The sequence below is a fragment of the Streptomyces sp. NPDC058664 genome (assembly GCF_042716635.1).
Taxonomy (GTDB): domain Bacteria; phylum Actinomycetota; class Actinomycetes; order Streptomycetales; family Streptomycetaceae; genus Streptomyces.
This window is the reverse complement of sequence record NZ_JBHXRW010000055.1, coordinates 1-47,544: the sequence shown is the minus strand read 5'-3', so window position 1 is coordinate 47,544 and position 47,544 is coordinate 1. Positions and strand designations below refer to the sequence as shown.

At 69.5% G+C, this 47,544-nt stretch carries 46 protein-coding genes and 5 pseudogenes; 24 read left to right on the top strand and 27 right to left on the bottom strand.

All coding sequences use genetic code 11. From position 1 onward, the window contains the following. Positions 1 to 69: 69 nt before the first annotated feature. The 4 genes from ACFWUY_RS32410 (at position 70) to ACFWUY_RS32395 (ending at position 2,762) form a co-directional block, all read left to right on the top strand. Positions 70 to 1,002, top strand: coding sequence for an IS701 family transposase (locus tag ACFWUY_RS32410; protein ID WP_384118240.1), 933 nt, complete (start codon positions 70 to 72; stop codon positions 1,000 to 1,002). Positions 1,003 to 1,577: 575 nt separating this feature from the next. Next, positions 1,578 to 1,844 carry a hypothetical protein gene (locus ACFWUY_RS32405; protein WP_384118237.1) on the top strand — a complete coding sequence of 89 codons (267 nt, stop codon included), beginning with the start codon at positions 1,578 to 1,580 and terminating at the stop codon, positions 1,842 to 1,844. Positions 1,845 to 1,985: 141 nt separating this feature from the next. Continuing rightward, positions 1,986 to 2,480 carry a phosphatase PAP2 family protein gene (locus ACFWUY_RS32400; RefSeq protein WP_384118236.1) on the top strand — a complete coding sequence of 165 codons (495 nt, stop codon included), beginning with the start codon at positions 1,986 to 1,988 and terminating at the stop codon, positions 2,478 to 2,480. A gap of 57 nt (positions 2,481 to 2,537) precedes the next feature. Then, positions 2,538 to 2,762: a YegP family protein gene (locus ACFWUY_RS32395; RefSeq protein ID WP_384118235.1), complete on the top strand. Its 225-nt coding sequence runs from the start codon at positions 2,538 to 2,540 to the stop codon at positions 2,760 to 2,762. A 650-nt stretch (positions 2,763 to 3,412) separates the two neighbouring features. Here ACFWUY_RS32395 and ACFWUY_RS32390 read toward each other — a convergent pair. After that, a complete protein-coding gene (locus ACFWUY_RS32390; protein WP_384118233.1) occupies positions 3,413 to 4,162 on the bottom strand; it encodes a ZIP family metal transporter in 750 nt (249 codons plus the stop codon). Positions 4,163 to 4,395: 233 nt separating this feature from the next. Between ACFWUY_RS32390 and mscL the strand changes: the two genes are divergently transcribed. Beyond that, positions 4,396 to 4,893 carry a large conductance mechanosensitive channel protein MscL gene (gene mscL / locus ACFWUY_RS32385; RefSeq protein ID WP_384118231.1) on the top strand — a complete coding sequence of 166 codons (498 nt, stop codon included), beginning with the start codon at positions 4,396 to 4,398 and terminating at the stop codon, positions 4,891 to 4,893. 59 nt (positions 4,894 to 4,952) lie between these two features. Here the strand turns inward: mscL and ACFWUY_RS32380 are convergent, their stop codons facing one another. The 5 genes from ACFWUY_RS32380 to ACFWUY_RS32360 all read right to left on the bottom strand — a co-directional run bounded on the left by ACFWUY_RS32380 (position 4,953) and on the right by ACFWUY_RS32360 (position 9,753). Then, positions 4,953 to 5,693, bottom strand: a complete 741-nt coding sequence (locus ACFWUY_RS32380; protein ID WP_384118229.1) for a 3-keto-5-aminohexanoate cleavage protein — start codon at positions 5,691 to 5,693, stop codon at positions 4,953 to 4,955. A gap of 324 nt (positions 5,694 to 6,017) precedes the next feature. Next, positions 6,018 to 6,941: a PhzF family phenazine biosynthesis isomerase gene (locus ACFWUY_RS32375; RefSeq protein WP_384118227.1), complete on the bottom strand. Its 924-nt coding sequence runs from the start codon at positions 6,939 to 6,941 to the stop codon at positions 6,018 to 6,020. After that, a complete protein-coding gene (locus ACFWUY_RS32370) occupies positions 6,938 to 7,384 on the bottom strand; it encodes a RidA family protein (RefSeq protein WP_384118225.1) in 447 nt (148 codons plus the stop codon). The genes ACFWUY_RS32375 and ACFWUY_RS32370 overlap by 4 nt, the downstream gene beginning before the upstream one ends. 8 nt (positions 7,385 to 7,392) lie before the next feature. Beyond that, positions 7,393 to 8,916, bottom strand: a complete 1,524-nt coding sequence (locus ACFWUY_RS32365; RefSeq protein WP_384118223.1) for a leucyl aminopeptidase — start codon at positions 8,914 to 8,916, stop codon at positions 7,393 to 7,395. Positions 8,917 to 9,156: 240 nt separating this feature from the next. Next, the gene (locus ACFWUY_RS32360) at positions 9,157 to 9,753 is read right to left on the bottom strand and encodes a carboxymuconolactone decarboxylase family protein (protein ID WP_384118221.1); all 597 of its coding nucleotides are present in this window, start codon (positions 9,751 to 9,753) and stop codon (positions 9,157 to 9,159) included. 158 nt (positions 9,754 to 9,911) lie between these two features. Between ACFWUY_RS32360 and ACFWUY_RS32355 the strand changes: the two genes are divergently transcribed. Then, positions 9,912 to 10,211: a winged helix-turn-helix transcriptional regulator gene (locus tag ACFWUY_RS32355; protein WP_384118219.1), complete on the top strand. Its 300-nt coding sequence runs from the start codon at positions 9,912 to 9,914 to the stop codon at positions 10,209 to 10,211. A gap of 127 nt (positions 10,212 to 10,338) precedes the next feature. On the opposite strand, the gene ACFWUY_RS32350 is transcribed toward ACFWUY_RS32355, so the two are convergent. Together ACFWUY_RS32350 and ACFWUY_RS32345 are read right to left on the bottom strand one after the other, a co-directional pair. Continuing rightward, positions 10,339 to 11,280, bottom strand: coding sequence for an NADP-dependent oxidoreductase (locus tag ACFWUY_RS32350; RefSeq protein ID WP_384118217.1), 942 nt, complete (start codon positions 11,278 to 11,280; stop codon positions 10,339 to 10,341). Positions 11,281 to 11,375: 95 nt separating this feature from the next. After that, the gene (locus tag ACFWUY_RS32345; RefSeq protein WP_384118215.1) at positions 11,376 to 12,305 is read right to left on the bottom strand and encodes a zinc-binding dehydrogenase; all 930 of its coding nucleotides are present in this window, start codon (positions 12,303 to 12,305) and stop codon (positions 11,376 to 11,378) included. A 102-nt stretch (positions 12,306 to 12,407) separates the two neighbouring features. Between ACFWUY_RS32345 and ACFWUY_RS32340 the strand changes: the two genes are divergently transcribed. Both ACFWUY_RS32340 and ACFWUY_RS32335 read left to right on the top strand, forming a co-directional pair. Beyond that, complete coding sequence (locus tag ACFWUY_RS32340) at positions 12,408 to 13,073, top strand: TetR/AcrR family transcriptional regulator (protein WP_384118213.1); 666 nt, start codon at positions 12,408 to 12,410, stop codon at positions 13,071 to 13,073. 436 nt (positions 13,074 to 13,509) lie between these two features. Beyond that, positions 13,510 to 15,099: an alpha/beta hydrolase fold domain-containing protein gene (locus tag ACFWUY_RS32335; protein WP_384118210.1), complete on the top strand. Its 1,590-nt coding sequence runs from the start codon at positions 13,510 to 13,512 to the stop codon at positions 15,097 to 15,099. A 173-nt stretch (positions 15,100 to 15,272) separates the two neighbouring features. Here ACFWUY_RS32335 and ACFWUY_RS32330 read toward each other — a convergent pair whose 3' ends face one another. Both ACFWUY_RS32330 and ACFWUY_RS32325 read right to left on the bottom strand, forming a co-directional pair. Continuing rightward, a complete protein-coding gene (locus tag ACFWUY_RS32330; RefSeq protein WP_384118206.1) occupies positions 15,273 to 15,920 on the bottom strand; it encodes an HAD family hydrolase in 648 nt (215 codons plus the stop codon). Between the two features lie 8 nt (positions 15,921 to 15,928). Next, complete coding sequence (locus ACFWUY_RS32325) at positions 15,929 to 16,687, bottom strand: DeoR/GlpR family DNA-binding transcription regulator (RefSeq protein WP_384118204.1); 759 nt, start codon at positions 16,685 to 16,687, stop codon at positions 15,929 to 15,931. Positions 16,688 to 16,760: 73 nt separating this feature from the next. Between ACFWUY_RS32325 and ACFWUY_RS32320 the strand changes: the two genes are divergently transcribed. Further along, positions 16,761 to 18,035 (top strand): MFS transporter, encoded by a 1,275-nt coding sequence (locus ACFWUY_RS32320; RefSeq protein WP_384118201.1) that lies wholly within the window; start codon positions 16,761 to 16,763, stop codon positions 18,033 to 18,035. Positions 18,036 to 18,189: 154 nt separating this feature from the next. Here ACFWUY_RS32320 and ACFWUY_RS32315 read toward each other — a convergent pair whose 3' ends face one another. Continuing rightward, on the bottom strand, positions 18,190 to 18,834 hold the full coding sequence (locus ACFWUY_RS32315) for a TetR/AcrR family transcriptional regulator (protein ID WP_384118199.1): 645 nt from the start codon (positions 18,832 to 18,834) through the stop codon (positions 18,190 to 18,192). A gap of 52 nt (positions 18,835 to 18,886) precedes the next feature. Between ACFWUY_RS32315 and ACFWUY_RS32310 the strand changes: the two genes are divergently transcribed. Continuing rightward, positions 18,887 to 19,873 (top strand): GNAT family N-acetyltransferase, encoded by a 987-nt coding sequence (locus ACFWUY_RS32310; protein ID WP_384118197.1) that lies wholly within the window; start codon positions 18,887 to 18,889, stop codon positions 19,871 to 19,873. 639 nt (positions 19,874 to 20,512) lie between these two features. Here the strand turns inward: ACFWUY_RS32310 and ACFWUY_RS32305 are convergent. Continuing rightward, positions 20,513 to 21,115, bottom strand: a complete 603-nt coding sequence (locus ACFWUY_RS32305) for a class I SAM-dependent methyltransferase (RefSeq protein ID WP_384118195.1) — start codon at positions 21,113 to 21,115, stop codon at positions 20,513 to 20,515. Positions 21,116 to 21,223: 108 nt separating this feature from the next. On the opposite strand from ACFWUY_RS32305, the gene ACFWUY_RS32300 reads away from it, so the two are divergent. Continuing rightward, entirely contained in the window at positions 21,224 to 21,886 is a 663-nt protein-coding gene (locus ACFWUY_RS32300; protein WP_384118193.1) for a TetR/AcrR family transcriptional regulator, read from the top strand. A 497-nt stretch (positions 21,887 to 22,383) separates the two neighbouring features. Further along, positions 22,384 to 22,530: pseudogene (locus ACFWUY_RS32295) on the top strand (IS5/IS1182 family transposase); the annotation flags it as partial. A gap of 211 nt (positions 22,531 to 22,741) precedes the next feature. On the opposite strand, the gene ACFWUY_RS32290 reads toward ACFWUY_RS32295, so the two are convergent. Beyond that, positions 22,742 to 23,011: a GlsB/YeaQ/YmgE family stress response membrane protein gene (locus ACFWUY_RS32290; RefSeq protein WP_384118191.1), complete on the bottom strand. Its 270-nt coding sequence runs from the start codon at positions 23,009 to 23,011 to the stop codon at positions 22,742 to 22,744. A 301-nt stretch (positions 23,012 to 23,312) separates the two neighbouring features. Between ACFWUY_RS32290 and ACFWUY_RS32285 the strand changes: the two genes are divergently transcribed. Next, positions 23,313 to 23,444: a hypothetical protein gene (locus tag ACFWUY_RS32285; protein ID WP_384118189.1), complete on the top strand. Its 132-nt coding sequence runs from the start codon at positions 23,313 to 23,315 to the stop codon at positions 23,442 to 23,444. Between the two features lie 19 nt (positions 23,445 to 23,463). Next, positions 23,464 to 23,757: a hypothetical protein gene (locus tag ACFWUY_RS32280; protein ID WP_384118187.1), complete on the top strand. Its 294-nt coding sequence runs from the start codon at positions 23,464 to 23,466 to the stop codon at positions 23,755 to 23,757. Between the two features lie 134 nt (positions 23,758 to 23,891). Here the strand turns inward: ACFWUY_RS32280 and ACFWUY_RS32275 are convergent, their stop codons facing one another. Together ACFWUY_RS32275 and ACFWUY_RS32270 are read right to left on the bottom strand one after the other, a co-directional pair. Then, on the bottom strand, positions 23,892 to 24,323 hold the full coding sequence (locus tag ACFWUY_RS32275; RefSeq protein WP_384118185.1) for a DUF6003 family protein: 432 nt from the start codon (positions 24,321 to 24,323) through the stop codon (positions 23,892 to 23,894). Between the two features lie 172 nt (positions 24,324 to 24,495). Further along, positions 24,496 to 25,119: pseudogene (locus ACFWUY_RS32270) on the bottom strand (transposase); the annotation flags it as partial. A gap of 191 nt (positions 25,120 to 25,310) precedes the next feature. Between ACFWUY_RS32270 and ACFWUY_RS32265 the strand changes: the two are divergent. From ACFWUY_RS32265 to ACFWUY_RS32250, 4 genes are all read left to right on the top strand, one after another. After that, a complete protein-coding gene (locus ACFWUY_RS32265; RefSeq protein ID WP_384118183.1) occupies positions 25,311 to 25,775 on the top strand; it encodes a hypothetical protein in 465 nt (154 codons plus the stop codon). Positions 25,776 to 26,182: 407 nt separating this feature from the next. Then, positions 26,183 to 26,647 carry a hypothetical protein gene (locus tag ACFWUY_RS32260; RefSeq protein ID WP_384118181.1) on the top strand — a complete coding sequence of 155 codons (465 nt, stop codon included), beginning with the start codon at positions 26,183 to 26,185 and terminating at the stop codon, positions 26,645 to 26,647. A 726-nt stretch (positions 26,648 to 27,373) separates the two neighbouring features. Next, positions 27,374 to 27,850: an ATP-binding protein gene (locus tag ACFWUY_RS32255; protein ID WP_384118179.1), complete on the top strand. Its 477-nt coding sequence runs from the start codon at positions 27,374 to 27,376 to the stop codon at positions 27,848 to 27,850. Between the two features lie 564 nt (positions 27,851 to 28,414). Continuing rightward, positions 28,415 to 28,615 carry a hypothetical protein gene (locus ACFWUY_RS32250; protein WP_384118177.1) on the top strand — a complete coding sequence of 67 codons (201 nt, stop codon included), beginning with the start codon at positions 28,415 to 28,417 and terminating at the stop codon, positions 28,613 to 28,615. Between the two features lie 379 nt (positions 28,616 to 28,994). Here the strand turns inward: ACFWUY_RS32250 and ACFWUY_RS32245 are convergent, their stop codons facing one another. Next, the gene (locus tag ACFWUY_RS32245) at positions 28,995 to 29,357 is read right to left on the bottom strand and encodes a helix-turn-helix transcriptional regulator (RefSeq protein WP_384118176.1); all 363 of its coding nucleotides are present in this window, start codon (positions 29,355 to 29,357) and stop codon (positions 28,995 to 28,997) included. Between the two features lie 105 nt (positions 29,358 to 29,462). Here ACFWUY_RS32245 and ACFWUY_RS32240 point away from each other — a divergent pair, with 105 nt between their 5' ends. Then, complete coding sequence (locus ACFWUY_RS32240; protein ID WP_384118174.1) at positions 29,463 to 29,873, top strand: STAS domain-containing protein; 411 nt, start codon at positions 29,463 to 29,465, stop codon at positions 29,871 to 29,873. A gap of 15 nt (positions 29,874 to 29,888) precedes the next feature. Here ACFWUY_RS32240 and ACFWUY_RS32235 read toward each other — a convergent pair. Both ACFWUY_RS32235 and ACFWUY_RS32230 read right to left on the bottom strand, forming a co-directional pair. Then, positions 29,889 to 29,990 (bottom strand): annotated as a pseudogene (locus ACFWUY_RS32235) (IS5/IS1182 family transposase); the annotation flags it as partial. Positions 29,991 to 30,866: 876 nt separating this feature from the next. Beyond that, entirely contained in the window at positions 30,867 to 31,340 is a 474-nt protein-coding gene (locus tag ACFWUY_RS32230) for a nuclear transport factor 2 family protein (protein WP_384118172.1), read from the bottom strand. Positions 31,341 to 31,605: 265 nt separating this feature from the next. Here ACFWUY_RS32230 and ACFWUY_RS32225 point away from each other — a divergent pair, with 265 nt between their 5' ends. Then, entirely contained in the window at positions 31,606 to 32,019 is a 414-nt protein-coding gene (locus ACFWUY_RS32225) for a hypothetical protein (protein ID WP_384118171.1), read from the top strand. A 401-nt stretch (positions 32,020 to 32,420) separates the two neighbouring features. Here the strand turns inward: ACFWUY_RS32225 and ACFWUY_RS32220 are convergent, their stop codons facing one another. Then, the gene (locus tag ACFWUY_RS32220) at positions 32,421 to 32,804 is read right to left on the bottom strand and encodes a GNAT family N-acetyltransferase (protein ID WP_384118244.1); all 384 of its coding nucleotides are present in this window, start codon (positions 32,802 to 32,804) and stop codon (positions 32,421 to 32,423) included. 1,165 nt (positions 32,805 to 33,969) lie between these two features. On the opposite strand from ACFWUY_RS32220, the gene ACFWUY_RS32215 reads away from it, so the two are divergent. Next, positions 33,970 to 34,320: a hypothetical protein gene (locus tag ACFWUY_RS32215; RefSeq protein ID WP_384118169.1), complete on the top strand. Its 351-nt coding sequence runs from the start codon at positions 33,970 to 33,972 to the stop codon at positions 34,318 to 34,320. Positions 34,321 to 34,694: 374 nt separating this feature from the next. Here the strand turns inward: ACFWUY_RS32215 and ACFWUY_RS32210 are convergent. The 4 genes and pseudogenes from ACFWUY_RS32210 to ACFWUY_RS32195 form a co-directional block, all read right to left on the bottom strand. Continuing rightward, positions 34,695 to 35,611: pseudogene (locus ACFWUY_RS32210) on the bottom strand (transposase family protein). A 144-nt stretch (positions 35,612 to 35,755) separates the two neighbouring features. Then, a complete protein-coding gene (locus ACFWUY_RS32205; RefSeq protein ID WP_384118167.1) occupies positions 35,756 to 37,375 on the bottom strand; it encodes a cation acetate symporter in 1,620 nt (539 codons plus the stop codon). Beyond that, positions 37,372 to 37,974: a DUF485 domain-containing protein gene (locus tag ACFWUY_RS32200; protein ID WP_384118164.1), complete on the bottom strand. Its 603-nt coding sequence runs from the start codon at positions 37,972 to 37,974 to the stop codon at positions 37,372 to 37,374. The genes ACFWUY_RS32205 and ACFWUY_RS32200 overlap by 4 nt, the downstream gene beginning before the upstream one ends. Before the next feature lie 338 nt (positions 37,975 to 38,312). Further along, the gene (locus ACFWUY_RS32195; protein ID WP_384118161.1) at positions 38,313 to 39,032 is read right to left on the bottom strand and encodes a beta-glucanase; all 720 of its coding nucleotides are present in this window, start codon (positions 39,030 to 39,032) and stop codon (positions 38,313 to 38,315) included. Positions 39,033 to 39,288: 256 nt separating this feature from the next. Between ACFWUY_RS32195 and ACFWUY_RS32190 the strand changes: the two genes are divergently transcribed. Further along, on the top strand, positions 39,289 to 39,975 hold the full coding sequence (locus tag ACFWUY_RS32190; protein WP_384118158.1) for a hypothetical protein: 687 nt from the start codon (positions 39,289 to 39,291) through the stop codon (positions 39,973 to 39,975). Positions 39,976 to 40,171: 196 nt separating this feature from the next. Here the strand turns inward: ACFWUY_RS32190 and ACFWUY_RS32185 are convergent, their stop codons facing one another. The 4 genes from ACFWUY_RS32185 to ACFWUY_RS32170 form a co-directional block, all read right to left on the bottom strand. Next, on the bottom strand, positions 40,172 to 41,746 hold the full coding sequence (locus ACFWUY_RS32185) for a polysaccharide lyase family 1 protein (protein WP_384118155.1): 1,575 nt from the start codon (positions 41,744 to 41,746) through the stop codon (positions 40,172 to 40,174). A gap of 687 nt (positions 41,747 to 42,433) precedes the next feature. Then, entirely contained in the window at positions 42,434 to 43,912 is a 1,479-nt protein-coding gene (locus ACFWUY_RS32180; protein WP_384118149.1) for a SulP family inorganic anion transporter, read from the bottom strand. Positions 43,913 to 43,929: 17 nt separating this feature from the next. Then, entirely contained in the window at positions 43,930 to 44,511 is a 582-nt protein-coding gene (locus ACFWUY_RS32175; RefSeq protein WP_384118145.1) for a carbonic anhydrase, read from the bottom strand. A gap of 757 nt (positions 44,512 to 45,268) precedes the next feature. After that, positions 45,269 to 45,664 (bottom strand): RidA family protein, encoded by a 396-nt coding sequence (locus ACFWUY_RS32170; RefSeq protein WP_384118242.1) that lies wholly within the window; start codon positions 45,662 to 45,664, stop codon positions 45,269 to 45,271. A 138-nt stretch (positions 45,665 to 45,802) separates the two neighbouring features. On the opposite strand from ACFWUY_RS32170, the pseudogene ACFWUY_RS32165 reads away from it, so the two are divergent. Both ACFWUY_RS32165 and ACFWUY_RS32160 read left to right on the top strand, forming a co-directional pair. Beyond that, positions 45,803 to 46,827: pseudogene (locus ACFWUY_RS32165) on the top strand (helix-turn-helix transcriptional regulator). Between the two features lie 224 nt (positions 46,828 to 47,051). Next, positions 47,052 to 47,426 (top strand): VOC family protein, encoded by a 375-nt coding sequence (locus ACFWUY_RS32160; protein ID WP_384118140.1) that lies wholly within the window; start codon positions 47,052 to 47,054, stop codon positions 47,424 to 47,426. Positions 47,427 to 47,544: the final 118 nt, after the last annotated feature.

The following is a 47,544-nucleotide window of genomic DNA, read 5'->3' as shown; positions in this document are numbered from 1 at the left end:
GTCCGAATAGTCCTTCAACGCCATCGGCGGTCTCTCGCTTCCTCCGGATCAAGCAGATCCAGTATCAGCGTGTCCACCACTCAGGGGGAGGCCCCCACCGGTCGGGGGCGGGCGCTGATCGACCGCCGGCTCCACCTGCCTGAGCATTCCTGGTGCACCGATCCCGAGCGCCGCCAGGCGGCCGGGATGCCCGACGAGGTGCAGTTCGCGACCAAACCCCGCCTGGCCTGGGAGATGATCGCCGCCGCACTGGACGCCGGGGTGGAAGCACCGTGGGTGACCGGCGACGAGGCATACGGGCAGGACCCGCAGCTTCGTGCCGCCCTGGAGGCCCGTGGGACCGGCTACGTTCTGGCCGTCGCCTGCTCTATCCGGGGCCGAATCAACTCCGGCCGCACACCGATTCGCGCCGACACGGTCGCCGACCGCCTGCCCGAGGCTGCCTGGCACCGGCAAAGCGCCGGCACCGGCGCGAAGGGCCTGCGCTATTACGACTGGGCCTGGATCCATATCGACACCGGCGAACACCGCCACCTGCTGATCCGCCGCAACCCCACCACGAGGGAGCTCGCCTTCTACCTGTGCTGGTCACCCACCGCAGCGCCGCTGGCCGAACTCGTCCGCGTGGCCGGCAGCCGCTGGAGCGTCGAAGAGTGCTTCCAGGCCGCCAAAGGCCAAGTCGGCCTGGACCACTACCAGGTGAGGAACTGGACCTCATGGCACCGGCACGTCACGCTCGCCATGCTCGCGCTGGCCTTCCTCGCCACCGTCGCCGCCGATGCAGCTCTCGACCGGCCAGCCGACCCACATCACCACACCCGGGGCAGCAACCCGATCTCGCTGACCGTTCCGGAGATCCGCCACCTGTTCACCGCCGTCTTCAACCCACCAGTTGTATCCCCAGCCAGACTGCTGCACTGGTCGAACTGGCGCAGACGCCACCAGGCAACAGCCCGCCACAGCCATCACCGACGACGCTCAGCCCACGAAGCCAGCGGATAGATCACGAAACCGCACTGGAGTACTGAACGGGCACCCATCTTTACCGGCATGCCCCCTTCCGAAGCGTTCTACAGCTGCTCCTGGGGCGTCCGGCCGTCAGGAACGACGGGGGCCGTCACACACCTCTTGGCGGCCGTGTATGTCCCTCGCACGGGTTGGGTAGACGCGTGGCCATCACAAGGGGACCGGTATGGATCCCACCGGCACACACCGTCTCGAGATCGAGTTCATCGGGAACGCCACCCTCCTGCTGAGGTACGGCACGCTCGCCTTGCTCACCGACCCGAACTTCCTGCACAAGGGCCAGTACGCGTACCTGGGCAACGGCCTCGCGAGTCGCCGCCTTCGTGATCCCGCGCGTGAGATCGGGGCACTGCCACCGCTGGACGCCGTTGTCCTCTCCCACCTCCACGGGGACCACTTCGACCGGATCGCCCGACGCGGCCTCGACCAGGGTGTGCCGGTCATCACCACCCCCCCACGCGGCGCACCGGCTGAAGACGCTGCACGGATTCAGGCAGGCCGGTGGCCTCGCGAACTGACAGACCCACGTCCTGCGCAATGCGGACACGCAGGTGCGGATCACGGCCCTGCCCGCCCGCCACGTCGGCCCCCCCGTGCTGCGGAGGCTGCTTCCGCCCGTCACGACGGACGCCCGGCAGGGCGTCGAGCTCGTCCACCGCGTGGACGCGACCAGGCTGATGCCGATCCACTACGAGGAGTACACGGTGATGAAGTCACCGCTGTCGGCCTTCCTCGAAGCGGCACGACGCGCGGCCCTCGCCCAGCGCCTCATCGACTGCCCGCCCGGGGGAACCGCCGTGCTGACCCCACCTTCATAAACGGCCGAGGCGACTCATCCACTTCGCATCAACGTGAGGCTGGAAAACGCTCACTGTGTGGAGGGGCCGCAGGCGGGCAAGAGGCACGGCATGGGAATCCTGAGGGAACTACGCGACAGTGATCATCGGCTGACCCGGCGTATGGCTGCCTGGGACTCCGACTGGGCCCGCCAGATGCTGCCGTCGGTCGAGGAAGCGGCCGAGCACACGAAGCTATGGTGGGCCGCCGCCGCGATCATGACGGCCGGCGGCGGATGGAGGGGTCGCAAAGCCGCAGCCGCCGGGATCATGAGCATGGCAGCGGCGGAACTGCTCTCCAACGGGGTCGCGAAGCAGCTCGTGGAGCGGCGTCGTCCGCCGAAGGAGTGGATTCCGCACGACGATGTCGAGGACCGGCCCGACAGCTCCTCCTTCCCCTCCGGGCACACGGCAGCCGCCGTCGCGTTCACGGTTGCCGTCGCGCCCTCCTGGCCGTGGGCGGGTGCCGCGTGCGCCGTACCGACGGCGCTGGTGGCGATCGAGCGGGTCCACAGCGGCGCTCACTACCCCTCCGACGTCGCTGCCGGCGCCGCCATCGGCCTGGCCGCTGCCGCCTTGGTCCGGACGGCGCCCCGCCTCCTTCTGCGCTGGGGCTGACCCAACTGGCCGGCGAATGACCGGCGGGTCGCAGGATGCGCGCGCCGTGACAGCGGCGTGCACATTTCAAACAGGGAGGGGTCTGCCATCGCGGCTCGTTCCGAGGTCCGGCACCAGCCGGGCAAGGAGTATCCCTTCGTTCTGATCGCAACGAACGGGCAGGCGATCGCGACGAGCGAGCACTACGAGAGCCATCGCACCTGTCTGAACGGCATCGACTCCGTCAAGCGCAACGCCGACGCCTCCATCCAGGATGCCACCGACACCAATGCGGGCCGCTGACCGGCGCGGCACCGCACGGGCGACACGAATGGCGGCCATCGTGCAGCCATCGCGCCATAACGCGCCGAGCATGCGGAGAAGGTGAAGAGTGGATAAGCGCCGTTGGGCGGCACTCAATCACGGCAGTACCGAGGAGTCGGTGGGCGACCTCGTTTCCCGAGCGTCACAGCAAATCTCGGAACTGGTTCGCGAAGAGATACCTGGGCCGGGCGGAGATGGCGTCCCCTTGCGCTGGGTGTATCCCACAGCGACCTCCGGAAGACGAACGGCGGGCTTCTACAGTGACCGGTGCGCGCGATGACCAACGGCTCTTCGAGGAGATCCGCCGTGTGCTGGCCCAGGCAGGGTTCGACGAACCAAACCCCGCGGGCAACCTGAGCCTTCAGGTGAAGGAGAACGAGGGGGTGCTGCTGGGATGGCGCTCGAAGGGGATCTTTCGTGCCGTCATCCACGCTCACGGTTACCAGGACGATAGGGGAGCCGCGTACGGAACTACCCGGTCTGCACCAGGCACTGGACAGCGCACTGTCCGCGATCGCGGAAGCGGCCGGCTTCCAGACCCGCGTCATCGAACCGGCTGGCTGCTGGTGGTCCGAGCCGACCAGAGCGCAGCGGAGCCCGAGGCTCATGGGGCCCTCTCCCCGCCATACCTACAGGTGAGACAGGGCGAACGCCGACAGGAATCCGATCACGGTGACCAATCCCGTCAGCAGGTGCACCTTGCTGTATGCCTCGGGGATCATCGTGTCGGCGATCATCGCCAGGATCGCTCCGCCCGCCACGGCCGTGATCACCGCCATGACCGCCTCGGACGCCCCGCCCAGCAGGGCGTATCCGGCCAGCGCGGCCAGACCGCTGATCACGGCGATGCTTCCCCACAGGATGAAAACGTACCGGCGGCTGCGCCCGGCACTGCGCATCCCGGCGGCGCTCGCAAGTCCCTCGGGGAGGTTGCTGATGAACACCGCCCCCACCGTCGCCGCCCCCAGCTGCCCGCCGCCCAGCAGACTGGTGCCGATCACCACCGACTCCGGGACTCCGTCCAGCAGCGCCCCCAAAGCGATGGCGTTGCCCGATCCAGGCGCCTCGGCCTCGGACGGCTGCTGTTCCCCGGAGCGTTTCCGGTGCTGAGCACCGCGCCGCGCCAGCAGGGCGTTGGCCCCCGAGTACACGGCCGCACCGCCGACCGCCCCGGCCACCACCGGCCACATCCCGGAGCGTTCGTACGCCTCAGAGATCAGCTCGAACGACACCGCCGCCATCAGCACTCCACTGCCGAATGCCATGACCAGGGCGATCAGCCGTGGAGGGACCCGCACCAGCGAGCCGATAGCAGCCCCCACCAGCAAAGCCGCGCCCGCGAACAGGCCCCATCCGCCCGCAACCAACGCTCCAGCCACGACCGCCCCTTTCCGCACCGCCGACAGATGTACCCCCGCCTACCCGCCAGGCCAGAGACCAACGAGGGTTCGCCGCGCGAAGAACACGTGTCCCTTGCCGCCTCGCAGAGACGCGAGAAAGCGATCTCTGTGCTTCTCCCGGTTCCCGTGTCGGATACCGGTGCGTGCTCCGTCCTCCGCCCACCACCAGCAGGCATTGGTCAACAGTGGCAGGGCATGCGGGAAAGGGGCGGATGGCCGCAACCGCGGGCTACGCGTCGACGTCCAAGAACCTCAAGGAGGAGAAGGTGAAGGGCTTCCGCAGTTTCATCCTGCGCGGCAACGTGGTCGACCTGGCCGTCGGCATCGTCATCGGGGCGGCGTTCACCGCGGTGGTGAACGGGTTCGTCGGCGCCTTCCTGACACCGCTGGTCGGGTTGGCCACCGGCGTCACGGGCGACATGAGCCGCAAGACCTTCGCCGTGGGTGCCACCGAGTTCCCCTACGGCGCCTTCATCAACGCGGCGATCAGTTTCCTCCTCCTCGCCTTCGCCCTGTACTTCCTGGTCGTGCTGCCCATCAACAAGCTGCACGAGCGCCTCGCCCCGCACCACGACGTCCAGGCACCCAAGCGGGACTGCCCCGAATGCCTCAGCCCCGTCCCGGCCCAGGCCCGACGCTGTGCCTCCTGCACCGTCTCCTTGTCGGCCGTACCCGCCCAGGCCGGGGAGACAACCCAGCGCGCCGGGTAATCGGCCTCCACCTCCGCGCCTCCATGATCTGGGTCAAGGAGCTCATGAGGAGCACGTGATCACGGCTGGCTAGGGTGTGCCCTGCGTGAGTGCTGGATGGTCTCGCGGGCTGCGCAGACGAGGGCGGCGTTGTCCGGGGCGGGGGTGCCGTCGGGAAGGTGGAGCACGTCTTCCAGGCCGATTCGGGTGTCCAGGCCGCGGGAGGCCGCGAGGCGGAGGATGGGCCAGGCAGCGGCGTCTTCGCCGTGCAGGAGGATGGGCGTGACGACTGATTCGAGTTCGCCCAGCAGGTCGGCAGCGGCATGGGCCGCATCCTGCAGGGTGGTCTCGGTGATCTCGGCCAGGACGCGCAGGACTCGGCGGGATTCGGGCCAGTCCAGGAACCGGTGTGCCGCGGGAGTGCCGGAGTAGATACCGGCTTCGATACCGACCCGCCGGTCCAGCAGGGCCGCGGCCACATCGGTGGCGCCGTCCTCATGCCAGTTGACGGAGGCGTGGTCAGGGAGCACGGTCCAGGCCCGGACCTGCGCGGCGCGGGCCAAAGGGTCCGCCGTGGCCCATGCGCCGGTGGTGACCCCAAGGGGGACGCCCGGGACTGCGGCTCGTACCGCGCTGACCGCTGCGGCGACGGCGGCGGATTCCAGCGTGTCCCGGCCGTCGCGGTCCTTGGGGTGCAGATGGATGTCCTCGGCGCCGGCGGCGACAGCCTCGCGGGCCGCCGCCGCCAGTTCGCCGGGGGTCACCGGGAGATGGGAACACTCGGCGCGGCTTCGAGCACCGTTGAGACAGACCTGCAGCATGGCGTCATCTTCCCAGGTTGCGACCGGGAGGCCTCCTGGCAGGTGACCTGAGACTCTCGCACCCGCGCGCTTGAGTGCCACGAAGTTCTATGAGAAGTCTCCTTCTCCAGGTCGGCGGCGTCTCTCCCGCGCTGGAGTTTTCCTGGCCGAGGCGAGCGAGGCCCCGTCGGTCGAGGCTGAGAAGTTGACGCGAGCCGGAGTGGGTCCGGCTGTAGGTTCGGGAACAGCAACGCCCCGCCCCAGCTTCCAGCTGGAAACCGATCGCACTCCTCCCACCTGGACGCAGCGGCCGGGCACGCAGCAGATGCAAGCGCACAGGCTGTCTCAGTTGTCCCTCCTCGGTTCCACCCCGTGGGGGAGCTCGGCCCGGAACGCGGTCACCGCATCACCGGTGATGGTCACCAGGAGTGTGCCGTCGGGCCCCCTGTCGACGCATACCCGGACATCACCGGGTCTGCCCATCGCCGCTCCTTGGCGACCGGTGAAGACGAGCCGCCCGGCTGGTGCCGGCACGATGCCGTGCCGTACGAGGTAGGCGCCGAGGGGACCGTGCCCGTTTCCGGTGACCGGGTCTTCGGTGATGCCGATGGCCGGTGCGAACATCCGGGACCAGGACAGCAGGCCGGGGTCGGAGGTGGCGCGGGTGAAGACGAAGTAGCCGTTGCTGCCGACCTCATGGCTGAGCGCGGTCAGTGCGGCCGCATCCGGCCGCAGCGCGTCGACGGCGGCGCGGTCGCGGAGTTCCACGATCACTTTGGAGTGGCCGGTCGAGACGATCTGGACGGGGCCGTTGCCGGCGAGGTCCCTGGTGTCGCTTCCCAGTGCGTGAAGGAGCCGGTCCACTCGATTGCCGTCCAGCTCTGGCCCGAACTCAGCCGTTCCCTGGTGCATGCCGATCCGGACGCGTTCCCCGTCGCGCTGGATCTCCACGCGTTGGATCAGGCCGCTCCCCGTCTTCTGTCTCAGTGAGCACGACGGCAGTCCGTACTCGACCGCCCTGGCGAAGTGCGCCCCGACGGTGGCGTGTCCGCATGAGGGCACCTCCGTCGTCGGTGTGAAGAAGCGGACGCGCACGTCGTGGTCGGCATCGTCCGCAGGCAGGACGAAGGCCGTCTCGGAGTTGTTGAGTTCCCGCGCGACCGCGAGCATGTCGGCATCCGTCATACCCTCCGCGGCCAGCACCACGCCCGCTGGATTGCCGGTGAACGGGGTACGGGTGAAGGCGTCGACCTGATAGAGGATCCTCAACGCCGGCCTCCTTCTCGGACTGCGGCACCGTGAGAGGGCTGCTGGTGCGACGGCGATGGGGGGAGGCGGTGCGCGACGGCGTCACAGGCCACGCTGAACCCATGGTGCAACCCCGTCACCTGGACCACGGCTCGTGCCGGGCGATGCGCGCCGAACACCTCACCGAACACGGCGTCCACGGCTTCCCAGTCCGCGATGTCCGTGAGGTAGAGGGTAACTCTGGCCACCGAGTCGGCCTGCCCCCCGGCGGCCTCCACGACGGACAGGACATGGGACAGTGCCTGGCGGGTCTGATCGGAGACGGTGGATTCGGCCAGGACGCCGCCCCCGATGGGCAGCTGCGCCGAGACCCAGATGGTGCCGTCCGGTGTGACCGTGGCCTGCGCGTAGTGGCCGAAGGGTGCGGGGGCCGCGGCTGTGGTGACAGGGCGGAGGGAGGGCACGATGCGGCTCACCTGGGTGTGGGGAACGGGTGCAGTGCGTCGGTCGCGACGTCCTCAGCCAGCCGCACCAGGGTCCGCACCGCGGAGCCGGTGCCGCCGCTGGGGGTGTAGCCGTAGGGTGCTCCTTCGTGGAAGGCCGGACCGGCGATGTCGATGTGGGCCCAGGGGATGCCGGCCGGCGCGAATTCCTTGAGGAACAGGCCGGCGACCAGTCCTCCGCCCATCCGCTCGCCGGTGTTGGCGATGTCCGCCACCGGGGTGTTCATGCCTTCGCGAAGGTCGGCCGGCAGCGGCATGGGCCATGCCTGTTCGCCGGCTCGCCCAGCGGCATCCACGACGTGGCCCCTGAACGTCTCGTCATCGGACATCACGCCGAACGTGCGGTGGCCCAGGGCCATCTTCATCGCCGCGGTCAGGGTGGCCACGTCCACGAGGGCGTCCGGGCCGTCCTCGCCGGCGCGGACCATCGCATCGGCGAGAACCAGGCGCCCTTCGGCATCGGTGTTACGGACCTCGACGGTCCGTCCTCCGTACATCCGCAGAACGTCTCCCGGCCGAGTGGCCGATCCGGACGGCATGTTCTCGGCGAGTGGCAGCCATCCTGTGATGTTGACCGGCAGTCCGAGGCGGGCTGCGGCCACGACGGCGGTGAACACCGCGGCGGCACCGGCCATGTCCCGTTTCATGATCTCGTTGAAGCCGACCGGCTTCAACGAGATCCCACCGGAGTCGTAGGTGATGCCCTTGCCGACGAAGGCCAGGGTCGTGTGCGCCTCCGGGTGGGTGTGGGTGATCCTGACGAGGCGAGGCGGTCTGGCCGAGCCCTGGCCGACGCCGAGGATGCCGCCGTAGGAGTTCTCGGCGAGTGCCTTCTCGTCGAGCACCTCGACGGCCAACCCGTGTTCTGCGCCGACCGTCTGCACGGAGGCGGCAAAGGTCTCCGGAGTCAGATGGTTCGCCGGCGCATTGACGAGATCGCGTGCGCGGTTCACCTCCTGAGCGATCACGGTGCCGCGGCGGACGCCTGCCGTCACGACGTCGCGGGCCTCGTCGGTGGTGAGGATCTGCAAGGTGCCAACGGGGCGCCCGTCGTCATCGGGCGCACGGTGGGCGGTGTATGCGTAGGAGCCGAGCAGTCCGCCCAGGGCCACCGCCTCTGCCGCCTCGACGGTGGAGGCGGGCAGGACCAGGGCGGCCCGCTCGGTCCCTGCCAGGGCACGGGCCGCTTCACCGGTGGCCCGGCGCAGTGCCTCGCTGGTGTATCCGCTCGCGTCAGGGGCGTCACCCAGGCCGACCGCCAGGACGAGGCCGGCCTCGAAGCCGCTCGGGGCCGGCAGCTTCAGCGTCTCGCCCTGCGCGCCGGACATGCCGAGGACATGGACCATCTCGGTCAGCCTGCCGTCGAACGCCTCGTCCAAGGCATGCGCTCCGGGCGCCAGGACGGGCTTCCCGGCATTCTCGGCGATACCGATCACGATGCAGTTCACACGCGCCGACGCAGCGGTGGAGGTGGACACGGTCAGGGTGGTCATATCGCTGTCCTGTCCTCACGAAGAGCATGTGCTCCTGCCCAGACCAAGGTCGGTTTTCTGCTTGCGGCGCTGTTCACGTTCGCTCTCCTCCGGATTTTCCGTCTCAGGGAACGATGCCTGCGGCGAACCGTAAGCACCATCAAAGAATCATGTACGTGCCTTAAGCTGTCCTACATGATTGCGGCGCCCGAACAGCCGAGCAGGTCGGTCGGCACCATGGAGGGCGCAGGTCGGCGGAGTTCACCTCGCAGGGCCGACGCCCGACGGGCCAGGCGGCGGGAAGTCCCGGAAACGCGGCGCACCAGGCTCGCCGGGCAGCCGGACGGCTCGGGCCGTGTAGCTGATGGCGTGATACCAGCCGCACAGCATCAGCAGGTCGAGGATCTGCGCGGGATCGAACTCGGCGGCGAGGCGCTCCCAGAGATCGTCGTCGATGTCGTGGCCCGCGTGCAGGGCATCGGCGGCGTCGACGAGCAGTCGGTCGCGTTCCGCCGTCCAACAGGGGTCGGCACTGGACCCGTGCGTGAGGGAGGCGATCTGGGCGTCGGTGAGTGCGGCGCGCGAGGCGAATCGGGCGACGTGCACGCCCCACTCGTATTCGCAGCCGCACAGGGCGCAGGTGCGGTCGATGACGATCTCGCGGTCTCTGATGCCGAGGCTCAGTCTGCTGCTGAGCTGGTACGAGCCCCAGGAGTGCAGCGCTTCCGCCAGAGGCAGGTTGTGCGCATAGGTCCGGAACAGCGCGATGGGCGCCTCCCCTGACGGCATCATGCGCCTCAGCAGGGTCGCGACCTCCGCACTGTACGGGGGGTCGAATGGTGAGATCCGGGCGGTCACATGCTCCTCCTTCCGGCGCTTCGATTTTCGAAGCACCGGAAGGAGAGTACGGTTTCTGAAACCGAAGCACCATGAGGAGACAGGGAGCGATGAACGTGACGAAGGCGGCTCCCACGCCCGGACGTCCCGTGCGTGGATCCTCCACAGGGCGGCCGCTCATGGCCGCTCTCGACCTCTTCGGCCGGCGCTGGACGCTGCGTGTCCTGTGGGAACTTCGCGACGGCCCCCTCGGGTTCCGGCCCCTGCAGCAGCAGTGCGAGCGCATGTCGTCCAGCGTTCTCCAGCAGCGCCTGACGGAACTGCAGGAAGCCCTGCTCATCGAGCGGGACGCGGAGAGTGGATACCGCCTCACGGCACTGGGCCGGGGAGCCTGCGACGAGTTGAACGGTCTGCACCGGTGGTCGGAACGCTGGGCCGCGGAACTTGACCGGAGCATGCCGGACAGGCGTACTCACTAGCGAGTCCTGCCGCCCCTCGTCGGCCCGCTCCCACCGCCCCGGCGCTCCCGGGGACTCGACGTACAGGCACAGCGAGCCCGGCAGGGCGCAGAAAGCCGGAAACCCGGGAGGCGCAGGAGCTGGGGGGTCAGAAGGTGATGACCACCTTCCCCTTCAGGCCGCCTCGAAGGAAGTGCCGGTGCGCCGTCTGAATCTCCCTCAAGGCGAACACGGAATCGGTGCGCAGCCTGAGAGCACCTCGGTCGACGAGTCCGGCCAGCTCCGCGATTCCCGCTCCGTCCTCGCGTACTTGATGAACCGTCGTGTGCACGCGTCGCTGTGACAGATCGGGTACGGGCCCGGCCTGGGTAGCGATCGAGGCATACCGTCCGCCGTCGGCCACAGCGTCTGTGACGAAAGCCCCGAAGGTATCGAGGACCGCGTCGTAGGCGCGGTCCCGCAGGTCACCCGGGTCGGCGGTGACGAACTCAGCCCCGCAGCGCCGAGCCCAGTCGATGTGCTCGGGGCGCGATACCAGCGCATCGGCGCGCACACCGCGGAATCGGGCGATCTGCAGTGCCAGACCGCCGACCGCGCCGCCGGCACCGGTGATGAGCAGCCGCCGCCCCGCCGACACGGCGAGCCAGCGGAGTGTCTGCAATGCGCTCAAGCCGGGCAGCGGCAGGGTGGCAGCCTCCAGCGGGCTGACAGTCGTCGGTGCGAGGGCGACCGCTGCGGCCGGCATCGCTACGAGGTCGGCCCATGTGCCACGGCCCGTGCTCAGCTGATGCGACATGGCGAGAACCGATGCACCGGCAGGCAGGCCACTGGAACCGCCGTCCACCACGGTTCCCGCCAGATCCCAGCCGAGAGTCATCGGCAGTGGCGGGGTACCGTCCCCGACGGCACCCTCGCGAGTCTTGTCGTCGACCGGGTTGATGCTCGTCGCGACGGCACGGATCAGAACCTCGCCGCTTCTTCGTTCTCTGTCGGGGGCTTCGCCGATCCGCAGGACCTCGGGGCCGCCGAACTCATCGATTCTGATGACGCGCATGGAAAGCCTCTCGCTGTGCAGCGTCCCACTGCTCATGACGCTTGTCGGTGATCGTGCGGCCAGAAGGCACGGGCGCAGGCGTGATCATTCGGGCCACCGCATTCCCTCCCCGCCAGACGTCTGGCCGCAGGTCAGGGCAGCTCCAGGACGGCTTTGCCGTGAAGACGGCGTTCCAGCAGGGCGTCGACCGCGTTAGCCGCCCTCTTCCACCCGCCGCGCCAGGAGATGTTCGGGTCGAGGCGCCCCGCGGCGACTTCGTCCGCGAGCCACCCCAGGTCGGGTGCCAGTCCCGCACAGGCCGGCAGCGAGAAGGAGACGACAGAGCGGTCATGCCGCCCTCCGTCCCCGAACAGGGCGCCGTAGGGGAACGATTCGCCCTCGTGCGCGGAGTGTCCGACGGCGACGAGCGTGCCGCCCTCCGCCAACAAGGCGTAGGCATCGACGAGGTGCGGCCCTCCCACCATGTCGACGACACCGTCCACCGGCTTCTCGACTTCACGCGGCCCGGCCACCACCTCATGCGCCCCCTGCGCAAGCAGCGCGTCCCCGTACTTCCGAGGGTCGCCGGTGGAGGCGATGACGTACGCACCGGCACGTCGCGCGAGCTGAACGGCATAGCGCCCGGTGCCGCCCGTGGCACCGGTGACCAGGACGCGCCTGCCGAGGATCGCCCCGAGGCGGTGCAGGGCCCGCAGCGCGCTGGCCCCCGCCACGGGAACGGTACTGAGGGCTCCGAGGTCGGATCCGGCCCGCGCCGTACCGATCCAGGTGGTGTCGACGGCACGCAGCTCCGCCCAGGCACCGGCGACGCCGAGCGTGACCACCGGAGTCCCCGCCGGCGGGCCGGACCCATCGGCGGCGGCTTCCAGTACCACCCCCGCCGCGTCCCACCCCAGGACCGCGCCCTCGGGGGCATCCCGCAGAGCGAACCTGACCTCGCCGTAGTTGAGCGAGGTCGCCGCGACTCGTATCAGCGCCTGATGAGGACCAGGTTGCGGATCAGGGGCTGGCCCGAGCCGAAGTCCACCCGGGGCGGAGCGGTCGACGAGAAGCGCACGCATACAAACACCTTTCGCAGAGGAACGCCGGAAGCGAACCTCCTTTATGCCACTCAGTGGCAATCGCCTGCAAGTGGCAATCGCTCCCGGGGTTACACTGCGGGCATGACACACGTGCCTCAGCTCCCCGCAGGCCCGAGCAGCCAGCTCCCCTTGCGCGAGCGCAAAAAGCAGCGCACGCGCCGGGTCCTGATCGACACCTCGCTCGAACTCTTCACCGAACGAGGCTTCAACGGAGTGACCCTCGACGAGCTGTGCGCCGCGGTCGACGTCTCCAAACGCACCTTCTTCCGGTACTTCACCAGCAAGGAGGACGTCGCCATGGCCCCGACACAGGACCTGTGGCGCGCCTTCCTCGACACGCTGAAAGCCTGCGAGCCGAACAGCCCACGGCTATGGGAAATCCTGCAAGAGGCGCTGTCGTCCGCCCTGGACCGGATGGACGCCGACGACTGGGCGGGCCGCGTCCGGCTCAGCCGCCGACTTGCTGCCGAGAATCCGTCCATGGACGCGCACGGCCTGCACTTCTGCCGCGTCACGACCCATACGGCGGTGGCCACTCTGCACCGCCGGTTCGACATCGAGACGCCGGACGACCTGCGCCCCCGACTCGCTCTCGACATGCTCGTCTCCGCATTCGAGTGCGCGCTGGATGACTGGGTACGCGGACCCGCCGACACCAGCCAGATCGACCTCGTCGACCGCTTCCACCAGTCTTGCGCGGCGCTCCCGCACAGCTTGACGCTGACCGCCGAGCTGAGAGCCCCGTAGAGAGCGACGCTCTCGACTACCGGGGGATGTGTCGATCGGAGGCGGATCCTGGTCGGACGCGCGGGCTCTGACGCGTCCCCACCGCACCCGCTGACCAGAAGGGCGAAGGCAAGGACGAGGCAGTCCGATTCCCCCCCGCGTACGTCGGTGGCCGACTGCCTGCCCGGGACGGACAACGGTCCGTATGAACCGCAGGGGAACCGGTGGCTCGACCGCCCACCGGGACCCCGCCACCTACCGCGCGTCCGCCTCGGTGGACGACGTCGAGGCGCTCGCCGAGCACCTCGGGCCGGCCCGGTCCTGTCCGCGGCCAGGCCGAGGGTGGCGCCGCCGACTGGAGCGTATTGCGCAGATGATCTTGTGCGGGCAGCATGGCCTACTGTCAGGACATCGCGGTCGCCAGGCAGATGCGGCGACCGGACGGGAGGTGCACGCCGTGATCAGGCTGTCGGACGGACCCATGACCTGGGTGGCGACGGGGGACAGCATCACCCAGGCCGCGCTGCACACCCATGGCGCGCGCGGTTGGGTCGAGCACCTGCACGAGCGTGTCCGGTGGCAGCTGGGCCGGCTCACCGACGTCGTGGTCAACACCGGGGTCTGCGCGTGGGGCGCGGTCGACGTACTCGCGTCCCATGACCGCCTCATCGGCCGGTTCGAGCCCGACGTGCTGTCCGTGTCCCTCGGCACCAACGACTGCCTCGCCGGGGAGGAGGGGCTGCACGAGTTCCACGACGCGATGCGCCGGATCATCACCGGGGCGGGCCCCCGGACGCAGGTCGTCGTCCATACGCCGGTGTTGGTCGGTTTCTCGGACCGGAGCGGCGCGCGGCACTTCCCCTGTACTGCCAGGCCGTACGGGACATCGCGAAGGACACCGGCGCACTGCTCGTCGACCACGAAGCCCACTGGCTGGAGCACTACGGCACGGCTGACCCGATCGCGTGGCTCGACGACCCGGCGCACCCGAACGCGGCCGGTCACCTCCACATGGCGAACCACGCCCTGCGTGTCATGGGCTTGGGCGAGCTGGACCCCCTCTAGAGCTGAGTCGGACCGATCGGGAGAGACCGTGGCATTTGATCCGCAGTTCCAAGCCCTGTACGACCAGCGCGCCGCGCAAGGTGCCAGGCCGTTGTACGACATGACGCTCGCCGAGGCCCGGGCGGCCGATCTGGCCGCTGTCCAGGCCGGCGCCGGTGTTCCTGAACCCGTACGCGAGGTGTTCGAGGAGTCGATACCGGGGCCCGCCGGAACCCTGCTCGTCCGCGTCTATCGGCCCGACGCGGGACCAGGTCCCCTGCCCGTACTGGTCTACTTCTTCGGCGGCGGCTGGACACTGGGGAGCGTCGAGACGAGCGACGCGATCTGCCGGAGACTGACCAATGCCGCAGGCTGCCTCACCGTCGCGGTGGGATACCGCCTGGCGCCGGAGGACAAGTTCCCCGCCGCGCTCCAGGACTGCTACGCGGCCCTGCGCTGGACCGCCGAGAACGCCGCACGCCTGGGCGGCGACGCTTCGCGCATGGCTGTCGGCGGTGACAGCGCCGGCGGCAACCTCACCGCCGCGGTGACCCTCATGGCGCGGGACGCCGGCGGTCCGGCCATCCTGGCCCAACTGCTCGTCTACCCCAATACCGACTATCTCGCGGACACCCCGTCCCGCCGCGAGTACACCGATCCGCTCCTGTTCAACGACAAGTCCGTACAGTGGTATTGGGACAACTACCTGAGCTCCCCGGAGGAGGGGGAAAACCCTCTCGTATCCCCGCTGCGCGCTTCCAGCCTCACAGGTCTGCCGCAGGCTCTGGTCATCACCGCCGAGTACGACCCGCTGCGCGACGAGGGCGAACAGTACGCCCAACGCCTCCGCGACAGCGGTGTACCGGTGGAGTCCACGCGCTACCCGGGCGTCGCCCACGGATTCTTCGCCATGGCCGGTGCCCTCGACGCGGGGAGCCGCGCACTCGAGCAGGCGGCCGCATACCTGCGCACCGCCTTCGCCGACGACTCCACCGAAGCGTGATCGCCTCACCCTGCACCCTGCACCCTGCACCCGGCACCTGGCACCGGTGATTCCGGCGGTGGCCGCGATCCGGTGAACTGTTCCGGCCGCGGCATCGGGGCCGCACAGGCGCAGGGCCCGCCACTGCCGGGTGGCAAAGCCCTGCACCCCTCCGCGCGACGTCAGCCCCGCGGTCAGTCTTCGGTCAGACCTCGGCCCGGGGAGGCTGCGTCGAGCCGGTGCTCGCGCAGCGTCGCGCGCAGATCGGCCACGCCGGTGAACAGCGCACCGCGCAGGCCGACGGCACGCGCCGCGTCCACGTTCTCCTCCCTGTCGTCCACGAAGAGCACGTCCGCCGGTCGCCCGCCGAGCATCCGCACGCACCACGCGTACGCGCCCGGGTCGGGTTTGGCGCGACCGATCCTGCAGGAGAACCCGCATACTTCGAAGCAGCTCAGCCAGGAGTGGTGCGCCTCGTAATGCGTGGCCAGCTCGGGTGGGATGTTGGAGAGCAGGCCGAGGCGCCCGCCCGCTGCCGCGAGCTCCTCGACGAGCCCCACCATCTCCCCGTCGACCCCGCTCCAGCTGGAGACATCGGCCTCGATGAGCGCCCCGATCCGTGCGGCGTCGAACCGGGTGCCCAGTACCGTCCCCACTTCGCGCCAGTAGCCCGGACCGGTCAGCTCACCCCGGTCGTACGGTGGGCGCAGCCGCCAGTACGCGTCCCAGAAAGCGGGCGCGGGCGCCCCGGCGGTCGAGACGAGCACTTTTCTCATCTCCGACGACTGGTGCTGTGCGATGACGCCGAACAGATCGAACAGGACCGTGCCTTGGGACGCCATGGTCTGTCTCACACCTTCCGTACGGTGACGCCGGCCGCCACCAGGGCGTCGGTCACCCCGGTCGGCGCCGTCTCGTCGGTGACGACGGCGTGGAGCGCGGTGGGGGGCGCCACGAACGCCAGGGCAGTGCGAGAAAGCTTCGCCGCCTCGGCGACGGCGATGGTGCGCCGGGCGGAGGCGATCGCCGCGCGCTTGACGGCCGCGTCGGCGAGATCGTAGGCGGTCAGCCCGTCGTCGGCGGTGAGACCGCAGCAACCGATGACGGCCGTGTCGAAGCGGACCGCCGCGAGCGACGCTTCCGTGAGGGGTCCGGTCAGCGCCAGCTCGCCGGGCCTCGGTTCACCGCCCGGGAACAGCAACCGCACGGACGGTGCGCCGGTCAGCGCGTTGGCGGCGTGCAGCGACAGCGGCATGACGGTGACGCGGCGCTCGCGCAGTGCCTTGGCGACTTCCAGGCAGGTCGTCCCGCTGTCGATGACGACGGACTCCCCGTCGGCGATCAACGCGGCGACGTCCGCCGCGATCCGGCGCTTGACCTCCGCCCCCTCCTGCGCCCGTAGCGCGAACGGCGGTTCCTCGCCGCGGAGGAGCAGACTGCGCGCACCGCCGCGGAACCGCTCCAAGACGCCCTGTTCGGCCAGGATCTCCAGGTCGCGGCGCACCGTCATCTCGGAGCACTCGGTGAGCTCGGCCAGCTCGGCCACGCTGAGTTCGCGCGCCTCTCGCACGGCGGCGGCGATCTTGCGGTGTCGTTCAGTGGTACCCATGAAGCAATTGCACGCAAAGTGTGTTCGAAAGTCAACCTATCGAACATAATGCTTGTTCGATATGGTCGATGTCATGAACGGACCTCTACGAGCCGCCCGGCTCGCCACATTCGCCTTCTTCGCCTTGAACGGTTTCGTGATGGGCATGTGGATCGTGCACATTCCCGCGGTCGAGTCCCGTACGGGGATCAGCCACGCCATGCTCGGCTGGCTCCTGCTGTTGCTGGGCGGTGGCGCGTTCGCCGGGATGCAGTGGTGCGGCCGCCTCACCGACCGCCTCGGTGCCCGTCGGGTCGTACCGGCGGGGGCCGCGCTGTGCAGTGCGGCCCTGGTGCCGCCGGCACTGGCCGTCGACGCGCCGACCCTCGCGGTCGCGCTGTTCCTGCTGGGATTCGGCAACGGCTGTCTCGACGTCAGCATGAACACCCACGCCGTCCAGGTGGAGCGCCGGTACGGCCGACCGGTCATCTCCGCGTTCCACGCGGTGTTCTCGTTGGGCGGTGTTCTCGCAGCACTGGTCGGCGCGCGGTTCATCACCTGGGGCTGGGACCTCCGGGTGACCATGACCGCCGTCGCCGTGACCGGTCTCGTGGTCACCTGCATTGCCACTCCGGCTCTCCTCGGCCGGCCGAGCGGCGCCGACAGCCGCGCGCGCGGCGACGCTACGGCGGCCAAGGCCGCTACGACGCGCACGGACACTGCTGCCGGCGGCGCACACCCGGCCGGACGGCGGCGGACACCACGGCGGGTGTGGACCCTGGCAGTGCTGGCCCTGCTGCTCATGCTCTGCGAAGGCGTCGCCAACGACTGGAGCGTCCTGCACCTACAGGACGTGCTCGGGGCGCCCGCTGCCACCGCGGCCTTCGCCTACGGCGCCTTCGCGACGGCCATGACGGTGGGCCGGCTGCTCACCGACCGAGTCGTCGCCCGTACCGGACCGGTGTTCGTCGTTCGCTACGGCGCCGGCGCCGCGGGCGTCGGCCTGGCCGTTGCCGCGCTGTCCCCATGGGTGGCGCCCGCGCTGGTCGGCTGGGCGGTCTTCGGGCTCGGGCTGTCCGGCTGCGTACCGCAGTTCTTCAGTGCTGTCGGCCACATGGAGGAGGACGCGGCCGGCGCCCATGTCTCGCGGGTCGCGGGGCTGGGTTATCTCGGCATGCTGGCCGGACCCGCCGTGATCGGCCCGCTGACCCACTTCGTACCGCTGAACCTCGCGCTGCTGCTGCCGGTGGCGCTCTGCGCGGTGGCCGCCGCGGCGGCGGGCGCGCTCCGCACCGACCCACCGCCCTCGGCCGTGCCGGCGCCGCGGCCGGCGTACGACACTGCATCGAGCGATACGGACGCGGCCTGAGAGCCTGAGGGTGCCGCCGACGGCCCTCGCCGTCGGTGGGGCGACGCGCATCCGGCCCCGAGTTCCGGACGCGAGGCGTGTGGCGTCGACATGAGGAATGATCGGAAGAGTCTCTTGGCCCTGGCTCAAGATCAACTCAACTGACCGCCCCACGTCAGGGCCGTTCAAAGGCATCCGGGGCGGCTCGGCTGCCGTCGCTGTCGACCCGTGGCCTTGCGATCGCAGTGAGGAAGTCGTCGAGCATGGCGATCTGTACGTCTTCAGGGAATCGGCCGGGGTCGAAGAGGGCTTGCACGACGAGGCCATGTGCGAAGGCGACGGCGGCTGCCGACAGTTGTTCCGGATCGACGTCCGCGGGCAGCTGGCCGAGGTCGCGCGCGACCTCGAAGTGGGGGCTGATGGCCGAGCGGAGGCGGGTGTATCGGTCGGCCTGTTGCCTGGCCAGTTCATCGTCGGCGAGGGAGAGGTCCCAGGAACTGACCCAGATGCGGTTTCGGGCGGTGTCGTCCGAGGTCAGCGGCAGAATGTCCAGGAGGGCGGCGCGTACGGTCGCGAGGCCGGGTCCGGGACGAGCGCGGCGGGGCCTCTGCGCGGTGCGGTGCTCCAGCAGGTCCAAGGCATGTTGGATCAGGGCTCGTTTCGTCGGGAAGTAGTGCATGAGCATTCCGGTCGAGACGTCCATGGTGGCGGCGACCGCACGCAGGGTCAGGCCACCGAATCCCTTGTCGGCCATGACGCGCCAGACCGCCTCGGAAACGTCCTGGCGGCGGGCTTCTCGATCTCCGGGGGCGGGCGGCATGCTGCTAGCTTACGTACCGAACGCTTGTTACGCACCCGAGAGTGAGGCTTCCATGTTCACCATGCCGCTCGGCGACCGGGCTCAACTCCGCTCTCTCGAGCCTTGGCAGGCCGAGGAGTTCCTCGCTCATATGGACCGCGCACGGGGCACCGTGGATCCGTGGATCCCCTGGGCGTCGTTGAGCACCGACGGTGACTCGGCTGCGGCCACCCTCCAGCGCTATGCCGACCGTGCGGCCCTGGACACCGGCCGGATCTACGGGATCTGGCTCGACAGCACACTGGTCGGTGGGGTGATGTTCACCCGCTTCGACAGTGCCTCCGGGGTCTGCGAGATCGGCTGCTGGCTGGAACGGGCGGGGGAGGGGCGGGGTCTGGTCACCCGGGCCTGCCGGGTGTTGATCGACTGGGCCTTCCGTACACGGGGGATGAGCCGCGTCGAATGGTGGGTCGCGGCGGGCAACACCCGCAGCGTCGACGTCGCACAGCGGTTGGGTATGACCCGTGAAGGAGTGCTGCGGCGGCGCTCTGCCCACCGCGGTGTGCGGCACGACAGCGAAGTCTGGTCGGTCCTTTCCGAGGAATGGCCCTGCTCCGGTGAGGCGTCCGAAGCGCCCGAGGCCGGTGTCAAGGCCGAGCTCGATCGGCTGATGGCAGTGTTCGCCGGCGCGTTTACCAACACCGGCGGCAGACGCCCTGATCTCGACGTCATCCGCGACGTCTTCATCCCCCAGGGCAGGATCATCTCGAACGTCGGGGGCAAGCCCGTGATCTACGACCTCGACGCCTTCATCGAGCCCCGGCAGAAGATGCTCACGGACGGGACGCTGACGGAGTTCTCCGAATGGGAGGTATCCGAAAGTACCGAGATCCTCGGATCGATAGCGCACCGGTTCAGCCGATACCGCAAGTCCGGCATCCACCATGGTGAGTCGTTCCAGGGCTCCGGCCACAAGACCACCCAGTTCCTTCGAACTCCGGCAGGATGGCGTATCGCCTCGCTGGCCTGGGACGACGTGGTGGCAACCGCTACGGCATGACTACACGGGCAAGTGCGCTCCCCGGCCAGCGGCGCCGGTGAGCGCACCGGCAGTCCGCCAGTCGGTGAGCGCGCTCACCGACTGCGTGCGTGACGGCCGCGGATACATGGTGGTCGGATATCGAAGGACTGGTGGAGGAGGCCGGACGGCTGATTCGGGATCAGGCGTGGGCCGTGACGCCCGCTGACCGTGCCGTCGTGCTCAAGGCCGCCGCCCGCCTGCACGCCGCCGTGGGCACCCCGCATTCCCAGCAGGCCCTCCCAGGGGTTGACCGGCTGGAACACTTGGGGGAAGCGTTCGTTCGCTGCTGTTGCCATCGCCCACGTCCACGGACGCCCAGCCTGGTTGCTCGGGGCAGCTGCCACCGCCCTCACGCCAATCTGCGCTGGCGCGCCATGGCCGCCGAAGACGGCCCCCACCTTCGGCGCCGTCCCGCCGGTCCTCCAGCAGTACACGGCAGCGAAGCCGCGATCCGCCGGCTCCAAGCCGCCCTCACCCGCATCGCCGCAGCCTGACAACAGACGGCATGGCCACGAGCTCGTTTAGGAACCGGTCATCTATGCCTGCCGACGCGGCTTCCGCCTCGGACGGCGTTGCTATGTTCCCGCTGGCCAGAGGTGCAATCCGACATGATCGGAGTCACACTGCTTCTTTTGCGGCCTCAACTCGTGCGGCGGCGCGGCACAGCGTGAACCAGAAGGTCGGGACCGGGTTCGTGCCCGGCGTCACGTCGGTCAGCTGCCACCCAGGGAACCTGGTGCTGAGTTCGTCCGCAGTGACGCCGGACCACGAGTCGTCGAACGCCCCGGGCCCGTAGCCGAACATCAGCAAGCGTGCACCGGGGGCGGCACGTTTGGTGACGCCGGCGGCGTAGGCGTCGCGGCGGTGCGGTGGAATCCCGCAGTAGCAGCTCAGGTCGAAGAACAGGTCGTATGGGCCGGGCACGCCCACCTCGTCGAGTCGGGTGGCGTCCGCGCACAGCACCGTGACGTCCGCTCCGGCCGCGGCGCTCTTCTCCCTCGCCTGCCGGACCGCGCGGTCGACCAGGTCGACGGCGGTCACCTGCCAGCCGTGCTGGGCCAGGTAGACCGCGTTGGTCCCGGTGCCACAGCCGAGTTCGAGCACCCGGCCCGCCCTCGGCGCGTCGGGCCCCTCTATGAGGGCCACCAGCTCGGGCGGCGTGACGCCGCTGTCCCACGGCGGCTTTCCGTCCCGGTAGAAGTCCTCCAACACGCTGCGCACAGACGCTTCTTGGTCGAGCTCCGCAGCCGTCCGAGTCTCACTCATCGCTACTCCTCAGAGAAATTAGAGTTCGTCTCTAGTGTCTGCCTCTAGAGATAGACTCTCGGCATGGATGCAGTCAAGGGATTCGACGGACAGAACGTCAAGCGCCCCGACAAGCGGGCCGAGCGCTCGCGGCGGACCCGCGAGAAGATCGTTGCGGCGGCGCGGGATCTGTTCGTCGCACAGGGGTATGGCGCGACAAGCCTTCAGGAGGTTGCGGATCACGCGGGTGTGGCCGTCCAGACTGTCTACTTCGTTTTCCGCAACAAGCGCGCGCTGTTCAAGGACGTCGTCGACACGTCCATCGCGGGTGACGTCGAGCCGGTCGCCACGATGGACCGCGAATGGTTCCGCGCGGCGTGCGCCGAGCCCACCGCGGCCGGGCAACTGCGTGCCCACGTGCGGGGTGTACGCGACATCCTCGGCCGTATCGCCCCGATCATGCCGTTGATCGCGGCTGCCGCGGCCACGGACCCGGAGATCGCCGCGCAGTGGCCCGCCGGCCCCGACCCGCGCTACACCGTCCAGCACGCCGCGGCCAAGGCACTGACCTCCAAGCCCGACGCCCGCCCCGGCGTCGACACCGCCCGTGCCGCCGACCTGCTGTACGGGCTGCTCAGCCCGGAGTTGTACCTGATCTTTGTCCGCGACCGGGGTTGGTCTCCTGACGCCTGGGAGGAGTGGGCCTGCGCGGCCCTGACCGTCCACCTCTGCACCGACCACGAGTAGGCCATCCGGGACGATGCCCTGACGGTTCGCTCCCGTTCCTCCCGGGAGGTCGCACGCTTCGGGCTCCGCGCGGGTCCGAAGGGTCGGCGTCCGGGGCGCCTGGCCCATCCAGGGCGGGGACCGGGAGCTGGCCGAGTCCCTCGGCTACGCCTGGCCGCGGCGGAACTAGTCATCACCCATCTGGCGCCGGCGCCCGGGCTCCTACGTCTTTCCCCCGCACCGAACTTGGGCCAACCGCCGTGTCCACACACCGCAGTTGGGAACGCCAAGGCGGTTGATCGGCCGTACGTCACGGACGGTAACCCGCGCATGGTCGTCACTGCGACCCTTCCCTTGCCGTATCTGATCCATGGGGGTCACCATGTCCACACCGCCGTCCTACCGGCAGCGGCAGTGGTTCGAGATGCCTGACGTCTCAACCACTGCGCCCAGAGGCCTCGTTGGCCGTCTACTCTGCCGCACTCGATCTGCCGCACGCCCTCGTGGAGTGGGTCACGATGCTGATCGTCACCCGTGAAGGCGACCGCCGCTGCAAACTGCGACCCTCGCAACGCGCGGTCATCGCCCTGGTGTACCTGCGCGAGCACCACCTACGCGAAGCTCGCGCAGGCTTCCAGACCGGCGAAGGCACCGCCCACGTACACTTCGCCCCCCTGCCCGGCTGACCGTGATCGCCGCACGCGGTTGGGAGGGGTGGGTGTGAGGGGATGAGGCCGCGCTCGGCGAGGCGGCGGGCGGCGGTCTGGTCCGCCCCCGTGCCGTTTGGAGAGAGGTAGCTCGGATACGGCGAACGGCTCCGCCCCTGGAAGGAAAGGGGGGAGCCGTTTCACGGTGGTGCAATTTTGCAGAGGCCACTCAGGCGTGTCGTCGGTTACCGGTGACGACGCGGTAGAGGGCCAGCAGGATGACGGAGCCGATGACGGCCGCGATCCAGGTGGACAGGTCGAAGAAACCGTCGATGGAATCGACGCCGAATATGACCTTGCCCAGGAAGCCACCCAGCAGACCGCCCGCGATGCCGATCAGGATCGTGATGATGACGCCGCCCGGGTCTTTGCCCGGCATGATCGCCTTGGCGATGAAGCCGGCAATCAGGCCGATGAGAATCCACGCGATGATGCTCATGATGCGTCTCCTACCTGCTGATATAAAGCCTGTGTCAACACGACGTATACGCACCCCGGCGACTTTCAAACCCCTCATGCCACCACAGAGGAGGGATGAGCTTGGCTCATGCGTCGGCCTCGACGAGCATGACAGCGGTGCCGGGACCGGTGTAGAGGCGGAACTCCGTCGGCCTCGCCCACGGCTGACACCGTCTCTGCAGCCCGCACGCCGGTAGGCCCCGCCTTGTTGGCCGTTGACGGTTCACCACCACAACGGGCAACTCCTTCCCGCTGCCCTGAAGCCGGGTGAGGATCGAGGGATGCAGATCACAGCCCTGGAACGGGCCAACCCCGTCGCCGCTGTCATCCGCTCGATCGGTTTCCGTCACGACGGCGCCCAAGCCCTGGTCACCGACGGCCTCTGCCTCGACCTGCGCGGGGGCCCTACGTAAGCCGGCCAACGATCCCGGGATGCGCTGCGTCACCGGTCTGGACGCCAAGGTCTACGGGCACGTCTCGACCACCCCCGGCGCCCTGACACTGATCAACTGGACCGCCGTACAGCTGTGTGCCCTGGCCGATGAGATACCGGCGGGCCGTCTGGTCCGACTTACGGCCGCGTACCAGAGAGGCAGGCACTGCAGTGTCGCGGTTGCCGAGGCGGTCGGTCGCCAGCTTCGGGAAGCCTGGGGCGGCCGGTATGGCGTGGAGATCAAGGACCATTATTTCGACCAACCCGTCCTACCCTCCTCGACGCCGGCCTGACCCGCTCGGCATAGCAAGGGGGATGGCCGCCCGGGGTTTCCCTGGGCGGTTGCCCTCTTCACATGTCCCAGTCCCTGCGTCCCTGCGTCCGTGCGGTAGGAGGCGCTGGTGGGACCGTTCAAGAACGGGATCGGTCAGGCGCGAGGTGCGGTGGGCAGGGCCGTGGGGTCCACCCCGGACAGTTCCACGATGCGGTGCGCTGGTACGCCGACGGCCAGGGCCCTGTGCAGCAGGGCGTCGCGGCCCTCCTCGCTGTCACGGTAGGACAGCAACTCCTCCTCGACGACCGCCACCGGATCGGTGGCGCCGGCCCGGCGCACCCGCTCCAGCTCCTCCCCGGTCAGCGGCACCGGCAGCCGCTCGGCCCCGTCGGGGATCATCCCGGTCTGTTCGGGCGGCACGATGCACAGCGCCGGAGAGGTCGCGTCGGTCTCGTGGGCATCGAGCCAGGCCCGCACGGCCGGTGTCTGCAGGCACTCCAGCTCTCCGGTGAGGAAGACGGGCGTGCCCTGCCAGCCTGAACCGGGGACGGTGTCGGCGAGGAAGAGGTAGGCGTCATCGGTCATGGTGGATCACTTTCCAAGGTCTGTCGTGGCGTCGTTGGGCTCCCGCCTACCCGCTTTCGCCCCGCCATAGCTGTTCGGCGTGACGGCGGGGACTTCCCGCTCATCGACGACCGGTGGAAGGCGGTCGAGTGCACCAGTCGTACGGGGTGGCACGGGACGGGCCTTGCCCCCGCATCCTGAACACGGGTTGTGCGGCATCGCTGACGATCACGATATGCGGGTCCCCGGCTTGCCATTGGCCTGCGGCGATGAGCCGTTCAACGACCCCTCGGAACTGAGCGGCGGTCACCGCGGTCGCGTCGTCCGCCGGGCCGAGCCGGACCGTGTCCAGGATCGCGGTCCAGGACGTGGCACCCGGCTCCAGCACAGCCACGAAGGAGTAGGGCCATCCCGGAATGAACTGCGACGCCGTCTTCGCACGGCCGTAGACGTGGCAGAACAAGCGCTCCGCCGAGCACGGCGCATCCGAGCGAAGCCACGGCGAAACATCGACCGCCAGGGCCAGACGCCCACCGTCGAACCGCGGCAGCGGCAGGCCGGCCAGCACCGTCCGCAGCCGGTCGACCTCAACCCGGCCGTTGTTCAGGCCGTCGTGCATCGCTCCGTGCCCACGACGGTGCTCGGGCAGCAGTGTCAGGTCCACCAGGGACTCCACCGCACCGTCCGCACACAGCGCTGCGTCCACCAGCTCGAACAACTCGTCGCGCCGAGCGCTCAGACACTCGTAGAACTCTCCCCGGAAGCGTGACGCTTCCGCGAACGCTACCCTCCGCACCACGTCGGGCAGCAGACTCACCTCACGGCCTTCGTCTTGGTCACGTGCACCTTGGTCGGAGCACATGATCAGACGAAGGCCGCCCCCACGTCTGCCGAACCCCCAGGTGAGCGACCCAGTTCGAGACACTATTCGAGGCCGGAAGATAAAGCACAAGCTCAGAAGACTGGATCGCCGGTGGAATCGTCATACCCGGGCGGTAGCTTGCCACTATGGCTGACATCTTTGAGCTCTCACTCGTCCTGAACCTGCGGGACAGTCTGTCGGACGAAGAGGTCACAGAGCTTCGGTGGCATCTCGGGCTGGGCGGCAAACCGGAGACTCTCCGTATTGTGACCGCGTTTCCGATCGTGGTGGAGGACGACTGCGGCGAGTTCCTCACAGAGGACCACCCTGTGCCTCTGCTGGGCCGGCATGGCGAGGCCTGGAAGGTGGACGGCGCACTCGTCTCGGTGCTGCTGCGCACTGAGGGCGGGGCATGGGCCCTGACTGCTCGGCAGGAGATCCACCCTGATGAATTCGACCGCACTGGGGAGCTGCTCAGCTGGTTGGCCACCAGGGCCGATGACCGGCACCGGTCGGCGACCGGTGCGGTCCGCCTGGGCTGGACCAGGTTCTGCGAGTCGGACCGGTTCGAGCCCTTGGTGGTTCGAGACGGTGAGGTCGTTTGGCCGTAGAGTCCCCGCTCCACCCTCCGCTGGACAGCGGATCGGGAAATGATCACTGCAGACTTCGTGCTCGGAGCAGTGCACTTCGTCGGCAGCCCGGTATGGGCGCGGTCACCCGCGCCATCCGTGTACGCGAGGAGCACCGCGCACAGGGTGACGTGGTGCGTGTCCTTGGCGGAGCAGGCATGTTGGGTCGGGTGACGCGTGCACTGGCCCGGGCGCCCAGGCCGGGCCAGTCCGCTCCGTGGCCCCGATACCGCACAGGGAATCGGGGCCGCCCCCAACAGTCCGGCACCAGTGTCCGGCGTGGGACCGGCGCCCCCACCCCCCCGCTGCTCCCCGGTCCGCTCGAGTCCGGGGCGTTCGTACAATGCCCCGGATTCGAGCGGTGGGATCCGTTCAATAGAGTGATGCGTATGGACATGCGAAGGATCGTCGCGGTGCTGGCCGAGGAAGCGGAGCAGCAGATCCGGGACCGGGTGTGGGAGATCGAGCCGGGTGACCGCGCGCTCGCCGGTGAGGTCGGGACCGGCCTGCGTGACGTTATCCGCCCGGCAGACGCCCAAGAGGTGCTGCCGCAGATCGACCGGCTCGCACACCTGCGGGAAACCCTCGCCGTCCTGGCCATCGCCCTCGCGCGCACACACGGCCGCATGGCCTGGTTTCTCTCCGGTGCCCTCCACGCGCTCGAACCGGTTCTGCGCTGGCGTGCCCTGCCGGCCGACCAGGGCGGCACCTTCGGCACGGTCCTTGCGACTCCTGAGGAATACATAGAGGCGGAAGACGCCGTCCGCCGACTCCAGGACGCCCTTGCGCAGATCGCCGCCGAACCAGTCGACCCCGGCAGTGCTCGACCGGATCAGCAAACAGGCGGGGCCTGAACTCAGGCTGACGGTCGTCGCGGGTTTTCACTGTTGGGCGTCATCTGTCTTCACTGGTGTGGTGCCGTCTGAGGGGGCGGTTCCTGCTGCAGGTGTCGCCCGGGCGGTGAAGGGTGGTGTCGTTTCCCGGATAAGGCGGATGGCGCCTGTGCGCGTCGGTCGGGTCCTTGTCCTGGTGGTGTTCCTCGGGCACGTGGTCCTGGTTCTCGGGCACGTCCTGGCGGTGATCGGCATCCTCGGCGGGCGCCGACCCTGCCGCCCGCCTCGGTGGTCTCCGCGCTGCGCCGTGCTCCTCGTGCCCGCCCCCGCCACTTCGTCCGATACCGGCTTCCGGAGCGCGAGGGGCCCAGGAGCGGAACGCATGGCGCCCCTGCACCGGGGATCACTGGGTGCGGGGGCGGCAGGGAGGCGGATCAACGACCAGTCGACCCGACCTCCCACCAAGCACGGTAGTGGCCCGGCAGGGGCTGCGATGGCTGCGCGCCCTTCGTTGGAGGAGTTCCAGCACGCGGATGAGTGACGACCGCGCGACGTAGGTGACGAGGTGGCTTTTGGCACAACCGCCTCTTCCCGCCCGCCTGGTGGGTCCAAGCTTCGGTGTGACTCCCAGAAGTCCTGGCGAGTGTGCGTTGGGCGGGCGGGTCGACGGGTAGACCGGCGAGAGGCGGGTTTGTGCTGGAAATTCGGGGGTAAACGACGGCCGGTCGAATGCACGGAGGCGGATTGATGGAACAGATGGCGGGCGCCGAGCGCGGGCGGTTGCTGCGTGGGGATGTCTTCTCCGTGTCGGGGGCGTTCGAGGGCAGCGAGGACATCGCCGTCGCCCGTGACCTGGCCCGGAGTTTTCTCACTGACGTGCAGGCCGTCTACGGCCTGCCGGTGTCCGGGCGCGTCATGGACACGGTGCAGCTCGTGGTGAGCGAGCTGGTGACCAACGCCCGCAAGTACGCGCCCGGTCCGTGCCTGCTGACTCTGGAGGTCAACGGAGGCGGTGCGGTCGAGGTGAGCGTGTGGGACAGCAACCCCACACCGCCGGCGATCCTGGCACCCGATCCGACCCGGATCGGCCAGCACGGGCTGGAGATCGTCATAGCAGTCAGCCAGAACTTCGCGGTCCACCGCGAGCCTGTGGGCAAACGAATCACCACGGCGATCGGGCTGGTCGACGACCCCGGCGGGGACGCCGTCGGCCACCAGCCGTGACCGACCCCCACCCTGACCACCCATGACATCACCGAAGCACAGGTGACCCGCCGTACCTACGGACGGGCCGGCCTCGTCGGCCCCGAACGCCACCTGCCGCTACCTGGCCGAGTGGACCGCGACCAAGCTCCGCTGGGGTCTGGCCGCCGACCAGAGGGAGACCGACGCCATCAACTTCTACGCCGACGGCCCGTGCGAGAAGACGGTCGTCCACTACATCCCCGCCCCGTAACCCGCGCAGCCCACGGACCCCGCGCCAGAGCGTTCCATCGGCGCGGCGGGCGGGCCATCGGCTGCGACATCGCTGACCGGAACGTTGAGCACCTTCACCATGCTCTTTGTGTCCCAAAGGCGTTACTGCCCGGCGCCTGGCCGGGCGAGTCCTGCTCCGACCCCCTCTGTGCCCCTTGGCCAGGCCGCGTCCGGTCATCGGGTCGAAGCCGCTGTGGGACTGGCGATCGAGTGGTGCCCGGTCAGTGTGACGGCTGGGCGTTCCGGCTTCGCCGGGGGTGGGGCGGCCCTATCGTGCGGCTTTTCCTGATCACTGCGCACGAGGACAACTCCATGACGACTCCGGGTCAGTCTCCCGCTCCGGTCGGGCAGCCGCCGATCATCATCGACAACAACGCCGCCGCGTCAGCGGCCGTGGTCGGCAGGTACGGAATGGTTCGGCGCCGACGCCACTCGTTCGGGCTCCACTGCGTGCTGCTGATGCTCACCTGCGGGATCGGGAACGTCTTCTACTCCATGCGCATCTCGCATTGAACCGGGACCGGGGCCTGTGGCGGACGAGGGGTTGGACCTCGGGGTGCTCTGGGCCTACTTCGCTGGTGATCCTAAGGAGCGGCGGGCGGCGGCCTGCCGGCTCGACGAGCGGGCGCTGCGCGAGGGCCGGGTCGACCGCGAGGACTTCGAGCGCACGTGGGGGCCGGCTCGTCCAGGACGTAGCCCGGGCCGGAGGCCGTCCCCCGCAGTGCGGGTGAGGGCCGTCCGGCGTACCGGCTTACGTCACCGCGATATGGGCCGCGGAATGGGAAGTGCCCGACCTGCGCGACGCGGGCACCTGACCAGACCCACGACATGACGTTCACCGTTCGCGTTGTGGGTCCAGGCGGGCGGATCGTCGTCGGCTTCTGGTCTCCGTCTAGCTGGTGTGAGGGCTGCCGATCAGATGTGGCGGCGGTGCTTCTGTCCCTGGGGTGCGGTGTGCCTCGTCCTGGACGAGCAGGGAGAGCAGGGAGGCCACGGGCAGGCCCGCTTCTGCGGGGTGGCGCAGCACCTTGTCCCGCTCGATGCGGTACGTGTTGCTGCGTCCGTCGCGGGTGTGGGAGAGATATCCGCCCTGCTCCAGGTCGGAGATGATCCGCTGGACAGCGCGTTCCGTGAGCCGACAGTGGGCAGCGATGTCGCGGACCCGGACGCTGGGGTCGTCGGCGATGGCCGCCAGCACGCGTGCGTGGTTGGTGATGAACGTCCAGCCTCTGTGTGGTTCGGGCACTGCAGTCATGTACCGCATTCTAGAGACCGGCATTGCCTGAAACGCAATGCATGACATACTTTTCGTGCAACTGGTGGCATGATTCTGAACGGGAACCACAGGAAGGGGCGGGCGATGTCTCTGGACGGGATCGTCACGATGAAGCGCGAGACCGGTGCCGCCAGAAGCGGGGAGAGGGCGGCCGAACAGGCTGGGGGGCGAATCCTGGACCGGGTCGCGGTGCGGCAGCACGAAGCGCATGGCACCTGGGTCGTCGCCGCGAGCGGCGCCTACGACATGGAGACCATCGCCCCCCTGACGACAGCCCTGGACGCCGCGGCTGAGAAGTACCAGAGGGTGGTTCTGGATGTCTCCGGCGTCACCTTCGCGGACTCGGCCTTCCTGAACCTGCTGATCTCCACCCATCGCAGGACCGATCTGTGCCTGGTTGACCCGACACCGCAGGTGAAGCGGATCCTAGAGATCACCGGGCTCGACACCGTCCTGAAGATGAGGGAAACACTGAAGGACGCCGCCGCCTGCTAGGCCGTTTCTTCCGGATCATCTTGTGGACCAGATGAAGATGCCTGCGAGGTGGATGGTGGCGGTCTTGTCGTAGCGGGTAGCCAGGCCACGCCATTGCATGAGCTTGTTGATGCACCGCGATCCTTCGACTGCACCTTGTCCGCGACACCGTCCGGCACGCACATGAGCCATCGATCCGTACGCGGACAGCGCCACCGCCTCGCCGTCGTCGACGAAGGGAAGAGCTGACGGTCGAACCCAGCTGTCCGACTTCCGGGTCTCGATGGGATGGGAGGTTCGCGTGCTGCGCGCTAGCCTCCCGGCATGGATCCTCGTGGGCCCTTTCACTCGGGCGATGGCCGTCAGCGCTATGCGGGCCCTGCCGTCGTTGTCATGCCTGACGGTCGCGAAGTCGCGGTCACCGCGTCCCTCGTTCTGCTCTACGACCCGCGCCGGAGCGACAACCGGGAGTCGGACCGGGACAGCACCTGGGCCGGCGGCATCACCCTGGCAGATCCGGGAAGCCGCGTCGACCTCTTCGACGCGGACCCGGGAGTGCTCCGCCTGCCCGATGGGCGTGAGGCGAGTTCATGGCGACCAGCGGCCACACCGAAGTCGGCGTTGCCGGGCTTGGTCCAGCGCCCTTCGCTTCGCAGTGAAGCCTGCTCCCGACAGACGCGGGGGCCGCACAGCGTGCAACACCGGGGGTGCAGCAGAGTCCGCGTTGCAACTCTGACCTGCCAGAACATCGGCCGAACCATGGCCGCAGCACCGGACCCCGGCTCCAGAAGGCCGGGGACCGGTCACGGCGTAAGACGGCGATCAGAGGGTGTCCGGGTCAACCTGGGGGATCGGCACCGGCTGGCTATCACGCGATGCGGGGAGAGCCGCTGAGCAGGTCAGGGGTCACCGCCGAGCAGGAGATGGCCGATTTCAGGTTCTGGCTCAGGTTCTGTGGAGTGTCACTCCCCGTGAATGCAGGACCGTTGACGGCCGGCCGACCGGGAGCCGAGCTCATGACTGAACGGGCCCGTCGAGGCGTTCCGTGGGGCCGGCAAAAGAGAGGAAGAGAGTCCGCGTGGTGAGCAGCCAGGTGTCGTCCACCTTGCGGAACGCATCTTCGTAGTGCCCCACTTGAACCGGGGGCCGCGGCGGTACGAGGCCCTCGCTGTAGCCGTCGACACGGTACGTGGTGAAGTAGGTGGTGGCGGAGGCGGTATCCGCAGAGGTCGCCGTAACCAGGATGTTGGTGCATATACGGCGTGACAGTCGGTCTGCGGGCCGGTCGCCGAAGTAGATGCGCAGGGCGTCGCGACCCGCAATGCGGCGGTCGCCGGCGGGCCATTCCCAGGTGCCGTCCCGCGTGAACAGGTCCGCCACCGAGCTCGGGTTCCCGAGGTCGAGCCGGTGGACGAACTCGATGACCAGCCGCTCACAGGCCCGCTCTGCGAGCAGGCGCTCCATCGGGTCAAGAGTTTCTGCATTCATGATCAACTCATATCAGGTCGCCCCTGGCTGCGGGAGCCTCACCCGAGCTGGGCCCCGGTTCCCGGCTCATGTTCTCCGGAACGGTGCCCGTTCGTGAGCGCCCTTACGTGCCGATCCGTGACTCAGCGTGGCCGGCCCGCAGAACCTGATCCAGAACCCGATCTCAAAGCCACGGCCAGGTATGCGGGGCCGTGTGTTTGTTACTCGGGTGTGAGTGAGTATCCGCGCTCTGACGCGGGCCGGAGGATGCCGGGAGGCTGGGGGCATGACGAACCAACCGCGTAATCCCGTGTCCCCGTCGGTGACGACCGTGCTGCTCGCGGGTGTGGCGGTGGCGATGTGGGTGGCCTGGCTGGGGTGGGACCAGCTCCGTGACGTGCATCCCGACGGCTCCACGACCGGCCCTTACGAGGCGTGGCAGGTGATCGGGCTGGGGCTGGGTCTGCTGATACCGGTGTGCTGGGCGGCGTTTCGGGGGCACGTCGGGGCCGCGGTGCTGGGTACCTCGGGCGGTCTGGCCCTGGCCGCCGCTTACGACTGGTCGGACGACGCGAGCGGCCTGTTCGTGATCGGCGTGGGGACGGTCATGATCGGGAGCGCGGCCGCGACCGGTCTCGCCGCGGTCCTGACCTCCGCCCTGCGCAAGGGAGTGGCCGGAGCCGGCCGCCCCGGGCACTGACCCCAGCCGGCACGACTCCCTGCGGCCTGTCCGGGTGCATCCGCCCCTCGGCGCGGCTACGCCCACTCGACTCCCAGCCCTCGGAGAGCGCCCAGCTACTCCCCGGTGAGTTTGTCGCGGCGTTGTTTCTGATTGGAGTACCAGATCCCCAGGGCCAGGTCGTGCTCCTGGCCGTCAATGACGATCCGCCCGCGGTGGGTCCGCTTCACCGAGGGTTCTCCTTCGCGGGCCGCCTCGACCTCGACCTGACCACTCGGACCGCGACGGTCCCCGGGCCGCGTGCGCCCGGCGGCGAGGCGGCCGTCGCCCCGGTGTGAACGGGCTGACTCAGTCAGCCGTGGACGGCGGCGGCGCCGCGGGCGATCACCATCGTGCGGGGACCGGTCTCGCTCCACGGCGGCTCACCTCTCCCGCTCCGGCCACCGGCGCTCTGCGCCCGCTACGCGGTCCGGGCGCGGGCGGGCTCGAAGAGGACGAAGAGGCGGTCTGAGCCCAGCTCCCGCCGGTCGGATTCTCAGGCTGTCAGCGAGGAGCCCTGCGCATGCACCACGTGCGGGGGCCGTTGTGGGGGAGGTGGACATCGGCGGTGACCTTGAAGCCAAGGCGTTCGTAGAACCGTACGTTTGCCTCGCTGGCGGTTCCAGGAACGCCGGATACCCAGCGCGCTCGGCCTCCTGGATGCCGGGAATCAGTACGGCGCTGCCGAGGCCCTTTCCCTGGGCCTCGGGGGCGGTGGCCACGGTCTCCAGGAACCATCCCGGCTCCTCGGGCCGGTACGGGGCCATGGCCGTGTCCGCAGTCTCGGAAGCGGCGGCCCGGTCGCCGCTGAGTTCGCCGAGGAGCGGTCCGAGTTCGGCGAAGGCGGGCGAGGGGTCCTGGCCGGGAACGGCCCAGACGGCCACGGCGCGGCCTTCGTCGGCGACCCAGACCCGGCCGTACACCATGCCGATACGGGTCAGGCACAGCTCTTGGTAACGCCGAATCCGCTCCTCATGACCATCCGCCGCGATCACGTGCCGCGTGAAGGGGTAGTCGGCGAAGGCGCGGGCGAGAGTATCGACCGCAGTGGGAACGTCGGCGTCGGTGATGGGACGTACGGAAGGGGGGGCTCTGGTGCTGTGGCATGTTCACCAAACGATCTTGACAGCGGGCTACTGCCTCGACAACGCATTTGACCGGGCGCCCATGCCCTACCCAACGCCCCCGAGAAGCGATGACCTTTTCCGCCCCGATGCCCAGTTCCTCGCCCTCTGCCAGCCGCTCGACGGCGCCCAGGGCGTCCCGGCGCAGTGCAAGGCACCGCGAGTACGAGAACCGCGTCAACGCCCTGGAGTCCGGGGCCCGGCGCTGAAGAGCTGTCAGGGCCGCAGCCCTAGCCTTACGCGGCGCTACACGCCACCTGGCCGTAGCTATACGAGAACAGGACCTCCTGGCGACGCCCCGTCCGGCCGTACGCCCACAGCCCTTCATAGCGCCGCAGGAGCCCGCCGGGGGCCGATGTCTTCCCCGGGCCCGGCGTCGGACGCCCGGCGGTTACGGGATACCGGTTACAGGCCGGTGAGGACGCCGGTTCTCGCTGATCAGGGCGGTCCGGAGCGACTCTCCCCGGCCTGTAACCGGTAACCGGTAACCGCCCTGGTCGCCGTCCAGCTCGGCCTCCACGCCCCGCCGACACCTGACCCGCGACCAAAGGAGCGCGTCCCAACGCCCGCACGCCCGCCCACCGGCCGGCCCGCACGCAGCCACCCGCGCACGCGAGGACCACCGCGCGCACCAGGGCGACGTGGTGCGTGTCCTTGGCGGAGCAGGCGCGTTGGACCGGGTGACGCGTGCACGGGTCCGGGCGCCCCACGGCCGGGCCTGCGCCGTCCGCGGCCCCGATCCCGCGCCCGGCATCGGGGCCGCCCAAGCAGCACTGCGCTGTGCGCAGAGAACGCCCAGGTGATCACGATGCGCTGCGATCTGTGCGGAACCTTCAGCACCCCCGGCTCGGAGATCCACGCGCTCGTCGCCGACTCCTCCGCGGTATACGGGCAGGACCCCTTGCTCGACGGCAGACGCATCCTCACCGCCTGCTCCCTGAAGCACTTGGCCGAGCTCCGGCACCACCACCGACAGAGACCCTTCGTCGACGTCGAGCTCTGGGCCGGCAAGGTCGCCCTGGCACTTAAGCGGCATCCAGAGGGCCTGAGCACCCAACAACTGGCGAAGACCGGACTCGCCGCCTCCCAGGTCGAACACGGCATCACCTGGCGGCATGAAAACCACCCGGCTCCACCACCCGTCGAGTCGGCCGACTGACCAGCCCGGCCCACGTGCCACCCCTGTATGGCTCACAGACGGTTTTGCCTGGTGAACAGCCGTGCTGTGAGTCTGTGAGGGACTGCCCACGGCCCGGTCCGGCGGTGCACCGGTCACGTCCTGGCGGCGCTCGTGGTCCTCGCCCTCGTCCTGGTGGTGCCCGGCGCGGGGCCAGCGCCTTGCGCCCGCGCCGTCCTGCTCCCCGCTCCGCCCCGCCTCCGGCCTCGCCCTGGTTCGTGCGCCTCCAGGTGCGCTCCGGGCACCCGTTCATGCGTGCGCTAAAGACCGTTGCAGTGCCAGGGACGCCCGGGCGCGCCCCTTACGAGCTGGTGCGTGATAGCGATGGAGTCGTGTTTGCCTGATCGGAGTCGTGGTCACGCGTTGGCGGTGCGGTCGGAGACGAGGCCGGCGATGGCCCGGTAGGTGACGGGCAGGGCATCTCGCCGGGGTGGGTCCATCGGGTCAGCCGCTTCCAGCGCTTGTGGTCGGCGAGCGCGTGCTCGACGGTGCTGCGTTTCGATGAGTGTCGGTGCCGGGTTTCTTCTCCGGCGGCGTGCACGTACGGAAGGGCGATTTTGTTCGGCTTTCTGGGGGGTGTGATCGCCTGGCCGGGGTGGTCGCGGCGGAGGGCCAGATATCCGTCGTCCAGGAGAACCTCCACGTCGGGGAAGTGCTGGAAGCAGACGGCGATGCCTTCGTTGCGGGCGGCGGTCGCATCGTGCATCCGGCCAGGTCGCAGGCCATCGGTCCAGAGCGTGCGGCCCTGAGAGTCGGCGATGACGGTGGCCTTCATGGTGTTCTGCTTCTTCTTGCCCGAGACGAACGCGCGGCGTCCGCCACGGCCGGCCGGAGGCCTGCGGACCTGGATCTCGGTGGCGTCCAGACGCAGCTCGATGCCCTCGGCCTGGGCGTAGGCGAACACATCGGCCAGGGTTCGAAGCCGCATACCAGGGCGGTCGGGGACCGCGCAGCCTCGTTCGGCCAGGAGCCCGCGTATCTCTCCGACGGCCCGGGTGACGGTGGAGCGGTCGACCCCGAACAACAGGGCGGGAACAGAGTGCGGCAGATCGTGCCGCAGATGAATCAGGGCGGCGACCAGCCGGTCCACGAAGATCAGCTGATGCCGGGCGCCGGCCCCCGCAGCCCGCCTCCTGGCCCCGCCGCGTGCTTCATGACGGCGCCCCTCGACACCTGCCTGCCACGGCTCGGCCAACTCCATAGCCAGACAGGCGAGACGATGCCGAGAGACCCCCGTGAACAACTGATGCGCGAGGACCGCCCGGTCGACCATGATCGTCACACCCGGATCATGCCAGCCACCAGCAACGACGTATCAGCCGCTATCACGCACCAGCTCGTTGGGCACCTCGGGACAGCCGAGAGGGCGCCCGGCCTGGAACTTCAGGACGGGCGCCCTCTCGTCGGGGCGTGCGCGTCAGGACGCGGAGGCGCTGTTCGCCGCGGGTGTGCCGGCCAGGATTGTCTCCTCCACCGCTTCGTACCGCATGCGCTGGTCGGCCGGGTCGCGTTCAGAGAGCACCGTGCCGAGCCAGCCCGCGAGGAAGCCCAGCGGGGCCGAGAGGATGCCCGACGTGGTGAACGGGAACCAGTTGAAGTCCTGGTCCGGGAAGATCGCCTGGGGCGATCCGGACACCAGGTTGCTGCCTGTCATGAGGATGAACGCGGAGGCGCTGCCCACGATGAGGGTGCAGAGCAGTCCCGTACGGGAGTAGCGGCGCCAGAAGAGGCTGTAGATGAGGGCCGGTGCGACCGCGGACGCGCCGATGCAGAACGACAGGGTGAGCAGTGCCTGAAGGTTCAGGTGCCGTGCACCGGCGGCGATCGCGATCGCCACGAGCCCGACGCCCGCCGCGGCGGTTCGGGCGATGGCCATCTCTGCGGAGTCCTTCAGTTGCGCCTTGCGGCGCAGCCCGTGCGTGATGAGGTCGTGCGCCAGGGTGTTGGCGCAGGCGAGGGTGATCCCGGCGACCGAGGCCAACAGGGTGAGGAAGATGGCTGTCGACACGGCCGTGAACAGCAGTGTCTCGACGGTCGTCTGGTCCGTGCCCATGACGGCCTGGCTGACCATGAGGAACGCTGTCTTGCCCTGCGGGTCGCCGGCGACGATCCCCTGGTGGCCGACGATCGCCGCCGCGCCGAAGCCGATGACGGCGATCAGCAGACAGGTCACGACGACGGTCGACACGGCCCAGGACATCGAGCGCCGCACGGCTGCCGCGCTGCGTGCGGTGAACATGCGCATGGTGATCTGCGGCAGCACCGCGGCGCCGAGCAAGACCGTCAACTGAGTGCTGATCATGTCGAGTTCGTTACCGCCGAACTGCAGACCGGAGGCGAGATAGGCGTCTCCCGCCCCGCTGCCGCGCTTGGCGGCGTCCAGCAGGGAGGGCAGGCTGAAGTCGAAGCGGTTGAGGATGAGCGCGGCGATCGCGAGGGACGCGCCGAGCAGGGTGACGGTCTTGACGATCTGGATGAAGGCGGTGCCCTTCATGCCGCCGATCGCCGCGTACGCGATCATCAGCAGGCCCAGGAACACGATCGCCCCGGTCTTGAAGCCGTCGGAGTTGAAGCCGAGGACGACGGAGAGGAGGTCACCGGCGCCCGCGAGCTGGAAGATCACCAGCGGCAGCAGTGCGATCAGGGTGACCGCGGCCGTGGTGATCCGCGCGGCGGGGCCGGGGAGACGCCGGGCGAAGACGTCGCCGATTGTGAACCGCCCGGCGTTACGCAGCGGCTCGGCGAGCAGGAACATCATCAGGACCAGCGAGAGCGCGGTGCTCAGGGCGAGCGTGACGCCGTCGTAGCCGACGAGCGCGATGATGCCGATGGTGCCGAGCACGGTGCCGGCGGAGATGTAGTCGCCGGCGATCGCGAGGCCGCTCTGCACGGGCGAGAGCGAGCGGTAGCCGGTGTAGAACTCGCCCAGGTCGTCACGATCGGGGCCGGTCATCACGCACAGCAGCAGCGTGACAGTGATGACCGCGATGAACGCCATCAGCGACATGGTCTGGGCCCCGGAGCTGAAGCTGGTCATGCGCGCGCACCTCCGGTGGGCTGCTGCCACACGGGACGTCCGGAGCGGCTCTGGCGTTCTGGCGGGGGCGCGGCTGCCGCGGCCGCCTGCTCGGCGCGTTCGTGGATCGCCGCGACGAGCGGGTCGACGCGTTTGCGTGCGATCCGCTCGTACAGCGCGATCGCAGCCAGCGCCACGGGCAGTTGGAGGAGCCCCAGGACCAGACCGGTGGTGAGACCACCGGTGATGTTGCTGGTCATCATCGAGGGGGCGTAGCCGGACAGGAAAAGGAAGATGACGAAGTAGCCGAGCGCGGTGAAGGTGGCGACGCGGCGGAGCCTGCGGTAGGCCGATCCGAGCCGGCGCAGATCATCACGATCGTCGGTGGCGGCGGGCGGTCGCGGCTGCGGGGACGCGTGCCAGGGCTGCTGCGCGGAGTCCCAGCCCTGCGGCGAGGAGTCCCACGCTCGCGGGGACGAGTCCCAGGCTGCCTGTGGATCGGTGTCCCGGGACGGCGATCCACCCTCCCAGGAATGCGACGCCGCCTCTTGGCGGTGCCGCCCGGCATTCCGGTGCTGCGGTACGGGCGGTGGGCCGGGGAAAGACTGGTGGTACGACATCGATCTTGCTCCTTGCCGCCCAGGGGAACGGGCGGGTGGCGCGGGTGGTCCGCGTACGTTACTCATGGGTATAGCCCTTGCGTAAGAGGGTTTCCGACCGCTCGGTATGTCGGTTCGGTGACGATCCTGTGTGCGGCCACGGAACCAGGGGTAATCCCCGTCGTGGATCTTTCCGCAGGTCACGGGTGAGTCTCGGGCCGCACATGGGTCCGGGCAGGCCGCTCGGCACGACCGGTCCGGCGGATGCGCCGGGCGGGCCGACGATGTGGTCGGGTGGATGCACTCGGCTGCCCCCGGCCCGGATCGGCCTGGCCTGCTAATGATCCAAACGAAACTGCCTAGTCCCGGTACACGCGCAACTCCGCCACCTCGTACGACATCTCCGACGTGCCGGGATCGGGCGCCGGGTGGTAGCGGCCCGCGCACACCGACAGGTTCACGATCAGATGGGCCCGCCAGGAACGCCCCACCCCGCGCCGGTCGTCGAAGGCCTGCGCCCCGTTGACCCACCACACCACGCTGCGGGCACCGAACTCGACCCGGAGGTCGACCCACGCCCCCGGCTGGACGGCCGGGTTCCGGAAGTAGAGGTGGCGCCCCCGGATCCGGTTCGACAGCTCGAGCAGGTCCGGGTTGTCGGGGTGGTACTCGAAGACGTCGATCTCCTGCCCGCCGTCGAGCCAGGTCCAGATGGCCGGCCAGGCGCCCGTCTCCACGGGCAGCCGCACCCTCGCCTCCAGGACGTCGCCCGTCCGCACCAGGAAGCCCTCGGGACTGCCTTCCGTCGTGAGCAGGCCCGCGTCCCAGTTGCCGTCGGACCGACGGGTCGCCCGGAACACCCCCGTCCTGCTGTACGCGGGGTCGGCCACGAGGTGGTCGAGCTTGTTGTCACCCGGATTGGTCGGCCCGCCGTCGGGATACGCCCAGGACCGGCCGGCGGCCCACTGCTCGGCGGAGGAGAAGTCCGCGTCGAGCACGACGGTCCCGGGAAGCCGCGCGGACCCGGCCGGAGCCGCCCCACCGCGTCTCAGCAGCCGGGCGAAGAAGTCGGACGGCATGGCACGCTCCTTTCGTCCCGGGTACGGCCGATCCGTCCCCCGGCGATGCTGCCCATCCCGTATCGCCCGTACGCCGCAGATCGCCCGTTGGCGACAAGTCGTCACGGGAGCCGCTGTCCATGCCGAATGCGACAGTCTTCCCGGATGTCCCATCGGGGCACCAGGACCGAGTCGATCGAGGCGCTCGACCCGGCCCGTTCCGGAGCCGCCGTTCTCCGAGCCGACCCGTCGATCACCTTGGCTCGTTGGTCACGCCATGAGAGAGAACGTCACCACCCGCCGACGGCTCCGGTTCCGGAGCCTCGCCGCGGGCGTCGCCGCCCTCGTGCTCGGGATCACGGGCGCGGAGAGCACACACGCGAGCCCCGCCGGCCCCGGCTGCCCGGCGGCGGAGATCTTCGCGACCGACAACACCGCGATCATCACGGACCCGGAGGATCCCCGGCTCAGGACCCGCCTGACCCGATTCGACCACGAGGTGCGCGCGGTCATCCGCGCCCATGGCGCCCGGCCGGTCGCCTCGACGCTCCTCGACGGTGTCTTCTGGTCCGACGACCTGGAGCAGGCCACGTACGAGAGGTCGCGCGGGTTCGACGTCGACAGGGTGGGCCGCGACGGGCTCCACCACATCGCCGGCGTCATCGCCAAGCAGTACGACCAGGAGGCCGTGCTCACCTTCCGCTGTCTACCCCGCACGTCACGGGAGACCGACGCGGTCGAGATCGAGGTGCCGGGTGTCGGGGTGAGTGGCCTGCGCGAGGCGCTCGTCGCGGACCCCGAGGCCCGCGAGAAGCTCGGTGGAGGCTCGGTCACCCTCGAAGGCCGGCTCGTCCTCGTCGCCCCGATCGCCGATCTGCCCCCGGCCCGGAGGTTCACGACCGCGCTCGGCGCCGACTGGGGCAAGGCCGAGGTGCGCTACGGAGACCGTGAGTTCGTGAGCTGAACGGTCCGGGGTACGCGCACGCGTGGCGGTCGTTGGACGCTCGGGCAGGGTCAGTCGGGACCCGACCCGACCCGGTCCGACCGGGCGGAAGCCGGAACCGGCCGCGGTCGGGTCGGACCCGGGGAAGTCCGAACCGACCGCGTCGGCCCGGACCCGGGGGAGCCGGATCCGGGCCGTCGAAGAGCCGGGGAACCGGCTATCCGGCGTAGGTCTCGAACTCGGCCACCCTGGGGGTGCCGGTCGAGCTGACGATCTCGAAGGTGATCTTGTTCAGCGCGGTCCGGGGGACGGGGATGACGCCCGCCCCGCTGCCCGACGCCAGCACGGCCCCGGTGTCGCCGTTGAGGACCCTCCAGGACCCGATGGCGCCCGTCGCTCCCGCCGCCTCACGGATGGCGAGGGAGGAGACGGTGGTGGCGGAGCCCCACTTGATCGACACGGACCCGGTCGAGCCGGCCGGCGACCAGTACGTGCTCAGGTTGCCGTCCCGTACGTTGCCGTAGCTCGTACCGTCGGCCTTGCTCGAACCGTCCGAACCGGCCCCGATGCTCAGGTTGGTCCCGCCCGGCTGGGTCGGCCCCGTGGTGGGCGTGGTGGGGGACGGCGTGGGGGTGGTCGGCTGCGGCGTGGGTGTCGACGTCGACGGGGTGGGGGACGGCGTCTGCGGCGTGCAGTTGCCGTTCGACACCTGAAGTCCCTTGTTGGCGCCCGCCGTCCGGCTGACGACGTCCGGCACGCAGGCGGCGGCGTCGAGGGTGTGGGCGTACGGGATGGTGACGGTGGTGTTGGACTGCGGGTCGGGTCCGGCCGGATTGTTCTCGGCGCCACGGGCGGACCAGGTCACGTTGTCGAAGACGTTGCCGCTGACCTGCCAGTAGCCGGCCGCGTCCGTGTAGAAGGTGCCGAGGACGTCCTTGGAGTCCTCGAAGTAGTTGTTGTCGACCTTGGCGCGGGCACCGGCACGGGAGTTGATGCCGGATTCGTTGATCCGCTGGTAGTGGTTGTTGTACATGTGCGCGACGCCGCCGCGGAGCAGGGGCGCGCGCGAGTCGATGTTCTCGTACAGGTTGTGGTGGTACGTGATGAAGCCGTTCGAGAGCTCGGTCTCGCTGGAGCCGACGAGGCCGCCGCGGCCGGAGTTGCGCAGGACGCTGTACGACAGGGTCACGTACTGGGTGTTGTCCTTCATGTCGAACAGGCCGTCGTAGCCCTCCGACTCGCCGCCCGACGCCTCCAGGGTGACGTGGTCGACCCAGACGTTGCGGACGTTGCTCTCCATGCCGATGGCGTCACCGCCGTTGGAGATGGGCGAGCCCGACTTCTTGACGTTCTTGACGGTCACGTTCTGGATGATGATGTTGCGGGACTCGCGTATGTGGATGCCGAGTTGATCGAAGACGGCGCCCGCGCCGACCCCGACGAGGGTGACGTTGCTGATCTGCTTGAGCTCGATCACTCCGTCGGCGGTGCTGCAGCTGGTGCCCGACACCTTGGCGGTGTTGGCGTGGTTGATGGTCCCCTCGACCTCGATGGTGATCGGGGTGCTGCTGCTGGCCCGGCCGCACAGGGCCGCGTGGATCTGGGTGCCGGTGGTGGCCCGCACCGTCTGCCCGCCCGCGCCGCCGGTGGTTCCGCCGTTCTGCGTCGCGTACCCACTGGCACCGCCGGTCGCCGCCGATGCCTGGGGCATCGCGAGCACCACACCGGTCGCGGCCGCCAGGGTCATCGCGGCGGCTGCCGCGGGGAGTCGCCAGGTGACTGGTCGTCTCATGTTCGCCGTCCTTCTTGTCTTCGAACGCTGGGGGGTGGGGATTGCCGTTCAGTCCAGAAGAAACCGTCCAGGGGCAGCCTTCGGGGAGGCGCCCACGGACGCATGGAAAGCGCTTTCTTGCCCGGAGAATAGGGTGACCCCTGAGGCGTGACAAGGTTTTGCGCAACGGGAGATCGCGAGGCGCTCGGGCGTCGCCCCCCGGTAGGGAGATCGGCGAAGTCTCCAGGAGTGGCAGCGTGGGCGCGCGATCCTCACGGCACCACGAGGACGGGGAACTGGTCGTCCCCGGTCGTCCGGGCAACGGGTTCCGCGACTGCTGCCCGGCCTCACGAGCGGATCCGATGCCGGCACGGACGCGGTCCGCGCGGAGTTCCCGCGCGAGGCGTGGAACCACCACGACCGGCTCGCCGCACGCGGCGCCGTTCTCGGCGATCAGCGGGCGCCCTGGCCTGGTCCTTGCCCTCCGGCCTCGAACGGTGAGCCTTTCCCGCCCGATGCGTGTGCGGGTCGGAGGCTCCTGTGGCGGCTTCCGGAAACGCCGGTCGACCCGCCGCACGACGACATGCCGAAGCGCTTCACGGTCACCGAGCGGAGGGAGGCGCCCGAGCGGGGAACACTTTCGGCGACGTGCCCGGTCGGAGGCTCGGCCGAGCCTCCGACCGGGCGGCTGATCCCCACGGCGAGGTCTTACGGCGCCGTGGCCCTCGCGGGTTCGGCGGACGTGACCTTCACGGGAGCGGTGTCGGGTGCGCTGTGCCGTTCGGCCCAGTTCTCCAGGGCTGTGCGGCAGGCATGATCGAGGTGGTGCAGACCGGACAGGTCCAGCTCGACCGGCCGGTCCTGGGGCAGGGACTCCAGGCTGTCGAGGGTCTTCGGCAGCCGTAGGAAGGTCGCGTTGCCCGAGGCGTACACCTGGACGGGGCCGGCGCCCTTGTCGACGACCTCCAGCCTGAGGTGCGACGCCTCCCAGGCGGTCTTGATCACCGCCAGGGCCAGACCGATGAGCACACCCTCGAACATGTTCACGGCGACGATCGACACCGCGGTGACGACCAGGATCAGCGCCTCGCCCTTGTGTCCCCGCCACAGTGCGGTGATCTGGCGGAACGGGATCAGCTTCCACCCCGCGTGCACCAGGATGCCGGCCAGGGCGGGCAGCGGGATCAGCGCCAGCGCGGAGGGCAGCACGGCGGCGAACAGCAGCAGCCACGCGCCGTGCAGCACCCGCGACGCCTTCGTCTTCGCACCCGCCTGGACGTTCGCGGAGCTGCGCACGATCACCGCGGTCATCGGCAGTGCGCCGAGCAGACCGCACACCGTGTTGCCCGCACCCTGGGCGATCATCTCCTTGTCGTACTGGGTGCGTGACCCGTCGTGCAGCCGGTCCACGGCCGCCGCGCTGAACAACGACTCCGCGGAGGCGATCAGCGCGAACGCGATGATGGTGCCCCAGATGGCCGGACCGGCCAGTTCACCGAAAGCCTCGGACCCGGGCGGCTGGATGACGCCGAGCAGACCCTCCACCTCGACCGTGGCGACCGGCAGGCTGAAGGCGAGCGAGACGAGAGTGGCCAGCACCACCGCCGCGAGGGCGCCGGGCACGGCCCGCACCTTCTTCGGCGTCTTCTTCCACAGCGCGATGACGGCGACGGTGCCCGCGCCGATCGCGAGCGAGGACAGGGCCCCGGTGCTGCCGAGCGCGTCGGCGAACGCCCCGGGCAGACCCACGATCTTGCCGATGCCGGTCTGCGGGGCCTTCATGCCCGCCGCCGCGTAGAGCTGGCCGGCGATGATCACCAGGCCGATGCCGCAGAGCATGCCTTCGACGACGGCGACGGATATCGCCCGGAACCAGCGGCCCACCTTGAGGAAGCCCATGGCGAGCTGGAGCAGACCCGCCATCAGCACGATCACGCCGAGCGCGGCCACACCGAACTCGCTGACCGCCTCGAAGACCAGCACGGTCAGGCCCGCCGCCGGCCCCGACACCTGAAGACTGCTGCCGGGCAGAAGGCCGGTGAGCAGTCCGCCCACGATGCCGGTGACCAGGCCCAGTTCCGCCGGGACGCCGGAGGCGACCGCCACGCCGACGCACAACGGTACGGCGACGAGGAAGACGACGATGGAGGCGGCGAAATCCTGCCGCAGGTGAGGGAACCTCGACATCACGGCCATGGTGTCCCTCACAGCGCTTCGAAGGTGTCGGTCTCCGCGCGGTGTTCGCGCACGGCTCCGGTGTGCACCTCGTAGTACCAGCCGTGCAGCCGGAGGTGGCCCGTCCGCAGGCGCTTCTCGACGCAGGGGTAGGAGCGCAGCCGCAGCAGCTGTGTCAGGACGTGGTGCCGCACGGCCTCGCCGACCGTCGGGTCCGCGGGGTCGGAGCACTTCGGCTCGTCCGCGGCGTGCGCGAGCCAGTCGCGAACGGCGGGTACGGCGTCGAGGTCGTCGCCGCGCACCACCGCGCCCACGGCGCCGCAGTGCGAGTGGCCGCAGACCACGACGTGCTGGACGCCGAGGACCTCCACGGCGTACTCGATGGTGGCCGCCTCGCCGGTGGGGGTGCCGGAGGCGTACGGGGGAACGATGTTGCCCGCGGTGCGCAGCTCGAAGAGCTGTCCGGGGCGGGCGCCCGTGATCAGGGCCGGGACGACACGGGAGTCGGCGCAGGTGATGAACAGGACCTCGGGCGACTGGCCTCGGGCGAGGCCGGCGAACTCCTCAGGGCGCTGTCCGAACGTGCGGGCGTTGTCGATGAGGGGTTGCATGATGTGGTGACTCCTCCTGGCGCGCCGTAGGGGCGCGTCGGACGGGCAAGGACAGGTGTGGGGGACTGTTCCGCTGCTCAGCAGTGGAACACCTGAAGTGCCGCCGGGGAGTGGGCTGCCGAGGATCTCGACGTGCGGTGCTGAGCAGTACGGGGTGTGCCCTGCTCGTCGGCCTTCCGGGCTCCCTGCCGCGGGTGCGCGCGGTCGGGTGCTTCTGGTGCGGAGTCGGCGGCGGCGGCGGTGCGGTGCCGGTCGCGGACGCGCGGGGGACCGGTCGGATCCCCGGGGCGTCCGGCGTCCCGGCAGGTGGCGATCTCGTCGTGCGTCGCCTCCCCGGAGGGCTTTGTTCCGGGCTGACCCTTGGCTATGACGTGACGAGACGTGTGCGCAGATGCGAAGGACGTGGTGGACGCGAGGGCTTGAAGACCGAGCAGGACGGCGGCAAGGATCGACACCGCGGTCCGGGCCGTGGCACCTCGGAACATGCGCCCTCTCCAGGTGGTTCACGCCTCTAGGGCGTGCCAACGTTTGGTCAAAGATCTGCCAAGAAAGACGTTAACCCTGCAAAATCATTTGCAGGGTTAACTCAAGGTTTCCATCCGAAGAGAGTCTGAAAGAGATGCCATGGGCGGCGTGAACTGTCCGCCCCCGCCATGGACTTGGCCGACCGGACCGCCCTGCGTCGCGCGGACCGCTGCCCGTCCGCCCGCTCCTCGTGCCGGTCCGACCGGCACGAGGAGCGGGCGGCGAGGGCGCGTCAGGCGACGGCGGTCCCCTCGAGCTCGATCATCTGACCGGGGATCGCCAGTCGCGTCACCCCGAGCATCGTGGAGGCCGGTGCCACACCGGCGGCACCCAACCGCGCCGCCAGCACCCCGTAGTGCCGGAACAGCAGATCGACGTCGGTCGTGTAGAGGTTGAGCCGGACGAGGTTCGCGAGCGACATGCCGGCCTCGCCGAGCACGGCCTCCAGGTTGTCGACGCTCAGCGTCAGCTGCCCCTCCATGTCACCGTCGTGCCGGGGCTCGCCGTCGCCGCTCATCGCGGTCTGTCCCGAGACGTACAGGGTCCGGGTGTGCCCGGAGACGACCTCCCCCTGGTTGAATCCCAGCTTCTCCGACCACGTCACCGGGTCGACCGCCGTTCGTTCCACTGCCACGGCAGCTCCAATCGATTCATCGGGAGTACGCGCGTCACCGCCGGCGCGGTAACCGCCGGTGGTGACGTCACGCCGACGGGCCTTCCAACGAATCACGACACCCTCAGCCATGTATTCCGTTGGTGTCCCCGCATGCGAGCCGATCGACTGGTCTCACTGGTGCTGCTGCTGCGTCGGCACGGTCGGCTGGCCGCGGACACGCTGGCCCGCGAGCTGGAGGTCTCCACCCGCACCGTGCTGCGCGACATCGAGGCGCTGTCCGCGGCCGGCGTCCCGGTCTACGCGGAGCGGGGCCGGCACGGCGGCTTCGCCTTGATGCCCGGTTTCCGGACCGAGCTCACCGGGCTGAACCACGACGAGGCCCTCGCCCTGCTGACCACAGGACCGGGGCGCGGCGAGCAGACGTTCGGCCTCGGCCCGGCGCTCGCCTCGGCCCTGCGGAAGGTGGTCGACGCGCTGCCCGAGAGCCATCAGGCCTCCGCGAGCGACGCGGCGCAGCGGTTTCTCGTCGATCCGGAGACGGACCTGCTCTCGCGCGGGCTGGTCACCGAGCGGGTGCCCGACACCACGATGACCGTGGTCAGGCGCGCGGTACTCGCCGGACACAAGCTGCGCATCCACTACGCGGCCACGGGCCAGGCGCCCGCGTGGCGCACGGTGGACCCGATCGGCCTGGTCACCGTACGCGGCCGGGGCTACCTGCTGGCCACGAGGTCCGGCGGGGACCGCACCTACCGGCTGTCGCGGGTGTCGGCCGCCGAGGAACTCCCCGAGACGGCGCAGCGACCGAACCGGGTCGATCTGGACCGGATCTGGCGTGAGCGTTCCGCGCGGTTCCTCTCCGACGGTGACCACGTCACCGTGCTCGTACGGATGGATCCGGCGCGGCGGGAGGAGCTGCTGGACACCGCGCCGGCCGTCCGCGCGGAAGCCCCCGACGCGGACGGCCGGCTGCGTCTTGAGGTGACCTTCCAGGACATGAGACACGCCGAATGGGCGCTGTGGCGGCTCGGCACGGACGCGGAGGCCCTGCCCCCCGGTCGCTGCGCACCTCCCTGCGTCGCCGCGCCGCCGCGATGGTCACCCGCTACGGAGACCCGTCCGAGAGCGAACAGGCGGCGGTCCGGCCCGAGTCGCCCCGACGGTCGCGGGCGTGACGGCGCGAAGAAGACCCTTGTCATGCCTGACGTGATCACGTACCGTCCTTCGACGTGAACACCGGACCGGCGACTCGACGCCATACACAGACGGGCCATCCGGTGGACGACTGACCGCTCGGCGGGTGCGTCGGAAGCACCCCCTCGGTTCGGCACGTGGACCTCCGCGATGCGCAAGCACCGCGCATCCGTCTCCGTGTCGAATCAACAGCGAGGTCATCCACATGGCAGTCACGTTCAACCACACCATCATCGCCGCCAAGGACCGCCACGAATCGGCGAAGTTCTTCCGGGAGTTGCTGGAACTCCCCGAAGCGCCGTCCTGGGGCCCCTTCCTCAACGTCCAGCTCGCCGACGGCGTTCTGATCCAGTTCGCCGAACCCCCGGTTGAGATCCAGATGCAGCACTACGCGTTCCTCGTCGACGACGAGCTGTTCGACCGCGCGTACGGGCGGCTGTGCGACCAGGGGATCGAGCACTGGGCCGACCCGCAGATGCGGCGCCCCGGCGAGACCAACACCGAGCACGGAGGGCGAGGGGTCTACTTCAAGGATCCCGCGGGTCACGCCTTCGAGCTGATCACCCGGCCCTACCTGTAGGCACGGCCGGGCGGGCCCCCCCACCCCGGGGGCCCGCCGCCCCGGGGGGGGGCGGGCCGGGGGGGCGGGCGACCCCCGGCGCGCCGACCCCGAAAAGTGGAGTATAAAAAAAAAAACC

Coding starts and splice junctions, on each gene's coding strand:
- ACFWUY_RS32400 (WP_384118236.1), top strand. CDS start 1,986: ATGGCTGCCTGGGACTCCGACTGGGCCCGCCAGATGCTGCCGTCGGTC.
- mscL (WP_384118231.1), top strand. CDS start 4,396: ATGGCCGCAACCGCGGGCTACGCGTCGACGTCCAAGAACCTCAAGGAG.
- ACFWUY_RS32380 (WP_384118229.1), bottom strand. CDS start 5,693: ATGCTGCAGGTCTGTCTCAACGGTGCTCGAAGCCGCGCCGAGTGTTCC.
- ACFWUY_RS32365 (WP_384118223.1), bottom strand. CDS start 8,916: ATGACCACCCTGACCGTGTCCACCTCCACCGCTGCGTCGGCGCGTGTG.
- ACFWUY_RS32355 (WP_384118219.1), top strand. CDS start 9,912: ATGGCCGCTCTCGACCTCTTCGGCCGGCGCTGGACGCTGCGTGTCCTG.
- ACFWUY_RS32350 (WP_384118217.1), bottom strand. CDS start 11,280: ATGAGCAGTGGGACGCTGCACAGCGAGAGGCTTTCCATGCGCGTCATC.
- ACFWUY_RS32345 (WP_384118215.1), bottom strand. CDS start 12,305: ATGCGTGCGCTTCTCGTCGACCGCTCCGCCCCGGGTGGACTTCGGCTC.
- ACFWUY_RS32340 (WP_384118213.1), top strand. CDS start 12,408: ATGACACACGTGCCTCAGCTCCCCGCAGGCCCGAGCAGCCAGCTCCCC.
- ACFWUY_RS32330 (WP_384118206.1), bottom strand. CDS start 15,920: ATGGCGTCCCAAGGCACGGTCCTGTTCGATCTGTTCGGCGTCATCGCA.
- ACFWUY_RS32325 (WP_384118204.1), bottom strand. CDS start 16,687: ATGGGTACCACTGAACGACACCGCAAGATCGCCGCCGCCGTGCGAGAG.
- ACFWUY_RS32320 (WP_384118201.1), top strand. CDS start 16,761: ATGAACGGACCTCTACGAGCCGCCCGGCTCGCCACATTCGCCTTCTTC.
- ACFWUY_RS32315 (WP_384118199.1), bottom strand. CDS start 18,834: ATGCCGCCCGCCCCCGGAGATCGAGAAGCCCGCCGCCAGGACGTTTCC.
- ACFWUY_RS32310 (WP_384118197.1), top strand. CDS start 18,887: ATGTTCACCATGCCGCTCGGCGACCGGGCTCAACTCCGCTCTCTCGAG.
- ACFWUY_RS32300 (WP_384118193.1), top strand. CDS start 21,224: ATGGATGCAGTCAAGGGATTCGACGGACAGAACGTCAAGCGCCCCGAC.
- ACFWUY_RS32290 (WP_384118191.1), bottom strand. CDS start 23,011: ATGAGCATCATCGCGTGGATTCTCATCGGCCTGATTGCCGGCTTCATC.
- ACFWUY_RS32285 (WP_384118189.1), top strand. CDS start 23,313: ATGCAGATCACAGCCCTGGAACGGGCCAACCCCGTCGCCGCTGTCATC.
- ACFWUY_RS32280 (WP_384118187.1), top strand. CDS start 23,464: ATGCGCTGCGTCACCGGTCTGGACGCCAAGGTCTACGGGCACGTCTCG.
- ACFWUY_RS32275 (WP_384118185.1), bottom strand. CDS start 24,323: ATGACCGATGACGCCTACCTCTTCCTCGCCGACACCGTCCCCGGTTCA.
- ACFWUY_RS32265 (WP_384118183.1), top strand. CDS start 25,311: ATGGCTGACATCTTTGAGCTCTCACTCGTCCTGAACCTGCGGGACAGT.
- ACFWUY_RS32260 (WP_384118181.1), top strand. CDS start 26,183: ATGGACATGCGAAGGATCGTCGCGGTGCTGGCCGAGGAAGCGGAGCAG.
- ACFWUY_RS32255 (WP_384118179.1), top strand. CDS start 27,374: ATGGAACAGATGGCGGGCGCCGAGCGCGGGCGGTTGCTGCGTGGGGAT.
- ACFWUY_RS32250 (WP_384118177.1), top strand. CDS start 28,415: ATGACGACTCCGGGTCAGTCTCCCGCTCCGGTCGGGCAGCCGCCGATC.
- ACFWUY_RS32245 (WP_384118176.1), bottom strand. CDS start 29,357: ATGACTGCAGTGCCCGAACCACACAGAGGCTGGACGTTCATCACCAAC.
- ACFWUY_RS32240 (WP_384118174.1), top strand. CDS start 29,463: ATGTCTCTGGACGGGATCGTCACGATGAAGCGCGAGACCGGTGCCGCC.
- ACFWUY_RS32230 (WP_384118172.1), bottom strand. CDS start 31,340: ATGAATGCAGAAACTCTTGACCCGATGGAGCGCCTGCTCGCAGAGCGG.
- ACFWUY_RS32225 (WP_384118171.1), top strand. CDS start 31,606: ATGACGAACCAACCGCGTAATCCCGTGTCCCCGTCGGTGACGACCGTG.
- ACFWUY_RS32220 (WP_384118244.1), bottom strand. CDS start 32,804: ATGGCCCCGTACCGGCCCGAGGAGCCGGGATGGTTCCTGGAGACCGTG.
- ACFWUY_RS32215 (WP_384118169.1), top strand. CDS start 33,970: ATGCGCTGCGATCTGTGCGGAACCTTCAGCACCCCCGGCTCGGAGATC.
- ACFWUY_RS32205 (WP_384118167.1), bottom strand. CDS start 37,375: ATGACCAGCTTCAGCTCCGGGGCCCAGACCATGTCGCTGATGGCGTTC.
- ACFWUY_RS32200 (WP_384118164.1), bottom strand. CDS start 37,974: ATGTCGTACCACCAGTCTTTCCCCGGCCCACCGCCCGTACCGCAGCAC.
- ACFWUY_RS32195 (WP_384118161.1), bottom strand. CDS start 39,032: ATGCCGTCCGACTTCTTCGCCCGGCTGCTGAGACGCGGTGGGGCGGCT.
- ACFWUY_RS32190 (WP_384118158.1), top strand. CDS start 39,289: ATGAGAGAGAACGTCACCACCCGCCGACGGCTCCGGTTCCGGAGCCTC.
- ACFWUY_RS32185 (WP_384118155.1), bottom strand. CDS start 41,746: ATGAGACGACCAGTCACCTGGCGACTCCCCGCGGCAGCCGCCGCGATG.
- ACFWUY_RS32180 (WP_384118149.1), bottom strand. CDS start 43,912: ATGTCGAGGTTCCCTCACCTGCGGCAGGATTTCGCCGCCTCCATCGTC.
- ACFWUY_RS32175 (WP_384118145.1), bottom strand. CDS start 44,511: ATGCAACCCCTCATCGACAACGCCCGCACGTTCGGACAGCGCCCTGAG.
- ACFWUY_RS32160 (WP_384118140.1), top strand. CDS start 47,052: ATGGCAGTCACGTTCAACCACACCATCATCGCCGCCAAGGACCGCCAC.